Here is a 56,922-nt window from a genome sequence, read left to right on the forward strand (position 1 = left end):
CGCCACCGCTTCACGGGAACCTTCGCCAGCGTCATAAGCCACAAGTATCCGCTCCCGCAAATCCAACGAAATCGTCTTCACCTCTTCCTCTTACCTTCCACCCTCAGAAAAGGCTACAGTTTTATTTAAAACGCTCTAAAGTCCTCATCACCCGAGGCTGATACGTAGGCTTGAGGCATTTTCCCGTTCCTTCATGCTCCGTCCGTGCTCGAAAACACTCAGCCACTCAATTACCGCATTGCTACGAACACCGATGGCCTTGCCGTCGAGCGACTCGTCTTCAGCGTCCTTGGCGAATACGGCCTGGCACCTGAACCCGATGGCGTGGATCGCGATCTGCGCGATCTCGAAGGCTTTTATCTGAACCGTGGCGGCTGGTTCGGTGTGTGGGCAGATGCGCAAGGCACCGTCTTCGGCTCGGCTGGAATAGGTCGTGTGGATGACCACACTTGCGAACTGCGCAAAATGTATCTGCACCCGAGCCAGCGTGGTAAAGGGCAGGGGAAAGCCATCCTCGAGCGCGCTCTTACCGAAGCCAAACGCCTCGGTTACCAGCGCGTGATCTTGGAGACAGCTACCATTCTGAAAGAAGCTGTGTCACTCTATGAACGCCACGGCTTCCGCAAGACCGAACCCGAAGGCCACACCGCCAAGCGTTGCGACCTGGTCATGGCCCGCCCTCTATAGGTCGATCCGTGGCTAAAAACTCCGTGCCCTCCGTGACACCGTGGTGATTCATTTCCCCGCGCACCTCGCCCCGTCACTCCCTTGACTCTTCGGCTCCCTCGTCCTGAAGGCCACCGTCAGCGGATTCTCCTTTTGCTCCACCACATCCGCAATCAGATCACCCATCACGGGTGCGAACTTGAACGCATGCCCGCTATCACCCGCCGCCACGACTAGGCCAGGCCGGTTCACATCGCGATCGATCCAGAACCGCCCATCAAACGTATCGCAGTAAAGACACAACCGCGTGCTGACTAACGGCGCCTCCGCCAACTGTGGCAAAAACTCACTCAAGAATCCGCGCGCCATCGCGATCTCATCCGCATTCACCTCACGCAATCCATCTGGATGAATGCGCCGTCCCGGCCCGTGATTCGCGATCTTCAACATCCCATCCTCCAACGCCGGAAACCCATACCAACCCGTCCGCGCGATGTCCGCCGCCCACATTGGAAAATGCGGCGCTTGATACGCCTTCACATCCATCACCTTGAAATGAAACACCGGCTGCCCCGTCGTCCACATCACATTGCTGAGATGCGGTAACATCGCAGGCGTCCACGCACCCGTCGTTAGCAGCACCATATCGCCCCGATGCCTCTCTCCGCGCGCATCCTCGATGCCCAGCACCCGAGAGTCCTTTTCCCACAACTCGCCAAAAGCCGTTTGTTCACGGATCACCACACCTTCTGCCCGTGCCTTCGCCACCAGTGCGGCCATCGTCTGCCCGCTCGCCGCCCAGCCCGCTTTCGGATTCAGATAACCATTCTGAAACCCCGCCTTAGCCCAAGCTGGATACTTCGCCGTAATGGCTGCTCCTTCAAGGCGTTCTAACGCATGTCCGCGCCCGGTGAGATATTTGAAACTGTCTGCTTCAAAAGAACCCGCTTCCATCCCATGCCGCGTGAGAATCAAAAAACCATCCTCATGATACAGCGGCAGATTGAACTCCTGATTCCAGCGATGCCACCCCTCGATTGACAGTTCACCCAGCCGAGTGTGCAATTCATCCGTGCCATAATCCATCCGCACGACTTTGCTGATATCAGTAGAAGCTGCGATGGGGCAGGGGGCCTTGCCCGCCTCCAGCACCGTCACGCGCCAGCCGCGTCGTCGAAGCGCCAGCGCCGCCGTGAGACCGAACTCACCTGCGCCTACGATCAGGATGTGCCTTGGCTCCAAGGACATGATGGGCGCACTGTAAAGCCAGTCATGTGTTTTGACTACGAAACTCCGCTAAAAACCTTTGAAGTGCAGGTGCATTTGTTGTTTTAGGGCTGTGCATTCTCTTTAACGATAATTTTCACCTTCCTCTATAACCTCACCTGATGCCATTCCCCTCGCTCCGTCTGTTACGGTATTTTAACAAAAAATCTGCTCTAAAATCGCTATTTTTGAACCGCTATAGTGGTCAAGAATAAAGTCATAACCTGTTTGACCATAGTGTATTACAATTTAATTGAAAACTGACCTGTCGCCATGGAAAAACTCTATTCCTCTACCCATAAACAGGTTAGAAAGATGGGTTCGACAGATGGCCCTTTTGCGTCAAATTAGGGAAAGGCAAAGTCATCTCGGGCGGATGACAGAAGACGAGCAGAGACGTATGAAAATCGTGGAACGCAAACTGGGCAGGGAAAGGGCCTTGGGGCAGGCTTTTAAGGAAGACAAGCTGATCGAGATCGACCCTCGACAGCCGTCGAAGGAGTATTTGGACACGGTGCTGCATGAGGGCTTGCACATCGTATTTCCGAAGATGACGGAGCGAGAAGTTGCGGCTGTATCCCGTAAGCTCTCGAAACTGGTATGGCGGCAAGGCTATCGTCGCATTTACCGATAAAGCTGTATCCAAGAAAGACACTGAACCGGGCGGACCTCACAAGGTCCGCCCGGTTTGTTTTTCCCGCTGAAAAACTTGAAACTCAGTTCTCCGGCAACTCCTTCTCCTCCTTGCCCATCAGATGTTGCGGCGGCTTTGGATTCGGCACTCCGCACGCATGCCCGCTCCGCGTATCCGGCAGATCCAAAAAATGATGCCCGAAGATGGTTCCGGAGAGACGATTCAAAACCAACACCAGGCAACGGTCCGGATGCCCATACCAGAACACCGCATGCACATGCATCTCGTCCCCGCTCAAGAACTCCCGCATGAGCATGAAATCTCGTCCATCCTTCAATAACTGATACGTCTCCTCACAAGCCAAGAGGTAATCTGACACTGGAATATCCGGCTGCTCCTCCTGCTTCAGGCGCTTCACCGGCGCGATCATCGTCGCCTCAAAATATTCCAGATGGATTTCCCGCAGCTTCATCGCCTGATCTCGGAGTTTCTTCACATGAAGATACCGCATGCCCTGATTACGCGCAAAGCGAAGAGCATTTCTTTTCTCTGTGTTCTCCGTGGTGATCTTTTCCTGCTGAAAACTGAACACTGAAAACTTGAAACTCTTATCTGACCGCCGCGTGCCTCAATCCCCGTGTGCTCACGCGCAATGTCTGGATGCCGAAATGATGCAGCACCGACTCATAGATCAACGCGCCCATCAACATCACATCCGCACGCTCTGGCGGCAGCCCCACGATCTTCCGTCGCTCTGCCAGTGGCAAACTCCACAAGCGCTCGCGCATCGCGGCCACATCCTTCGCCGAGATCGATAATCCCTCCATCTGTTCCCGCGAAAAATCCTCCAGTCCCAAGTGGATGCGTGCGAGAATCAGCGAGGCTCCGCCTGTGCCTACGAGCAATGTCTCCGCACTTCCCGGCTCTGGCAGCAAAGGCGCGATGGCGGGGGAGGCCGAGTTTACGAGCAAATCCTTCAACCACGTCTGGCACGCGATGAGATTTTCCACCGTCGGCGGATCATCCGGTCGAAATGTCTCCAGCATCCGCACGGTGCCGAGTTGAAAACTGTGATCATATCGCCGTTCACCTTTGATGCTCACGATGAATTCCGTGCTCCCACCACCGACATCGAGGATGAGCAAAGGATGCGATGCCAGCGACGCATCGCTCAACACTCCGTGATAAACCCAATCCGCTTCTTGCGCGCCGGAGATGACTTCCGTGCTGAGGTTCGTGTGCTCTTGGATCTGTTGGACGAGTTGTGATCCATTCTGCGCATCTCGCGTGGCACTCGTTGCGATGACACGGATGCTTGCCGCGCCCAATTCCCATGCATGCGCTGCAAAGCGCGTCACGCAATCCACCGTGCGTGCGATAGCGTCCGGATGCAGCCGGTGAGTTTCGTAAAGGCCTTGCCCCAAGCGCGTCTGTTCGCCAGCTTCGAAAGCAGGGGAGACGCTCCCATTCGCGACATCCGCCACCAGCATCTTCACTGAATTGGTGCCGATATCGATGACGGCGCGGCGTGTGACATTATCAACCATACGAGGTAAGATAGTGCGGAAACAGGGCAGTTGCCAGTTTAGGAGAGGTGACGCCGCGCCAGCACGGCCCCACCCGTGATGCCGGCATTGTCACCCAATTGGGAAGCGATGATCTCAATCCCCTCCGACGTGCCATCCAGCGCATAGTCATGCGCCGTCTCGATGATGATCGCCATCATCTGGTCTTCCATCTGCTCGATGACGCCGCCGCCGAGCACGATGGTGTCAGGATTGAAAATATTGATGAGATTCGCCACGGCGATGCCCGTATACTCCGCCGCTTCTTCGATGACTTTCTCCACGAACTTGTCGCCGCGCTTGATCGCCTTGCGCAGATCACCGCTCTTCATCTCATCGAGATTTTCATTCAACATCTCGGTGAGGACAGTCTTCTGCCCTTCCTTGATGGCCGTCTGGATACGACGGAAAATCGCACTGCGACTGGCTAATGCCTCGAAGCATCCCTTGTTCCCACAGCCACACTTAGGCCCGCCGACCTCTAACACCATATGACCCACTTCACCGGCGGTTTTGTTGAAGCCCGAGAAAAGTTTGCCATTGATGATGAGCCCACCGCCGATGCCCGTGCCGAGGAATATGCCAACCATGTTCTTTGGTTTGCCGCCCAACTCCGCCTCGTGAACACCGAGTGTGCAGATATTGCAATCGTTCTCGATGAACACTGGAACATCCAGATGCTTCTCCAGCATCTTCTTCAACGGCACATCGCGCCATTGCAGGTTCGGAGCGAAGATGACCTTGCCACTCTCAGGATCAACTGCACCGGGTGCACCGATGCCGATGCCCTTGATCTGTTTGATATCGAGATCGCCTTCATCCACCGCATCCTTCACGCAACGGGCTACACGCTCGATGACCTCTTCCGGCCCGCGCTGATGCTTCGTGGTCATCTTCGCGTGGCTGATGCATTTCAGCCCGCGATCGAAAACGCCCGCAAGAATCTTGGTGCCACCAAGATCCACACCGACGACGAGATTGTCACTTTTGCTCGCGGAATCAGCCATGATTGAGCGGAGTTAAAGATTAACGACCGGCGATGACTTTTTCGATATGCTTGCGCAGTTCGGCGGTGACGGCATCAGAAGGGCGATTGCCGTCCACGATCGTGAAACCATACGAGGCCTGCAGTTTCGTGAACTGCTGTGCCATCAGCCCCTGATATTTCAGGAAACTGTCGAACATGTCGCGCGAAAGGCCGAGGTCCATGCCGCTTTCCCAATAATCGAGCGAATGGTTCTTTGCAAAATTACGCTGCACGAGTTGTTCCGGCGAGACGTTCAGGTAAAAGACCGCGTCCGGTTCCAGCGCGATACCATACAGATTCTTCAGCCACTTCTCATCCATACCGCGCACCATGTTACGCGCCATAAGCGTGTAGATGTAGCGGTCCGCCAGCACCATGAAACCTGCCTTAAGCGCAGGCAAAATCACGTTCTCCAACTGATCGGCAAAATCCGTCGCGTAGAAGAGGCTCAAAGTGGAACGGCTGAGAATGTTACCTTGCTGCGCCTGTTCCAGCTCTTCACTCACCAGTGTGGAACGCTTCAATCCCACTTGCACCGTGGCGTGACCGCAACCTTCCAGCCATTCGACGAGGCGATTGATCTGTGTTGAACGGCCAGAACCATCCGCGCCTTCCACCACGATGAGGCTGCCCGTGAGCTGCTTGAGATCCACACGCGGGATGCCGTGGCCGTAGAAGCGCTTGGCCTTGCGGGTCGGCACCAGCACTTCGCTGGTCAGACGGGTCGTTGCTTTTTTGCGGGTAGCCATGGCTTAGAGTTTGTTGCAGGCGTAACCGCCAAGATTGATTTTGGAGGCGACGAGCTGGCGCATGATCTCCTGCTGCGGCTCGACCGTCTGGTTCGCATCGATGACCGTGAAGTTATACTGCGTGCTCATGGCCAGATACTGCTCCAGCAGGCGGCCTTGGAAGATGCGAAAACTCTCATACGGATCAGTGGAGAGCCGCATGTCCATGCCCGCTTCGAAGTATTTCAACTCCGGGCGGCCATCGAGAATGCGTTGCAGAGAAGTCTCCAAACGCGCCTTGAAAAAGAACGTCATGTCCGGCTGGGCGGCGAAGCTATACAGCCCGCGAACCCATTCCGGTGGGCAACCACGCACTGTATCGCGCGCAAAGGCGGTGAAGATGTAGCGATCGCACAGCACCAGGTAACCCGCTCGGAGCAGGGGGACGAGCTGGCGCTCGTAACGATCCGCGAAGTCCGTGGCGTGGATGAGGCTGAAGGTGGTGGGCGTGAGCAGTTCGCGCTTCTTGCCCTTGCTCGTCGCGCTCTTCACGAGCACGGAGGAGTTCCACTCGCTGAAAAACACCTTGAGGCCCTGCAATTCGAGCCAGCGCTTCAAGAGGTAGATTTGGGTGGATTTCCCCGAGCCATCGATTCCTTCCACGGCAATGAGCCGTCCAGGAAAACCTAGTTCCGCGAAAGTCTTCATCTTTCGCGGTCCAACGTACTCCGGGGGAGTCTGAAAACAATGTTTTTTAGCGATGGGACGACTATCCATGGGCTATTCTCCGGTATTGTAACCGGACAGTAACACAGGTTTGGTCGATGGTCACATGTCATCGCGCACTTGCTGTCTTGCCGCCGGGTTTCTATAACTTCGACATGCATTTTACTTGGGCCGTTGTCATAGCTTTTGTGTTGCTGTTTACTCCGGTCAGCCATGCGCAAGCCCCCAAGTCCGAGCCCGTAAAAATCATCTTCGATACGGACATGGATAGTGATTGCGATGATGTCGGGGCGCTGGCGATGTTGCATGCCTTGGCAGATAAAGGAGAAATTGAGCTTTTGGCGGTGATGACTTCTGCGGCCAATCAATGGTCCATGCCGTGTGTGGATGCGATAAACACATTCTTTGGCCGACCAGATCTTCCATTGGGGCGTTACAACGGTAAAGTGCCGGCGACAGCTTCCAAATACGCCAGACAGATCGCTGAACGTTTTCCTCATGATAAGGGCACTGGTAATGGACTGATGGATGCCGTGCTCTTGTATCACAAAATCCTGAACCAACATCCCGATCAAAGCATCGTCATCTTGAGTGTGGGTGACCTGAGCAACCTGGCGGCCTTGCTGAAATTCCAACCGGAAGGCAATCAGGCCAAGGGAGAGCAGCTGGTCAAATCCAAAGTGCGCGAGTGGGTGTGCATGGGCGGCAACTTCATCGGCAGGCCGGCGAAGGATGATCTGAAGCTGGGGAACAATAATTTCACCTTGGACAAGCCGAGTTCGCATTACGCCGTCACGCATTGGCCGGGATTGATCACGTTTGTCGGGCGCGAGATCGGTTCGGTGCCGAGCGGGTTGCAAGCGGGCAAGCGGCTCGCGGAATTGCCTAAGGACAACATCGTGCGCGCCGGATATGAATATTACTTCGATGGCGTGGTGAAGTCGCGGCATGTGGCCGACCAGACCGCAGTGCTGTATGCCGCACGGGGGCTGAGCAACTATTGGGATGTAGAGAGACGCGGCTACATGGACATACAGCCGGACAACACGTTCGTGTGGAACTACGAGAAAGATAAACACCACTACCTGCTCAAGCGCACCGTGGACGGAAAGCCGAACGACCGGGAGATCGAGAAGGTCATCGAAGACCTGATGATGTATCAGCCGAAGAAAAAGCAGTGATGATGTCACGCCGATTCTCCTTGGCGTTTAAGACAGTTCACGTTTTCCTTTCCGACATGCAACCCGTACGCTTTCTTGCGCTCGTGGCCGTCTTGGCTGTCACTGCTACTGTTATGCCCACTTTGCATGCTGCTCCTGGACAACCGATCAAGTTATGGTCTGGCAAAGTTCCGGGGGACAAGGACACTGTCGGCGAAGAAAAAGACATGACAAAGCCCGCGGAAAACAAAGTGGGCGGTAAACCGGTCATCCGTTTGGGCAATGTATCCGAACCGACAATCACATTTTATCCCGCGCCCAAAGTGAATAACACGGGCACGGCTGTGCTGGTGTGTCCGGGAGGGGGGTACAGCATTCTCGCCTATGATCTGGAAGGCTCAGAAGTGTGCGAATGGCTGAACTCCATAGGTGTGAATGCAGTATTGGTTAAGTACCGTGTTCCGAAGCGTCCGGGAACGGACCGGCACGGGCCGCCGTTGCAGGATGTGCAACGCGCCTTCGGCCTCGTGCGCAGCAAGGCTTCTGAGTGGGGGATTGATGCGAAGCGCGTCGGTATTTTGGGTTTCTCAGCAGGCGGACACCTCTCCGCGGTTGCGTGCAACAATTACGAACAACGCACCTATGAAAAAGTGGATGCGGCGGATGAGCAAAGTTGCCGCCCGGACTTCGCTGTCCTCATCTATCCCGCCTACCTCACGGTGAAAGAGCAGGGAGATAAGGTCGCACCTGAGCTTCCTGTGAGTGCCAAGACTCCGCCGACCTTTCTCGCGATGACGGGTGATGATGGTGTGCGTGTCGAGTCTGCCTTGTTCTACTATCTTGCCTTGAAGAACGCCAAGGTGCCCGCCGAGATGCACCTGTACCCGAAAGGTGGCCACGGCTATGGCCTGCGTCCTTCCGATAACACCGTTTCCTCTTGGCCGAAGCGTGTAGAAGAGTGGATGGGTGCGAGCGGATTGTTGAAAGCCAAATAAATAAGGCCGTAGCGGCACAATTCACGGTAACGTATGCCCCACGATTGTGCAGCGTGGGGAATTCGTGAAATCTGTATAATGGAATTTGCCGCCTGCGGGACAGGGGAGAAGCGGACCATTATCAATATAGAGATTTACTTCCGCTAGGGTGGGCGGGGCTTTCGGCATGCGCCTGTGATCGATCAACCATCGTTGAATGCTCCCATCCAAGTAGCGAAGACTGTCTAAGCAGTGGTCGGTATCTGTCTTCAGTATCTGATGGTTGATCCCCGCATTCTTAAGTTTATCTCGCAGCCATTTGCTGAAAACTTTGGTGTCTGAAATCTCGGCGATGCCATGCCGGTAACAGGTGCTTGCCATGGTCAAATTGCCCAAAGTGTAGCTCCCTCCTTGAGGGCACATCGTAGTGACTCCCTGCGGCGGATATGTGCGAAGTTGTTCTTCCGTGGGGGCGGTGAAGAAGTGGCTTTCGTTTGCCAGGGCCCAGCGGCTGATCGCGAAATCAACCGCCGCCAAGTTTTGCTGGCAGGCATTGCCTTGGATGATCACACGCGATTGGTCATCGGTATAGAGATAGACTCCCAGTCCCGTTAAAAGAATTGCGAGCGAAACGATGATCCGCTTGCGATGCTTTTTGATGATAGGGGTAACAGTCATACGCTGTGATTTCTCACGGCAGGCTGTGGCCAGTTATCGTGCAGCAGGGCGGGTTTGACACTTGGGTGAAGGAATATTTTCCGCCCAGTGGACAGATAAGAAATTGCCCGTTCTTAAGATAGGTTGCTGACGCATAGGGATTAACCAGGTCTCCATCTTTCATCTTGTTTTCCAAGGCCCATTGCTGTGCTGCGCCATCGAGTTGCTTCATGTTCGCGATACAGGCATTGCGAGGGGCGAACCTTGAGCCGGGTCTCATGAAGATGTAGGTGCGGACGAATTGGCTGACCGGGTTTCTCTTCGGATAGATCGCTACATTGAGTGTCTGCCCGTGAATATTGCAGGTCGTAGCCAGCGCCAATGTGCCGAGCTGATATTTGCCTTGGCTAGGGCAAGTCGGAAACTTTCCTTTCTTAAAATAGGAGGCGATATCCTGAGTGGTCGGCTGATTTGTGGTGCTGTGATGATTCGATTTCGCCCAGCGCGTGATGGCCTGGTCGATCAGGAAGAGGTTCGTTTGGCAGGCTGAAGGTTGGGTCGGGATGGGCACGGGTGCATTCAAACGCCATGCTCTGACGCCGAAGAAGATCAGCAGGGTCACGCATAGAAATGCGATCAGATAGATGATTTGACGCGTGCTCATGTGGAAAGGAGTGAGTGGTTAAGGCAGGCTGTGACCGGTGATGGTGCAGCAGGGAGGATTGCTCACCACGGTGAACCAGTATTTGCCGCCTTGGGGACAAGTAGGGAGAGTGCCGCCTTTCAGATAGGATGCGGCTCCCATGACGTCGATTTCATCTTTGTCCTCTTTGCGGTTCTCCAAGGCCCATTGTTGAGCGGCACCGTCCATTTGTTTCAGATTGGCGATGCAGGCATTGCGATTCGGTTGTATGCGTATTCTAATCAAACCAATGGACTGCAAGACAGCTTCTACAGGGTTTAAGCCGCTGGGTTTTGGCGCAGGTTGCATGATCGCACCGTGTTTGCTGCAATAAGTCGTAAGCGCGCCATCCAGAGCCATTTTTATGACTCCGCCTTCCGGACAGTGTGGGACCACTCCCTTGGCGGTATAAGGTTTCAATGCATCAGCAGGAGCGAAGTTCGTGAGGCCGACGCGAATCGAGTTGGTTAATTGTGCAAGGATGGCGTCAATCTCTTGGATTTGTTGCTGGCAAGGAATCTGAGGGAGCGCGACTTGAGCAGTTTGCCATGCTCTGACCACGGGATAACCGATGAGAGCAAGCAGGCCCAACGCGAGCAGGATGATACGCTCGCGGCGGCTGAAAAACTTTCTGACTTCGTTCATGAGGTTGATCTGTTGATTGATGAACTGACCGGAGAGAAGAGGAAACGAACACGCCAAATCAATAAACGAACTGGGTGGGGTTTCCTCCTGGCAGGCCGTCACCGCGAACAGCCTTGAAGAACTAAACACTGGAAATGATATCCAGTTGCGGGATTTAGAAAAGAAAAAATCCGCCGCTTTGCAGGCGACGGAGGTGTTGAAAGGAATTTATTTGAGCATGTGGACAGGCGAGGCGCCTGTCCGACTGGTGGCAGCCGAAGGCGGCTGCCCCACTATGCGGGCGTTATGCCCGCATCTCATCTGCATTGATGCCGTTGTCTGTGCACCATTTGCGATAAGCGAATGGGGAGATCTCGCTGGGTTTGATCTCGCTGCGGCCACCCCAGAAAACATTCGTGTAGAGCACCTGTATGCCGATGCTTTCGAGGTGGGCATCGATAGCAGCCTTGTGTGCGAGGACGAGTTTCTTGTCCGTGCCATGGGCCACGCCCATGACGTTCACGTTCTTGAATTCCGGACCGCCTTCGCGCCAGTAGGCGTGGGTCATGATGTGGTGACGGCCCACTTCGCGGCCTGCTTCCATTTCGCGTCCAGCCGGAACAGCCCAATGGAAGAGGGCGTTGTAGCGCGTGACCTGTTCGCCCGTGGCAAGCGTCTTCACGTGCTCGAGGAAGGTGGAGAAGCGGCCGATGACTTTGCGCTTGTTCAGGTCTTCGGCGGTGCGCGCGAATTCTTCCAAGGACACACCAGCTTCCTCTGCGCGGGCGTCCCAAATATTGGTGACCAGTTCGTTCGGCTCGAACTCGCGCTTGAGGGCTTCGAGGATGCGCCATTCGTGATCGTTCAACGTGACGATAGCGACCTCAGTGGCATCTGCTGGCACATCGGCTTTGCTGCCCGGTTCCATGCCGCGACGGCGCACATGGCCGACGCCGAGGGCGAAGAGTCGCTTGGCGGGCATCACGCGGAAGTGTTGGCCGCCGATCTTCTTCAGCAACCACTCGCAATGCTTGTGGATGGAGTAACCTTGCGGAACTTTCAGCGTGGTCCAGAGACGGTAGGAGGAACCCGTGCTGACCGTGTCGGTGGAGCGGGTGACGACGTGACCGGAGAAAGGGTCTTGCTGGAAAAGATAATCGAACGCCGCATCCAGCTTCTCATTCGGCACTTCCCACGCGACGAGCGCGCCTTCAGCGAGATTCGTGGCGAGGAGGGTCTGGCGTACACGGCGGATGGTGCCTGCTTCGAGCATCGCGCGGATGCGCTCGATGACGACAGGCAGTTCCACGCCGGAGAGGCGGGCGATCTCGCCCAGCGGATCACGCTGGAAGCCTTGGATCTGATCTTCCGAAACTGCGAGAATCTTCGCGTTGATCGGGTCAGCCACATTTACGGGAACACTGGCAACGGTCATAATACAAAAGTTATGACGCTAGCTTGGCCCATGAGATTCATCCGGCAAGCCAAATGCTAAGGAAAGAGCACCCTTTTTTAACCACAGATGGACACAGATTCACACAGATGAGGGGAGAAAATGACCAATGTCCAAGCACGAATGACGAATGCTTAAAGCTTCAACTCTAGGTATGCGCCCGGGGACATGCTGTTAACAGCATTCATGACGGTGGGGATGTGCAGTTTGATGCGTGGCCAGCGGGTGGTCAGCAGGACGAGGATGGCGATGCGACGGGTCTTAAGATTCTGTTGATAGCGCAGATTTTGATCCGTTGTGATCAATAATTCAAATCCTGCATTTTCGGCAGCGGCCAGTAGATCGCCATTACTCAAATTGGACCAACCAACTTCGTAAGCAGTGGAGACTTGGTGGGCGGATAATTCAAAACGAAGCGGTGCTGGCGTGCCTTGATCGAACAAAATCTTCATCGGATCAAGGCTGGCTTACCATAAGACTGCGGTCAGCATGCTCCAAGACAGCCAAGACCTGTGCTTTGGAAACGCCCGGGAACCATTCCAGAAAATCGTTTACACTCGCGCCTTCTTCCAAGTTCTCAAACAAGGCATGAACGGGAACGCGGGTATTTTTGAAAACCCACGCACCGCTGACCTTGTCGGCCACGCGTTCTACAGCAGGACATTCATTCCAGTCGAGCATGGCTTACTTTAGGTCATTGGAGAGGACGCGGCAAGTTTCTGCTTGGCAATTTGCACTGCCCCGCGTAACACGCTGGCTGCTCTTTGAAAGAAGCCGGTCCGTGTGGATCGGTAAACTTGCAGTCAAATGTCAGGGAACCCCGTGAAAGTCGGGGACGGTTGCGCCACTGTGACAGGTTACAAACTCCCATAGGCCACTGCCGAGCGTAAGCAAAGCGGGAAGGCGGGAGTGAGGTTTGAAGCCTGGAGTCAGGATATCGGTTTGATTGCTCTCGTCCGCCTCAGCACACGTGTGTGTGCCGGGGCACTTCTCCGACAAAGAGAAGGATGGGGCCAGCCAGTTCTGCCCAAGCGGAGCTGGATCTGTTGGATGCCTTCATTCTCCATTTTGCGGATGTGGAGGCTTTTGTTTTTTCCGGGGTAACCCGGTCCAGCATGGTCCTCACTTCCCACTGGTCTCGCCATAGTCAACAACCGCCGCGCGATAAACGCGGCTATGGAAAGATCAGTGAACATGCGTCAGTTAGCCTTGCCGATAACCATCGGCCTCACGGCGACCTCAGCGGTCGCCCAAACCACGTCCTCAACCAGCACGGAAACGAACCGTTTGCCGGAGGTGGTCATCACCGCCACGCGCACTGCGGAAAGTGCGGCAGCGACGGCCAGTTCCGTGACGGTCATCACACGCCAGCAGATCGAGGCGCGTCAGATCCATACGCTGGGCGATGCTCTGCAGGGTGTTCCGGGCATGTCTGTGGTGACTACGGGTACACCGGGTCAGCAGACCTCGGTGTTTTCACGCGGCACAGAGAGCAATCACACATTGCTCATTGTGGACGGGCGTCGTGTCACTTCGCCCATCAATGGTGGTTCGTTCTACGAGAACTTCACGCTGGATAACGTGGAACACATCGAAGTGGTGCGCACGCCTTCCTCGGTGATGTATGGAGCGGATGCCATCGGTGGCGTGATCAACGTCATCACGCGGAATGGCAAGGGTCTGACGAAGCCGGAGCATGAGGTGTCCTTCGAAGCCGGTTCGTTCAACACGACGAAGTTCACGGCGGACAGCCGGGGGATGATCGGCAAGGTCAATTACTCGGTGGGCTTGTCACAGCAGAACAAAGATTTCCCGCGTGATAACAACAAGTTCCAGCAAACAGCCGTGCGCGGTTCGTTGGGCTATGAACCGGCGGAAGACTGGTATTTCGACCTGAAGGGGAGTTACTTCGTGAGTGATGGTGGTGCGCCGGGTTCCACCGCATTTCCTGACCCGATTGCGACCTTGGAACGCAATGTGGCGAGCATCTCGCCGGGCATCACGTGGAAGGCTTCGGACATGTTTGAATCCAAGGCGTTCTATTCCTATGAACACCAGAATCAGCGGTATCGCGACCAGTTCGGCACGGACAACAAGCTGAAGCTGGATTCCAACCAGATCGAGTGGCAGAACGACTGGAAGCCGGTGGATAAGTGGACGCTGACGGGCGGCCTGAATGTGCAGGATTTGACGATCTCGCAACACAACGCGGCGAACATCGAGAACATTCATGCGAACCAGACGGGCGTGGGTTTATTTGCACAGAGCCAGTGGAATCCGCTGGAGCGGCTGAAGCTGATCAATTCCGGGCGCTATGACCATTATAGCGATTATGATGGTTCGTGGTCGTGGAAACAAGGTGCCTCTTATCTGGTGCCGGCGATCGAGACGTTGATTTTTGCTAACGTCTCGGCGTCATACAGTCCGCCGTCACCGCAGGATCTTTACTTCCCGTTGTTCAGCAATCCGAACCTGGTGCCAGAGGAATCACGGGGTTGGGAAGCCGGGTTGGAGAAATCATTCTGGAAAGATCGCATCACGGTATCCGCGACATACTTCCATAATAAAATCGACAATCTCATCCAGGCACCCGCGCCGCTTTTCATCCCGTTCAACGTCTCGAAAGCGGAGACAGAGGGTGTGGAAACAGGCATCTCGTTTCAGCCGTGCCCAGAGTTCGCCACGAGCGTGAATTACACGTATCTGACGGCGCAAGACACGGGTAACAACGTGCGCTTGGTGCGTCGTCCGCGCCATCTCATCGGCTGGGATATGACGGTGAAGCCCCTCAAGCAACTGACGCTGAACACCGGCTTGCAATGGGTGATGGAGCGGGAAGATGTGGCGTTCCCTGCGCAGATCAACGCAGAGGATTATCTCACGGTGCGTGCCGTGGCGACGTGGCATGTGACGGAGAAATTCGAGCTGTGGGTGCGCGGTGAAAATATCAATGACGACCGATATGCAATCGTCACCAACTTCCCGGCCTTGCGCGCGGCTGCTTATGGCGGCGTGCGTCTGAAGTTCTGAGTTTAGTTTTGGTCCTGAGGTAGTTGATGCCTGAATCGATATTAATCGCCTGGAGCGGTGGGAAGGACAGCGCGCTCGCGCTGCACGACATCCGCCGCTCCAGTGCGTTTCACGTGGCGGCACTGGTCACCACGTTTCATAACGGGCGCGAGCGGAATGCGATGCATGGGATACATCGCGACATCCTTCAGGCGCAGGCCAAGGCGCTGGACTTGCCGCTGGTGGAGATCGGGTTGAATGAAGGGGCGAGCAATGTGGAGTATGAGCAGGGTTGGGCGGAGGCGTTGAAGCCGTTTCAAGCGCAGGGCATCAAGCGCGTGGTGTATGGGGATCTGTTTCTCGCGGATATCAAAGCTTATCGAGACAAGTTCATGGCGCGTTTGGGCATGGAGGCGATTTATCCGTTGTGGAATCGAGATACGAAGAAGCTGGCTTTGGAATTTATCGAGCAAGGTTTTCAGGCGAAGCTGGTGTGCGTGGACCCGAAGCAGGTCGATGAGGGATTGGTGGGGCGAGAGTTTGACGCGACGTTGCTGTGGGACTTGCCGACGAGCGCGGATCCGTGCGGGGAGAATGGAGAATTTCACACGCTGGTTTATGCGAGTCCGGATTTTGCGGATGGGCCGATTGCGGTGGAGGAAAGAGAGCGTTACAAGCGGAACGGTTTTGCGTACGTTGACTATCAGCTCGCTGCGGCGGGCATGATGTGATGAGTCAAAATGCTGTGGTTTTGTGGACGGGTGGGAAGGATTCCGCGCTGGCGCTGTATCTGGCGTTGAAACGCGGCTATACGGTGAAGGAGTTGGTCACATTTGCGCCGATCGATGCCGAGTTTCTGGCGCATCCTTTGCCGGTGATGTCGCTGCAAGCGGTGGCGCTGGGCTTAAAACATCGCATCCTGAATATCGAGGCCCCGTACGAAGAAGGGTATCGCAAGCAGTTGGAGCTTTTGAGAAGTGAGGGAGTGGAAACGCTCATCACGGGGGATATCGATGAGGTGGCGGGGCAGCCGAATTTCATCCGCACGTGCGCGGAGCCGCTGGGCTTGGAGGTGTGGACGCCGTTATGGAAGAAGGGGCGCTGGGATTTGATGGGCGCGATTCTTGCCGCAGGTTTTCACGTCATCTTCTCTTGTGTGAAACCGGTCGGATTGACGCCAGCTTGGGTGGGGAGGCGCATTGATCGCAAGGCGTTGGAGGAACTCGCGCAATTACATACAGACACTGGTTTGGATGTGTGTGGTGAGCAGGGGGAGTATCATACGCTGATTCTGGATGGGCCGGGGTTTAATCGACGTTTGGAACTAAGCGATACGGAAGTGATCAATCGCGGTGACCTGGCGTATCTGAAGATTGGCAATGCCCGTTTGCTCTTGCCGAGTGAACCGCCGACGGAAGCGGAGTTGAATCTGGCTTTGCCGCGCGAGATGGAGCGGCCTACGAAGACCAAGCGTTGCAGCCAGTGCGGTAAACCATTCTTTTGCGGACCGGGGCAGGGCGGGGGAGAGTGCTGGTGCCAGAGTTTGCCTGCGGTGGGGCCAATCGCGGGACCCGGGGTGGATTGCATGTGCCCGCAATGTTTGCAGGCAAAAATAAATGGGTGAAGAGGCAGTTAGCAACTTCAACCGTTTGTTTAAAATTAAGGCAAGGATTGCAAATCCCGGCACCCCTCACCCCGGCCCTCTCCCCTCCGAGGGGCGAGGGTGCACGCACCTGTTCTTTTTTACGTCCTCAGGTTCATCATGTTTTACAGCGTGATTGTGCCCTCGAACGCAAAGTCTGCCGGGCCGTTCAGGGAGACGTCAGCGAAGCCGCCGTTCGCTTCCTTGAAGCCCACCTCCAGCATGTCGCCGCCTTGCACCTGCACCTTCACGGGGGAGGTGAAGCCGTGGACGCGTGCGGAGATCATCGCGGCGGCGCTCACGCCGGTGCCGCAGGCGAGCGTCTCGCCTTCCACGCCGCGCTCATAGGTGCGCACACGGATGAAGTTCGGTCCCTTCAACTGCACAAAGTTCACATTCGTGCCACGCGGCTTGAAGTGCTCGTGATAACGCACTTCCGAACCCACTTGCGCGACCATGGCCTGATCGGCATCCGGCACGAAAAGGATCGCGTGCGGCACACCGGTGTTCAGGGAATGGATGGCCGAGGCACCTTGCTTGAGAGCTACTTGCTCGCTCAGGCGGAGGTCCTTGGGTGTGGTGAGATTCACCGTTACGCGTTCGCCATGGAACGTGGCGCTGATGACGCCAGCGACTGTCTCAAAGGAGGTGCGGTCTTTCACACCCGTGAGCTTCTGGATATAACGGGCGAAGCAGCGGGCGCCGTTACCGCACATCTCGGCATCGCTGCCGTCGCTGTTGTAAAATTGCCAGGCCCAATCCGCCTTGCCGGAGATGCAGGGCACCAGCAGCATGATGCCATCCGCGCCGATACCGCGCTGGCGATGGCACAACTGCACCACTTGCTCGCGGGTCAGCTTGATATTTCCTGCCCGGTTATCCAGGAGGATGAAATCATTCCCCGCACCGTTCATCTTGGTAAATTGCAACGTCATGTAGGCGCACACTACTTAATGGCGGTGGAAAAACAAGTCGTGGGAATACGGAGATAGGGGGCTTCATGCTTCGGCGAAAGCATTCTTACTGCCGGCTGTAAGCACGGCAGCACGGGGCGGCATGCTACGTCGGACCGCAAATTGGCCCATTACCGAATATGGACTTTTGCCGTGTGGAATTGTCTGGCTGCGACATTTTGATTTTCTGGATTTGATGCTATCATTCATTCGTTAATGCTTCGTAATCAATTGTTTGTCTGGGCTTAAATCAATTGCATTAGCTGCCCTGACAGTGGCTAAAAAGGGCCATTAATTCTTTACAGTCTGGTGACAGCCCATCAAATTGCTCGCCGTGTCGAATCCGCTGTTTGATACCAGTCGTACCTTGGATAGTTCGCTACGGCAGCCCGCTTTGGAGCTGCCGGGCGGTCCCGTGTCCCCAGATGGTGCCATCAATCGTTCTCAACAATACCTTCTCCGCGAACAGAAGCCCGAGGGCTACTGGATCGGCGAACTGATGGTTGATTCCACCCTCGTCTCGGACATGGTGGCCTTCCACCACTGGGATGACAGTGTGGACCTCGAATGGCAGCGCCGTGCGGTCAATCACATCCTGTCGATGCAGTTGCCGGATGGCGGCTGGAATATCTACTACGGCGGTCCGGCGGAGGTGAACGCCACTATCAAGGCTTACCTCGCTCTGAAGCTGGCCGGTGTGCCGCTGAAGGACCCGCGCATGCTGCGTGCCCGCGAGATGGCGAAGAATCTCGGCGGTGTTCCGCGCATGAACACCTTCTCCAAGCTCTACCTCGCCCTCATCGGCCTGTTCCCTTGGAAATATCTGCCCACGATCCCCTGCGAAGTTCTGCTGATCGGCAAGTGGTTCCATGTGAACTTCTGGGACATGAGCAACTGGTCCCGCGCCATGCTCGTGCCGCTGGCCATCATCAATCATTTCAAGCCCACGCGTAAGCTCAACGTTTCCTTGGACGAGCTTTACACCGAAGGCTTCCATGAACGCGATCTCGCCTTGCCGCGCGATCCTGAGTTCATGACTTGGCGCAATTTCTTCCTCTCGCTGGATGGGTTGCACAAGTTTGCCGAACTCTTTGCTCGTGGTGGCATCCACCCGTTCCGCCGTCGCGCGTTGAAGCGTTGCGAGGAATGGATGGTGGAACGCTTTGAAGGTTCTGATGGTTTGGCGGCGATTTTCCCGGCGATGCTCAATGCGGTCATCGCGTTGAAGGCTTTGGGTTATGCACCGGATCATCCGGAGATGGTGCGTGCGCGCAAAGAGTTGAAGAAGCTCGAGCATCACACGGCGGACAGCATGCGCATCGAGCCGTGCTTCTCGCCGGTGTGGGATAGCGCCATCGTGGCCATCGCTCTGCGTGAATCCGGCGTGCCGGCTGAGCATCCGCAGATGAAGAAGGGTGCGGAATGGATCATGGATAAGGAGATCCGTTTCCGCGGCGACTGGTATCAGAAGAATCCCGTGAACGTGGAGCCGAGTGGCTGGGTCTTCGAATACGCAAACAAGTGGAACCCGGACGTGGACGACACCGCCATGGTGCTCCTTGCCTTGCGCCAGATCCCTACGGACGATCCGAAGCGTCGCGATGAATGCTTCAAGCGCGGCATGGATTGGATGATGGCCTTCCAGTGCAAAGATGGTGGTTGGGCTGCTTTCGATAAGGATTGCACGAAGGGCATTTTGGAAAAGGTTCCTTTTGCCGATCACAACGCGATGCTCGATCCCGAGTGCGCGGACATCACGGCGCGTATCTTGGAATTGCTCGGCTACGAGAATTATCCCGTGGATCACCCGCAGATCCAGCGCGGCATCCAGTTCGTGAAAGACGAGCAGGAGGAGGACGGCTCCTGGTATGGTCGCTGGGGTGTGAACTACATCTACGGCACCTGGCAGGTCTTGCGCGGTATGCGCGCGCTGAAGGTGAACATGAACCAGCCTTGGCTCATGCGCGGTCGCGACTGGCTGGAGAGCGTCCAGCTCCCCGATGGCGGCTGGGGTGAGCGCTGCAATACTTACGACGATCCGGTTTACAAAGGCCAAGGTCCCAGCACTGCCTCGCAAACCGCATGGGCGGTCATGGGCTTGCTCGCATTCGATGACCCGTATCGCCCGAGTGTGCAACGCGGTATCGAATACCTCGTCCGCATGCAGAACAAGGACGGTTCGTGGTCTGAGGAAGAAGTCACGGGCACCGGCTTCCCGAAAGTGTTCTACCTCAAGTACGACATGTATCGGAATGCCTGGCCGCTCCTCGCCCTCTCGACGTATAAGCAATTGCTGGCGAAAGCGGCGAAGCCTGCGACGGCGCTCAGCGGCAATGGACTTAATGGACACGATGGACTTAATGGCAACGGCAAGTCGCACCTGAATGGGCATAATGGGACGAAAGTGAACGGCACGCACTGAGCTTCGCTCTGATACTGATGCAGCCGCTGTTGGGGCGTATCTCGCAGTGTCCCCAATCCAGGAAACCGCAGGCACGCTCACTCCTCACCCCAGCCCTCTCCTCATTAAGAGGAGAGGGAGAACATTTGACGCCTGCTTTCTGGATTTAGAAGTCATGGGTGGGCGACATTTCCCTTTACCCTCGCGGGGCTGCATCGTATCAAGCTCGTCACATTTGATTGTCACTGTGGCATACGATGTCTGAGCAATCCAAAATTCTCATCTGCTTCGCTGTAAAGGAAGAAGCCGCGCCGTTCCGGGCTTTTGCGGCGAATCGTCCAGATATCCGCCTCGTCGTCACCGGTATGGGGGCGAAGAATGCGCGGGAGCAGTTTTTGGCGGCGTTGGCGGAGGGGAAGCCGGGTTGTGCCATCACATGTGGGTATGCGGGGGGATTGAATCCGGCTTTGGCACCGGAAGCGTTGGTGCTGGATGCTTCACTTGATTTTCCGCTCACGCAAAAGCTGCTGCAAGCGGGAGGCAAACTGGGCACCTATCATTGCGCTACAACCGTTGCCATCACCGCACAGGAAAAGGCGGCGCTCTTTGCCCAAACGAAATGTGATGCGGTGGAGATGGAGTCCGGCATCATCCGGCAGATTTGCGCGGAGCAGGGGATACCGGCGGCGACGTTCCGCGTGATCTCGGATGCGGCGAATGAAAATCTGCCGCTGAATTTCAATGAGTTGATGACGCCGGAGATGACGATGAATTTCGGGAAGCTCGCGTGGACGTTGATGAAATCACCGGGGAAGATTCCGGAGTTGATGCGGTTCGGCAATCGCGTGAAGTCTTCGGCGCAGAAAATGGGGGATGCGCTGGAGCAGGCGCTTCAATCGTAGCAGTCGACGTGAGGAGGCTCTGACTTCCCAATTCTAAGGCTCGAGTGAGTCTTTTTTATAGGTTCATCCCACATTCGCTTGCCTCCGCTCGGTTGATGATATCTTCCCTCTGCTTGACACCCAGCTTCTCTTCCCAAACCATCCCGGCATTCCACTATGAAACATTTCATCGCCTTTGCGTTTCTCTGCATTTCGGTCAGCGCCTTCGCCGACGATGCCGCGATTGCCACCCAGCTCCAAGCCCTCGGCGGCAAGATCAAGACCACGGGCACTACCGTCACCGAAGTCACCTTCAACGAATGCTCCAAGCTCGGTGAAACCGAGTTCAAAGCCATCGGTCAGCTCAAGGGCTTGAAGAGCCTCACGCTCTACAATAACTGCACCAATCTGAATGATGCCTCGCTGCTGCACATCGCTGGCCTCACCGAATTGGAATCGTTCGGCAGCGATCGCATCAATGTCACCGATGAAGGATTGAAACCGCTCGCGCAGTTGAAGAATCTCCGCACCGCCTCCTTCTTTCACACCTCCTTCGGCAAGAAAGGCTTCACCGGCGTGGGCTTCGGTTACCTGAAAGACTGCCCCAAGCTCGAGCGTATGACTGTGGCAGGCATCTCCATGGGTGATGAAGGCTTCGCCGCCATCGCTACCATCACGCAACTCAAAGACTTCTCCACCTGGCACACCTATCAGACTGAAGCGGGCAATGACCACATCGCCAAACTCACGAACCTGAAATCCCTCCGCATCGGGCAGCGTCTCCCTCGCGGTGGTGCACCTAAACCCGTAAGCCTCAGCGACGCCTCTCTGCCCAAGTTCACCAAACTGGCTTCACTCGAAACCCTCCGCATCGGCGAATCCCGTTTCACTCCCGAAGGCCTGAAAGTCCTCAAAGCCCTTCCCAAACTGAAACTGCTCAACCTCTGGGAAGTCCAGATCACCGAAGCCGACGTCGAAAAAGTGAAAAAAGATTTCCCCAACGTAAAAGTAGAATGGCAACCCCTCACCGACGAACAACGCAAACGCCTGGAAAACTATCTTAAAGAATAAGTAGCGTAGGATGCTCGTCGAACGCAGGCTGTTGCCTGCTCATGGTGGGGCAAAGCTGCGGCTTTGCCCTAACTTCTGTCTTTACCGCCGGACTCACAAATCGAACCGGCCATTAGAAAACTGCCTTTCACCCCACTTCTCAGTCTTTGCTGAAAACACCTCCGACTCGTCCTTCGTAAATCCAAAATCGTAAATCCTCACGCCCTAAGCATCCTCAACAACTTCACAAACACCGAAGGCTTCGCCGCAAACTTCTCCGGCGAAGTCGTCCTCAGATTCGCCTCATACCGATCGATCGCCTCCTTCGCCTCTTTCAACTGACAGTTCGCTCCTTCTCGATACAATTTGATCGCCTTGACCTTGTTATTTTGGAAAAGCGCCTCCTGAATCCACGCCACCCGTTCCGGCACAATCGTAGTAGGAATATCAGTAGTAGAAGCAGAGCGGGGGACATCCAACGGCTTGCCCGCCTCAATCCGCTCCACCGCTTCCTTCGCCTCTGCCAAACCAACCCCAGTCCACTCACGATACAACTTCACCGCCCCGATCTTGTTGCCAGACCGCAGCTCTTGCTGAATCAGCGCCAGTTGATTTGAAGAAGCATCCATAACGCATTTGCCCGTTTCAGGCTCCCAGCAGAATAACAGGTCACTCGAAACGGGCACTTACAATTGCACAGTGATTTTATCGCGCTTTAGCATCCAACCCCGTCACAATCCGTGACCCGCGTTTATACGTGAAATAAGAATACGCCCACTGGAACAATACTGCGATTTTGTTCCTGAATCCCACCAGGAACACCAAGTGGATGAACAACCACATCAACCACGCTGGGAACCCCGTCATCTCCAGCTTGCCGATTTTGGACACCGCTGCAGAACGTCCGATCGTCGCCATAGAACCCTTGTCCCAATATTTGAACGCCGGACGTTTCTCTGGTGGCAACGGCTTGTCGCGCAACTCATCCTCGATGATGTCTGCGACATGCCCCGCCATCTGCATCGCCGCCGGACTCACGCCGGGAACCACCTTGCCATTCGCATCCACCAGCGCTGCCATATCCCCGATCACAAACGCCTCCGGATAACCCGGCACGCTGCAATCCGGCGCCACCTTCACGCGACCAGCGCGGTCCAGATCCACACCGAGTTTTTTTGTCAGCGGGCTTGCACCCACACCTGCCGCCCAGATGATGTTCTCTGCCTCGATACGACCATCCTCTAGTTCTACCACACCATGCGTGATGTTCTTCACCTTCGTATTCACGCGCACTTCCACGCCCATCTTTTCCAGCGTTTGCCGCGCATTATCACCGAGTTCAGGCGGGAATTGCCCGAGCAATCGCGGGCTCGCTTCGATGAGTACCACCCGCGCTTCCGTCGGATCAATGTGTTTGAAGTCATCGCGCAACACATGATTAGCCAATTCAGCGAAAGCCCCCGCGAGTTCCACACCCGTAGGCCCGCCGCCCACGACGACGGCAGTGAGCAGACGATCATGCTCCGTCTTATCCGGCTCATTCTCTGCTTTCTCAAACGCGAGCAACACCTCGCGCCGGATGCGCAAGGCATCATCCAAAGACTTCAATCCCGGTGCATGCTCTTCCCATTCGGGATGTCCGAAATAACTCGTCACCCCGCCGAGGCCGAGCACGAGATAATCGTAATCCAACGTCTTGCTCTCTAGCACTACCTGACGCTGCTTCAGATTGATATCCTTCACCGTATCGAGCAGCACAGTGACGTTATCGCGGTCAGACAAAATGGAGCGGATGGGCTGGGCGATCTCCGGGGCAGACAGGCCGGCAGTGGCCACCTGATAGAGCAACGGCTGGAACAGGTGATGATTCTGGCGGTCAACTAAGGTGATGCGCGCGTCTGGCTGGGCGAACTTCTGGCAGAAGGTCAACCCACCGAAACCGGCGCCCAATACCACGATATGCGGACGTCGAGTCTCCATAACACTGAAACTGTCCGCTGCCCCTCAAAATAAAGCAAATTCGTTGTTTTCATGGGATGATAAGACGGAGTTTTCTCGCTTGCAGGGCAAAGCTTGCAGCAGACCTTGAGGCGGCTTTATTTTCGACTTATGCAATCAGCCAGCCGCAGAGCTTTCTTGGCGTCCATCATAGGTGGTGCTTCATATGTCGCGTTGGCTCCCCAGTTCGCGCGTGCCGCGACGACGGGCAAGGACTTCCAGATCCAGTTGGATGTCCTCAGTTCTGGTTTCGACAAGAAAACTTGCTGGGTGCATCCGCGAGCTGGAGCGATTCCCGGCAAAACGCCCAAAGTGGTGCTTACGATGCAGAAGCTGCTGTTGACGGGGAGCGATGTTTTTCTGCCGCTCAATGATATCCGTACGGACGATCTCGGTAAAACGTGGACGAAGCCGGTGGAACATGCAGAGACATTGGGCCGACGGGATGAGCCGGAAGGAAGTATTGTGGCGGTCTGTGATTTCACGCCCAAGTGGCATGCGAAGACGAAGAAGCTCTTGGGTATCGGCCACACCGCGCGTTATCAAAATGACAAGGTTGTGGCGAATCGCAGACGGGAGACGCCTTATTCCATTTACGATGAACAGACGCGTAAATGGACGCATTGGGCCACGATGGCGATGCCGGAGGGTGGTAAGTTTTACAATTCAGGTGCGGGGTGTGTGCAGCGGGTGGATTTGACGAATGGCGATATCCTGCTGCCGATCTATTTCAAATCACAGGAGGCTAAAGCGTATTCTACCACGGTGCTGCGTTGTACGTTTGATGGCAAGATGCTGAGTTATGTGGAGCATGGCAGCGAGTTGAGCGTGGCGATCGATCGCGGGCTTTATGAGCCATCGCTCACGAAACATCAGGGGCGTTACTTCCTGACCATGCGGAATGACCAGGTGGGTTATGTGGCGGTGAGTATCGATGGCTTGAAGTTCAACGAGCCGAAGAAATGGACATGGGATGACGGCACGGACTTGGGCAATTACAACACGCAGCAACATTGGGTGACGCACAGTGAGGCGCTCTATCTGGTCTATACGCGCCGTGGGGCGAACAACGATCACGTGATGCGGCATCGCGCGCCACTCTTCATGGCACAAGTGGACACAGAGAAACTGCAAGTCATTCGCGCTACGGAACAGGTAATCGTACCGGAGAAGGGAGCACGCCTTGGAAACTTCGGTGTGGTGGAGGTGAATGAACACGAGACGTGGGTAACGGTGGCGGAGTGGATGCAGACGAAAGGGCCGAATCCGTCCGATTATGCCATTCCCATGAAGTATGGCTCAGATAACCGCGTCTATGCCGCGCGGATCAAGTGGTCGAAACCGAACAAGGATTGGAATAAAGTTTAGGGTCTCGGGGAATAAAGTGTTCATCCCGATACTCCTATCGCTGATGAATGCAAAATCTCACATGGGTTCAATGCTGAAACAGCTTTCACTCGTTGTAATCCTGTCCTTACTGACGGTCACGGCCAAGGCGGCTGAACTGGTAAAGGATTTTACGCTGAAGGCCGTGCCTGCGGGCGAGGATTTCAAACTGAGCGCGCAGAAGGGGAAATTCGTGGTGCTGCATTTTTTGCTGAAGACGGAATGCCCGATCTGCCTGAAACACACGCGCGAATACATTGCGCAGGGGAAAGATCTGCCGAATACGGTGCAGGTGTTCATCAAGCCGGACGAGGAGGCGGATATCCGCCAATGGACGTCCAAAATTCCCGGTGACTTGCTGAAGCAGAATCCGATCTATCGTGATCCGGATGCGAAACTGGCGAAGGACTTAAAGATACCGGATGACTACAAGTTTCACGGGCAGGTGGTGCATTATCCGGCGTTGATTCTTATCAATCCTCAGGGTGAGGAAGTGTTCCGTCATGTGGGGAAGAACAATGCGGACCGGTATCCGATTGATCAGTTGAAGGCAAAGATTGGGCAACTGTCCAAGTAGTGAAATGGCGTGGTGATCTATGTTTCGGACTTTGAATCCGCATTCAGGATGAATATTCTGCGGGCTTAAGCGTTCCAAACATAGCATCGCCATGTTTACCAACGAAAGCCGCCGTCAGGATTTTCCGGGACTTCATTCCCTTACGTATCTCAATACCGCTGCCGAGAGCATCCCGCCGCTGTGCGTGGGCGAGGCCATCCAGCAGTATTGGCAGGACAAGCTGAAAGGAATGAAAGGGCGCGACCAGCATTACGCGCAGGTGGAAGCCTGTCGCGAGATCAGTGCGCGCATGATTGGATTAAAGACGTCCGAGGTGTCTTTCTGCTCCTGCAGTTCGGAGGCTTACAATCTCCTCGCCACAGCGCTCAATCTGCAAGCGGGCGATGAGGTGGTGGTAACGGATATCGATTTCCCAACAGGCACAACACCGTGGTTACGAGCGGTTCATCCGCCTACGGTGCGCTTGTGGCAATCGGTTGAGGGGGAATTGCGGATAAGTGATTTGCTGCCTTTGCTGAATGAGCGTACGCGGCTCGTTCAGATATCTCTGGTGAGCTTTTACAACGGCTTCCGCGTGGCCTATGGGCCGGTGCGGGATGCCGTGCGGCGGTTGGCGCCCAATGCGTTGATCTCTGTGGATATTACTCAGGCACTGGGTCGCGTGGTAATGGATTGTGCGGATGCGGATATCATGATCTCCAGCACGCATAAGTGGACACTGGGTATCCATGGTGGTTGTGTCATCGGGATTCCACAGCATCGCGCTGCGCGGCTTACGACGAATGCAGGCGGTTGGTTTCATCTCACGAACGCTTTCGACGCGGATCGTTTTCAACGCGCTGTGCCTAAGCAAGGGGCAGCGAGTTTTTCTGTGGGTATGCCTAACTTTGTTTCGCTCTACGCATTGAATGCTTCGCTCCGCTATCTGGAGAAGGTCGGAGTTGAAGCGATTTCAAAGCATGCTAATCCGTTGGTGGCAGAGACGCATCGTGGTTTGATCGAACTGGGATTGAAGCCGATGGCGCCGCATCAGCCGGATTTGCCGACGGGTATTTTGGCTTTCCGCCATCCGCAGACAACCGAGTTGAATACAGCACTCGAGAAGGAGCAGATCCATGCGATGCATCATGCGGGGCGTATCCGCATCGCGCTCCATGGCTACAATACATCGGATGATGTGAAAAAGTTGCTGAGCGTGTTGGGTGAGGCGTTGAAGCGGCTGTGAGTTTGGCCTGAAAGGCTAGCAGAGCCTAGCCCAAGGCAGCTTTGCTGCCTTGGGTATAAGATGTTGCAAAAAAGAGCGGCCTGAAGGGCCGCCAGAGAAGGTCTTACTGAATCGTATTGAAAAAGGTCTGGTGCCCTGTCAGGGCACACTTTGTTAGTGATTGCTTTACCCAAGGCAGCGTTCGCTTGGGGCGAAGGCTGCCTTGGGCTGGAGTCTCTTGGCCCTTTGGGCCAGTGCCTCGAATGTTTTCAGCTAAAAAACACCTTCTCCGCCGTCTTGCGCAGCATCCAGGCGCGGTCATCTTTCGTTAAGAAATCCAATCTCTCGCGGATGAGGGCGATGGAGTCGGAGTAATTATGGCCGGGATCGACTTGATAGGGGCAATCGCTGGCCCACATCAGGCGCTTGGCGCCGTAGGCATCGCGCACTTTCTTTATCATCGGACCGAGATCGGTGTAAGGTGGCTGCTTTTTCCCGAGTGCATAGAAGGCGGAAGTCTTCACATATACATGAGGATGCTTTGCGAGGCTGCACAATGCATCCACCTGTTCATCGCGGATATTGCCATCCACGCCGATGCGGGCGAAGTGGTCGATCACCACGCGGGTCTTCGGATATTTCGCGCACATCTTGTCGATGGCGGGCAAGGCTTCGGGGTTGATGAGCGGGCAGACGGCGAGGCCGAGATCGGCTGCTGCTTCCCACATTGCGGCCATGCCGGGTGAGCCGATCCAAGCGTCCACGCGTTGTTTGCCGGGATGGATGCGAAAGCCGCGCACGCCGCGCTCTTTCAGGATGCGCATCTGGAAATCGAGCTTGGGCTGATGCTCATCGATCACCGCTACACCGGAGAAAACGCCCGGATGCTCCAGCATCACGTGGAGCATGTAGTTATTGTTGAAGCGGTAGAAACTCATCTGGATGAGCACGATGCGGACGACACCGTTCGGTTTGGTGTGCGCGAATAGTTCCTCCGGCGTGAAGCTTGCGGGCTGCATATCCGCCACCTTGAAATCACTATGGATGGGATAGCGGCTGAGATTCGGCGTCCACACATGCACATGGGCATCGATATCCTTGCCGCCTTGGGCGGGTGCGGAAGTCGTTTTACAACCGACGGCCAAAGCCGCGGCAGAGAGAGCCGTAGCTTGGAGAAAATCACGGCGTGTCAGCGAACGATTCGCGGCGATGGAGTCGGGAGTCTTCATGGCTTGGTTGGTGTTGGTCATTCGAAACGACGGATGAATTCGCGATAAAACTCAAATGCTTGGATCACTTGATCGATCTCCACGTATTCCACAGCGGCATGAGCGCGATCAATGCTGCCGGGACCGAAGACGAGCGAGGGCAAGCCTTGGCGTGAGAGCTTGCTGGCATCACTGCCGAAGGGGACGCCGCAAGGAGTGCCGTTGAGGCCAAGCTCTTTCAAGATCTCACCGGCTAACAAAGTGGGCAGTGCATCCAGCGGCGTATCCAGTGCTTCATCGGTGAGCATGGGAGCTTCCATGCTGGCAACGAAACCGGGATGCTTTGCGGTGAGCTCATCGAGCAAGCGTTGATAATGCGCGAGGACGGTTTCCACCTTTTGGCCGGGCAACAAGCGGCGGTCAATCTCGATGGCGCAAGTATCCGGCACGAAGTTCACCTGCACACCTCCGTGGATCACGCCGACATTGCAGGTGGCAGGGCCGAGCAGGGGATGAGGGTATGCGGCCAGTTGCTTATGGTCTTCCTCCAAGGCGAGGACCAGCCGGGCCATGTGCGTGATGGCGTTCACGCCGAGATGAGGCTTGGAACTGTGTGCGGCGCGACCTTGCACGCGGATGCGCCAGCGGAGGACGCCTTTGCTGGCGACGACGAGGCGCATCTCCGTAGGTTCGGCGACGATGGCGGCGTGACCGGTCAGGCCTTCGCAAAGTTTTACGACACCGCGATAGGAGTATTCCTCATCCACCGCGGCGGCGAGCCAGACTTCGCAAGGCGGTGTGAAACCTTCCGTCTTCAGCGCGGCCATGGCGTGCATCATCCCGGCCAAGCCAGCCTTCGTATCGCACGCGCCGCGTCCGTAAATCTTCCCTTCGGAGATCGTTGGCTCGAAGGGCGGGATGGTCATGCCGACGACAGACACGGTGTCTGTGTGTGCTTCCAACACGATACGGCGGGAAGGGTCTTTGCCGGGTAACTTGGCGATGCAGTTAGGGCGGCCTGGAAAGACTTCCTGCTCCCACGTTTCCATACCGCGTTGACGGAAGAACTCGCCGACATAAGCCGCCATCGCTGCTTCAGAAACGCCGCCTTCATAGGCCGGGTTGATGCTCTTGATGCGCACCATGTCGGCCAACGTGTTGATGACGGGATGGTTGCTCATGATGTCACGAAGGTTGGGGTGCTGCTTTTTCGGCCTGCCAATCGATCGGAGCGATGCGTCCGATCATGAAGAGGTAGGCACCGACGCCCACGACCAGCACGGCTGAGGAGACGGCAAAGGCGATGGCGAACGATTTGGTTTCGGTCACCAGCCAGCCGGTCAGGATGGGGGAGACCGCACCGCCCATGTTGCCGATGCAATTCTGGATACCGGTCCATTTGCCGGCGGCAGAAGGTCCGGCGAGGGTTTGGGTCACCGCCCAGACATTGGAGGTGTAGAAGCCCAAGGCAGCGCAGGCGGCACAGAGAAAGGCTACGCACAACTTGGCGTCATGCACCATGACCGCCGGTACCATGAAGGTGGCGCACAGGAGAAAACCGGCGATAATAAATGTTTTGCGGACGCGCGTAGGGCTGGTGCCACGCTGTATCCATTTGTCTGAGCACCAGCCGCCAATCAGGGAAGTGACCGCCATGGCCCAGAAAGGTAGAGATCCCAGAGTGGACATGGACTCCTTGGAGAATCCGCGCTCTTCTTCCAGATACGCGGGCAACCAATTGATGAGGAAATACCAGGCGTAACCCAGACAGAACATCCCCAGCGAGGTGCCCCAGACTTCTTTGCGGGAGAGCAAGCTAGACCACTCGATGGCTGGCGCGGCAGGTTTGGGCGCATCGGTGGAGTGACTTTTGCGCTTTTCGGAAGGTACGAGCAGCAACCAAGGTAAGAGCCAGAAAAGGCTGCCCAATCCGACGATCAGGAATAGTGCGCGCCAGCCGTAGAGCGCCACGATTTTGGGAGCGATCATCATGCTGAGGGCAGGACCTATTTTTGAGCCGGCATCGACGAGTGCGTTGGCAAAACCGCGCTGTTCTTCCGAATAGTTAGCCGCCAGGATACGAGACGTGGCGGGGAAGGCGACGCTTTCCCCTACGCCCAGAATCAGCCGTAAGGCGAAGAACGCCGCAAATCCGGTAAAGATACCCATCGCTGCGGTAGCGAGGGACCATACGAAAAAGCCGATGGCATACACCCATTTCACATCATACCGGTCCACCAGCCAGCCCGCGCCGAGTTGGCAAAGTGCATAGCTCCAGAAAAACGCGGACATCAAATGGCCCATCTCGATCTTATCGAGTTTGAATTCCTTCGAGATGTCAGAAGCTGAGATGGGGAGGGCGCTACGGTCGATGTAGTTGATGCCCACGGCCAGCACCAGGAGCGCGAGAATGGTGAATTTGGCGGAGCGATTCACGTTTTCTTCGGTTGGTTAAAGAATAGACGCTTGAACGGGGACGGGGCGCAACCTAGGGGGATGATTGCAGCCAGCGCAACCCCTTTTTCGCGTTTGAAAGATTTATCTGCTTTAATGAAAATTTTTCGGTAAGTTCGCGGTATCGCCATACAATACGTGATGATGCCAGAGCAGAATCAACCTGTAGCCGAGCCCAGCGAGCGCTTCATCACGCTGCTGAACGCGACGCATGGGCGGCTGCTGGGGTTCCTGCGGGTGATGCTGGGTAATAACGCGGATGCGGAGGATGTGCTGCAACGGGCGAGCCTGACGATGTGGCGGAAGTTCGCGGAGTTTGACCAGACCTTGGATTTCTTTGCCTGGGCGAGCAGCTTCGCTTTCTACGAGGCCAAGAATTTTCAACGGATGGCGGCGCGTTCCAAACTGCACTTTGACGATGAATTGATGGCGCGGCTGGCTGAGGAACGGATGGCGGACTTGGAGCACCGGGATGCCCGTTTTGAGGCGATGGAGAGGTGCATTGAGGAAATGGATGTGCCCTCGCGCGAACTGGTGCGCGAATTTTATCTGAATGACATGCAGGTGGAGGCCTTGGCGCAGCGGTTGGGACGTGCGCCGCAGACGCTTTATAACAAACTGGTGATCTTGCGGCGGTTGCTGGGTGAGTGTGTGCGTCGACGTATGGAGCAGGAGGCAAAGGCATGAGCCAGCCAATCGATCAACAAGAGTTGCACCAGCTATTCGTCGCGAAGACGGATGGCACGATCACGCCGGAAGATCATGAACGGTTGTGCGCTTTGCTGAAAGGTTCAGCAGAGGCGCGGAAGCTGTGGTTTGTGTTTCAGGATACGGAGACGGGATTGCTCGGCTGGGCGCAGAAGGAATCTCAGAAAGAAGAACAGATACCGATCACGAGTAAGGTGACGAAGGCTGATTTTTCGGCGGCTAATACCGGTTTGTGGCGGAGCGTCAGCGCCATGGCAGCGGGGATTGTGATTGGAGCGCTGGCTTGGGCGTTGTGGCCTAAAACTGTGCCGGTTGATACGATAGCATCGCGCAATGGTTCAACTGTAGTGACCGATCCGGCAGCGGTTGTTCGTGCAGAAGCAACAACCGCCAGCGTGGCGGTTTTGATGCGCGGTGCGAATGTTGTGTGGGACAAGAGCGGCATGATGCCTTCTATGAATGCGCCTTTGTCTCCGGGTGTATTGAAGTTGCAAAGCGGCGTGGCGGAGATTGAGTTTTTCCAAGGGGCGCGGTTGTGCATCGAAGGACCGGCGGAGATACGGTTGATCTCGGCGGGTGAGGCGTTTTGCCAGTCGGGCCGTTTCAGTGCGCATGTGCCGCCGCATGCGCGCGGGTTCAAGCTAGGCACGCCGAAAGGGGATATCGTGGATCTCGGCACGGATTTCGGTCTCGATCTGAGCGATGCCGCTTCCGAACTGCACGTCTTCAATGGTGAAGTGGAGCTGTATCAGCCGCAGGCGCAGATGCGGAAGCTGACGACCGGTGCGGCCGCGGATCTTACACAATCGGCAAAGGCATTGGTGGCGAATGAAAGCGCGTTTGCGTTCAGTCGCAATCTGGATGCGCGGGTGAATGAATCGCGTCGTCAGGCGTTTGAGTTGTGGCAGACAGATACGGAGCGTTGGCAGCAGGATGCGGATACGCGGCTCTGGCTGAGCTTTCAGGATGAAGGAGCTTCGCGTTCTCTGCGGAATACGGCGTTGAACGGAAAGGATATCGCGGCGGGCAGTATCGTGGGTTGCACGTGGACGGAAGGGCGTTGGCCGGGCAAGCGGGCATTGCAATTCCGCAGCTTGAGCGACCGCGTGCGGTTCAACATTCCAGGCACTTACAAGCAACTGACGCTGACGGCGAGCATCCAGCTTCATGGGCTGAATGTGCGGCAGAGTTCACTGTGTATGAGCGAGGGCATCGGGGCGGGTTACATGCACTGGCAGATATTGCATAATGGTTCGCTGTGCCTGGGGGTGGGCGATGGGTCGCGTCGGGTGGGGGCGAATGCAGAGCCGGTGATCTGGCAGGATTACATCAGCCCGGTGGTGTTTACGCCGGAGCGTTTTGGCCAATGGGTGCATCTGGCGGCGGTGTATGATTTAGAAGGCAAGGAAGTGCGCTTCTATGTGGATGGAAAAGTGTATTCCACGCATCCAATCACGAAGCCGATCACTCTCGCACCGGGATTGGTGGAATTGGGCAACTGGATTCCGGCACCAGAGAAAGTGCAGCAACCGATCCGTAATTTTGCGGGAAGCATGGATGAATTTGGACTGGTGGCGCGCGTCTTAACCGAAGCGGAAATCCAGCAGCTAGCGGAATAAGTATTTCGTCATGCATCAAAAAGCCTCCATACCAAAACAGGTGATCGAAGGGGAGCCCGGCACCCCTCACCCCGGCCCTCTCCCCTCCGAGGAGAGAGGGAGATGGAGCATTCTCAAGCTTTCCTATGCTGCTGTCATTTTTGTAGCAGTGCTTTCGTTGCTGGGTGGCGAGGTTCAGGCGAAAGAGCTGACTTCGGCGGAGGTCGATTTCTTTGAGAAGAAGATACGGCCCATATTCATCGAACAGTGTTACAAGTGTCACAGCGCGACGGAGAAGATCAAAGGCGGGTTGAGTCTGGAATCGCGCGAGGACTGGTTGAAGGGTGGTGACACGGGAGCGGCGATCGAGCCGGGTGATCCGGAGAAGAGCCGTTTGATCGAGGCGGTGCGCTATAAGAATCGTGATCTGCAAATGCCGCCCAAGAATCCCTTGAGCGAGGCGCAGATACGCGATCTGGAGACGTGGGTGAAGATGGGTGCGCCGGATCCACGCATCAAGACGGCGAAGGCGACGGCAGCGAAGATGGGGATGAGTCTGGAGGAAGGACGGAAGTTTTGGTCGTTCCAGCCGATGGCGAAGCCGGAAGTGCCAGCGGTGCGCAAGAGTGCGTGGGTACAATCTCCAGTGGATGCGTTCATCCTGGCGAAATTGGAGGAGAAGAAACTGAAACCTGCGGCTCCGGCGGATAAACGGGCGCTCATTCGGCGGGCAACTTTTGATCTCATCGGATTGCCGCCGACGCCACAGGAGATTGACGCATTCTTGGCGGACCGTTCACCGGGTGCGTTTGCGAAAGTGGTGGAGCGGTTGCTGGCCTCTCCACAATACGGGGAGCGCTGGGGGCGTCACTGGCTGGATGTGGCGCGGTATGCGGATTCCAACGGGCTCGATGAAAATGTCGCGTTCGGCAATGCATGGCGGTATCGCGATTACGTCATCAATGCGTTCAACAAGGACAAGTCTTACGACCAGTTTTTGACGGAGCAGATCGCGGGCGATCTATTGCCACGCTCGGAAGATATCGCGGTGCGACATGAGCGGTTGACGGCGCTAGGCTTTTTGACGATGGGGCCAAAACTGCTCGCGGAGGCGGACAAGACGAAGCTGGAGATGGACATGATCGATGAGCAGATCGATACGCTGGGGCGGGCGTTTCTGGCGACGACGTTTGGATGTGCGCGGTGTCACGATCATAAGTTTGATCCGGTGACGACGGAGGATTACTACGCGCTTGCAGGTATCTTTAAGAGTACGCACACGATGGATGACTGGAAGACAATCGCGAAGTGGCATGAGCCGGTCGTGGCGTTGCCGGAGGATTATCAGACGAAGAAGGATTACGAAGCGAAGATCACGGCGCATAAGGTTTCCATCACGAATTACATCGCGGAAGCGAACAAAGTGCTGCTGGTGACACTTAAGACGAACACGTTGCCGAAGACGCCGGAGAAGATGTATCCAACGAATACTGTGGCGGAGTTGGCGAAGCTGCGGGCGGATCTAAAGAAGATGGAGGAGGACACACCGGAACTGCCGAGCACCATGGGAGTGATGGAGAGCACGAATATTTTGAAGACCTTGCCAGTGCATATCCGCGGCAGTCATCTTTCACTGGGCAAGCCGGTTGCGCGTGGTGTGCCGCTGGTGATGACGATCTCGACGAAGCCGCAGTTTAGCGAGAAACAGAGTGGACGGATGGAATTGGCGCGTTGGCTCACGAATGAGGATCATCCGCTCACGGCACGCGTGATGGTGAATCGCATCTGGCGCTGGCATTTCGGGCAGGGCTTGGTGGCGAGCACGGATAACTTTGGCGTGCTGGGTGACAAGCCGACGCATCCGGAATTGCTCGATTGGTTGGCGCGGAAGTTCATCGCGGAAGGGTGGAGCGTGAAGGCGATGCACCGCACGATCATGCTCTCCAGCGCGTATCAGATGGAAGCGAATGTCAGTGGGGCACCGAATCATGCGGACCCGGAGAACCGGTTGTTGGCGCATTTTCCATTGCGACGATTGGAAGCGGAGGAGATACGCGATGCGTTGCTCTCGGTGGCGGGTTCACTGGATTTGACGATGGGGGGCAAGACGTTGCCGCTGAAGAATCGCGAGTTTGTTTTCAATCACACCTCGAAGGATGCGACGACGTATGAAAGTCCGCGTCGCGCGGTGTATATGCCGATCATTCGGAATCATCTCTACGACCTGTTCGAGCAATTTGACTATCCCGATCCGGCGGTGCCGAATGGGAATCGCAGTTCTACGGTGGTCGCTCCGCAAGCGTTGCTGATGATGAACAGCGAACTGGTGGTGAAGTCGGCGGAGAAGTTCGCGGAGCAATTGCTGGCGGATGAGAAAATGCCGGATGCGAAACGATTGGATGCGGCGTATGTGAAAGCTTACGGACGTTTGCCAGCGGCAGCAGAACGTAAACGGGCGGAGAAGTTTTTGGCGACATTTGCCTCGGCGGCAGAGGGGGATAAGGCAGTGGCGCGCAAGGGAGCGTGGACGACGTTGTGCCAGACTTTGCTGGCGGCGAATGAATTCATCTATCTGAACTGAAGTCATGAATACGCCTGAATTTTTACCGGGAAGAATGATCTCGCGGCGGAAGATGCTGCAAGGTGCGGCGGCGGGTTTTGGCTGGATGGCGGCATCGGCATTGATGACAGGTGAAGCGCGGGCAGAGGTGAGTCCATTAGCCCCGAAGCATCCGCATTTTCGGCCACGGGCGAAGCGGGTGATTTTCCTGTTCATGAAGGGCGGTCCTTCGCATGTGGATACGTTTGATCCGAAGCCGTTGCTGGATCGCGATGATGGCAAGCCGTTTCCGGGAGAGAAGCCGCGGGTGCAGTTCGCGCCGACGAGTGAATTGCTCAAGTCACCTTGGAAATTTAAGAACTACGGGAAGAGTGGTTTGCCGGTGAGCGAATTGTTTCCGCATGTGGCGCAGTGTGTGGATGACCTGTGCATCATCCGTTCGCTGCACGGGACGAATGCAGCGCATGGCGGGGCATTGCTGAAGCTGCATACGGGCAGTGATAATTTCATCCGACCCAGCATGGGTTCATGGGTCACGTATGGATTGGGCTCGGAGAACCAGAACCTGCCGGGGTTCATCACGATCTGCCCGACGTTCGCACATGGTGGTGTGAACAACTGGGGCGCGGCGTTTCTGCCAGCGGCATATCAAGGCACGCCGCTGGGCAATGCGACAGTACCGGCGGACAAGGTGACGGTGCAGCATATCCGCAATTCGCGTCTGACTCCGGCGCAGCAGCGGGCGCAGATCGATTTGATCGGACAGATGAATCGGGATCATCTGAAGCAGACGGGGCCGAACTTGGCACTGGAGGGGCGGCTGAATTCCTTTGAGCTCGCCTTTCGCATGCAGATGGCGATGCCGGAGGCGCAGGATATCTCCCGTGAAACGGATGCGACGCGCAAACTTTACGGATTGGATGACAAGGTGACAGAGAATTTCGGGCGGCAATGTCTGATGGCCCGGCGGTTCGCGGAGCGCGGCGTGCGGTTCATCCAGGTGACGCATAGTGATGGCGAGGTGCAATGGGATCAGCACGGGAACTTGCGCAAGGGGCACACGAAGAATGCGCTGGAGGTGGATAAGCCGATCGCAGGATTGCTGACGGACTTGAAAGCGCGCGGGTTGCTGGAGGATACACTGGTGGTGTGGGGCGGGGAGTTCGGTCGCACGCCGACGGCGCAGGGCGGGCCGGATGGGCGCGATCATAATCCCGAGGGTTTCACGATGTGGCTGGCGGGTGGCGGCGTGAAAGGCGGCATCGCGTATGGCGCAACGGATGATTACGGATGGTTCGCGCAGGAGAACAAGGTGCATCTGCATGACTTGCACGCGACGATTTTGGCATTACTTGGCTTGGACCATGAGAAGCTGACGTATCGTTATGCGGGACGGGATTTCCGGTTAACGGATGTGAGCGGGCATGCAGTTGCGGATATTTTTGCGTGATGTCAGAGCGTGAGAGTTTTGAGAATTCTCACTCCTCACCCCGGCCCTCTCCTCATTGAGAGGAGAGGGAGAACATTTGAGCACGCATCTTGTTTTTGGTTACGCTTGGCAATTGCGGAACAACTTACGGAGCCTTGTAGGTGATGCGGTAGATTTTTCCGGCTTTGTCGTCGGAGACGAGGAGGGAGCCGTCGGGCATGATTTCGACATCCACGGGGCGGCCCCAGGCGAAGGAACCATCGAGCCAGCCTTCGGCGAAGACTTCGTAGGAGATGGGTTTGTCATTCTCGAACTTCACAAACATCACGCGGTAGCCGATGGGTGTTTTGCGATTCCAGGAGCCGTGTTCGGCGATGAAGACGCCGCCGCGATATTTCTCAGGAAACATTGTGCCGGTATAGAAGCGCATGCCGAGGGCCGCAGTGTGCGGGGCGAGGAGGAGATCGGGTTCCTGGAATTTTTTATCGGTCGGGGCTTTGAATTCGGGATCGGGAATGCCTTTTGCGTGGATGTAGGGAAAACCGAAGTGGAGATCTTTTTCGGGCGCATGATTCAGTTCATCGTGCGGGATCTCATCGCCCATTTCGTCGCGGCCGTTTTCGGTGAACCAGAGGACTTTGGTCTGCGGATGCCAGTCGAAGCCTACGGTGTTGCGGATGCCGTGCGCGAAGACTTCGTGTTCCGAACCATCGGGATTCAAGCGCGTGATGGCGGCGTGCATGGGGTTCGTGCTGAGGCAGACGTTGCAAGGTGCGCCCACGGGGACGTAGAGTTTGCCATCGGGGCCGAAGCGAATGAATTTCCAGCCGTGATGTTCATCGCTGGGGAAGTTGGTGCTGATGATCTGGGGCGTGGGTGATTTGTCGTAGGTCTGGTCGATGTCAGGAAATTTCAGTATGCGGTTCAGTTCGGCGACGTAGAGGGCGCCATCGCGGAGGGCCACGCCGTTGGGCATTTTCAATTTTTCAATGACGGTGAAATGTTTTTCCGCAGCGCCGTTTTTATCGGCATCGATGACGGCATAAACCTTGTCGTCCTTGCGAGTGCCGACGTAGAGGATGCCGCCGGGGCTGAGGGCTATGGAACGGGCGTTATCGAGTTTATCGGCGTAAACAGTGAGCTGGAAGCCGGGCGGGAGTTTGATGCTATTTATCTTATCGTCGGTGGCGCGAACGGGCATTTTGCCTGCCATGCGGCCCTGCATGCCGCAAGCGCCGATGGAGAGAATGAACGTAAAGGCCAGCACCACAGCGACGAGTGAACGAAAGGTCTTCATAGGTCGTGAAGACGATTCAGCTAGGGGTGTGCCAAGGAGGGGGATTTACGATTTTGGATTTACGATTTACGAGGGACAGATGCTAATGACCTATTGCGGTGATTTTCAAGCTACCGAACAGACAGTCACATGAACTTACGGCGTTTGAACGCCTTCACTTCGGCTGCGTTGAGTTCAAACCATTCGCCATTCTTCCGTTTTAGCTCAAACCGTTTGTGCCAGTAGGCTTCTATGCCTATCGGGTCGTCAGTTCGGATCTCGTGTACAATTACGGCTTTTTCTGGAAGCTGGATGGCTAATTCGTATTCCCGTCTGCCGGTGGAATTACTACGACCGATTTTATGATAGCGTCCTGATTTGAGTAGGTAGACAAAACCATCCGGTGGTTCAATTCCTCGATCTGCTTTTTCCTGAGGAGACTCATTTCTCGCGGTCGTGGATTCACAGAGCAGCAAGATATCTTCGTATCCCTTTTTGTTACTGCAAAACTCCATTACTTTGGAAACCACTTGGTTTTTAGAACCAAAACGTTTTTGAAAAGCTGTGTGACCTGGAAAATCAGGGTCGTTACGAGCTTTCATTCTAAGTTCTGCGCTAAGCGGGAATCGTTTCAGCTCTCTCGTGAAGGTGATTAGTTTGCTAATGAGCCACTCATCTGCCGGGGCTTCACTCATTTGGTTAGGAGTGAAACCGGCTTCTATTAAAGCATCGCCCCATCTAATCCAGTAAACACCACTCCAATCGGATTCCTTAATTCCGGTTTCCGTGGAAAATTTACTACGCCCCAATGGTTTTCCACCATTAGTTTTGGCAGTTCGCCTGATTGCCTCCAAGATGTACTGTTTATCCATGCAGCAATTTTTGTGAACAGACGAAATAGTTTTCGCGATTGCTAAGAAATACTGCAACTGGAAAAAGATTTGTTCACGTGAGTGACTGATTTCCGAAGTAAATGGAGCGGGCTTGCGTCGCTACGCGACGCTGGGGCTTGGGAGGCTTACCACGGGCTGAAAGCCCGTGGCTATGAATCTTTCCTCGCTAACGCGAGGGGGAACAACGGCGGCTTGAAAGCCGCCGTTATGAATCTTCTTTCGCTAACGTGAAAGGAGTTACTTGGCTTTAGCGCGCCTAAAGCTTCCCGAACGCCATTCTTTTTCTACTTTGCTGCTCACGAGTTTCCAACCGTATTGGGCGAAGGTTTCTTCGACTAACGCGAATTGGGTTTCGAGGATGCCGGCGAGGACTAGGAGGCCGTCGGGTTGCACGCGGGCGCTGATCTTGGCGGACTCGGCGATGAGGAGGTCGTAGATCAGGTTCGCGCAGACGATGTCGTAGCGGTCGCGGGATTTCGCGGGGAGCTTGGTGAGGTCGGCCTGTTTGAGTTTTAGTTTATCGGCGACTTTGTTCTTTGCGGCGTTTTCTTTCGCCACGCGGACGGCTTCGGGGTCGTAATCGAAGGCATCGACGGGTTTGTAGCCGAGCTTGGCGGCGGCGATGGCGAGGATGCCGGAGCCGGTGCCCATATCGAGGAAGGATTGTTTCGTGCCTTTCTTACGAGCCTTCACAAGCTGGTGCAGGCAGAAGCTGGTGGTGGCGTGTTGGCCAGTACCGAAGCTCAGGCCGGGATCGAGGACGACGAGGGCTTGGCCCTTCTTCGCCTTGCGCTTGATCCAGCCGGGGCGGATGAGCAGTTTGCCACCGATGCTCATGGGCTTGAAGTGACGCTTCCAAGAGTTGGCCCAGTCTTCGCGTTTGATCCACTCGATCTTGAAGATACACGGGCCGATGTTCAGACCGCATTCTTGGATGCGCTCCAATTCGGCGCGGATCTCCAGTTCCACCATTTCATCCCAGACTTCATCGGCATCGAGATAGACGATGGCGATGGTCTGGCCGGTCTCGAAATCACTGTAGATCGAGGGCGTGTTGCGGAAGCGCAGTTGCAGGAGTTCCTGCACGGCTTCTTCGGTCTCCGCATGGATCTCGATGGAGACTTTGCGGAGCTGCTTGGATTTTAACGACGGTCGCGCCATGGGGTGAAGTTGAGGAGTTGGAGTTCGGTTTTGTGAGCGTGCAGGTTCACGACGGAGACCCCGGCGTATTCGATCTGCACACGGCCCAGAGAGGTGAGGGGAATATCCAGCAGCACAGAGAGCAACATGCGGATGACGCCGCCGTGACAGACGATGGCGACGTGCTGGCCTTTATGTGCCTCGATAATTTTTTGCAGACAAGGCTCGACGCGCAGGCGGAATTGCATGGCGGATTCGGCATCGGGAATGGCGGCGGCGTGGAGCTGGTCCAGCCAATCGAACGCGCTGATGCCGAACTTTTCCTGCACATCGTTCCAGGTGAGGCCGGTCCACGCGCCGAAGTCCACTTCGCGCAGGCCATCAAGGAAGCGTGGTTCGTGATGGGGAATCTTTTCCAGTAGCGGAGCGAGGGTCTGACGCGCGCGGCTCATGGGGCTGCAATAGATGGCGTCGATGCGCTCCGTGTGCAGATACTCGGCCATGGCTTTGGCCTGGAGATGGCCGTCATCCGAGAGTTTCATGTCGATGCGGCTGCCACCAAAGACTTTATGGTATTTGGTTTCGACCTCGCCGTGACGGATGAGGTAGAGGCGGGTGGATGGGGTGGTGCTGCTCATGGAGGTGCTAAATGAAATTAGAGAAAAGGGGGCACCCCTCATCCTCGGTCCTTCTCCCCTCCGAGGGGAGAAGGAGGATTGGGCGCGTTGTCGATCGAGGCCGCGTTGTGAATTTGTGCGCGCTCATGATTTTTTGGGGATGCGGAGGTAGTTGGTGATGTCTTTGGTGCGGCCGGTGCGTTCCATCAATTCATACCAAATGGTTGTGCGGATGGATTCCAGTTCACCACTTAATTGATTGTTCCAGAAACGTAAGACTTTGATGCCTTCAGCGTTAAGAAGGTTATCACGTAGCGAGTCGTTGCTTTGTTGGCCGGGATAGCCATGCCCGCTACCGTCCAGTTCAATGGCAAGATGTGCGTCGGGACAGTAGAAGTCTAAAAAGTAAGGGCCGCATTGGTATTGGCGGCGAAACTTGAACTCGTTGAAACGCCGGTCACGCAACAAACGCCAGAGACGTTTTTCTGTCTCGGTTGATTTTTTACGGAGATGGCGGGCAGTGTTTTTGGCTTTATCTGTTCGCGTGCGGTAACTGGTTTTAACTCTGCCTTTTGTGTTCGTCTGGGAACCGGGGGCACCCCTCATCCTCAATCCTTCTCCCCTGCCGAAGGTCGGCTTCCCACTAGGGGAGAAGGAAGATAGCGGCGTTGCGGTTTTAAGGGGCGCTTGCGATATGGGACGTGAGGTTCGAATGGCAAGCGGTTCTTCACCCTCTCCCCTCGGAGGGGAGAGGGTTGGGGTGAGGGGTGCCCGTGCCCCTGTTGTAGTGGCCTTTTTAAAGAACGCTTTCGGATTTTCGGGCATGGGGGAGACGCTTAATCTTAATTGGATGTATTTGAGTTTATTCAGCGTTTGATTACTGGCACCCCTCATCCTCAATCCTTCTCCCCTCCGAGGGGAGAAGGAGGATGGCCGCAGGCGTTTTTAATACGAATGGTTGTTAGGCAAGGGCGGCTTCTTGGGCTTTTACGAGTTGCTGGATGCCTTGGCGGCCTAGTTTGAGCATGGCTTGGAGCTGTTCTTCGCTGAAGGTGGATTCTTCGCCGGAGCCTTGGACTTCGACGAATTTGCCACCGGCGGTCATTACCAGATTCAAGTCCACTTCGGCGGCGGCGTCTTCGACGTAGCAGAGGTCGAGGAGTGGGTTGCCGTTCAGGATGCCGATGCTGACGGCGGCGACGGGTTCTTTCAGCGGGTTCTCGGTGAGCTTGCCATCAGCGATGAGTTTGCGGATGGCGAAGGAGAGGGCTACGAAGGTGCCGGTGATGGCGGCGGTGCGGGTGCCGCCATCGGCTTGGAGCACATCGCAATCGATCCAGATGGTGCGGGCGCCGAGTTTTTCGAGGTCGATGATGCTGCGGAGGGAACGGCCGATGAGGCGTTGGATCTCCTGGGAGCGGCCATCGAGCTTGCCCTTGGAGATGTCACGGGCTTTGCGGTCGAGCGTGGAATAGGGGAGCATGGAATACTCCGCGGTGATCCAGCCGCCGGTGACGTTTTGTTCCTTCATCCAGCGCGGGACTTTTTCCTCCACGGTCACGCCGCAGATGACGCGGGTGTTGCCCCATTCGATGAGCGTGGAGCCGGTGGCATGGGGCGCGATGTGGTTTTGAAAGCGCAGGGGACGCAGTTGAGCTGCGTGGCGTCCATCGAAACGGGTCGTGGACGAAATATTTGACGTTTCCGACATAGTGGGGAGGAGATTAGGGAGGAGAGGGGGAAATTCAACCACAGATGGAGTCGATTGCACCGACAGGCCATCATGAAACCGGTTGCACCGGTGGGCCAATGTAAGAGGAACATCGAACATCGAACTTGGTCAGTTCCGCCTCCCGAACTCGGCTACGGGGAAATTGAACAGGAGGCGGACGGAGAGAATGGAGAGGTTTAGAGAAGGACGCGAAGGGAGAGAAGAGGGGGAATCAGGCGAATGGCGTTGCGTTAGGTGAGGATAAGGTTTAAGGAGGCGGGATGAAGATGTCCATACCCAGGTTGGTGGCGGGTTCTCTGCTCTTGTTTCTGTCATTGCAAGGAGTGCAGGCGGCGGAGGATTATGCGATCCGGTTGTCTCCGCCGGTGAAGGTGGGCAGCAAATATGGCCTGGAGGCCAAGCTGAACGAAGTGTCTAAAAATGTGATCACCGTGGACGGGCAACAGATGCGCAATGAAACCAGTGAGGAGTCATGGAGGTTCGAGGGGAAGGTGGAGGTGCAGGAGGTGGATGCCAAAGGGACGCCAACAAATCTTTCCGTCCAAGTGCAGAAACTGACCGTCACACAGGCGGGCAATTCCAGCGAGTTGCTGCCTTCGGGTTCGAGACTGACGGTAGCGGTCAAAGAGGGGAAAAAGGTTTTTGAAATGGGTGGCAAAGAGGCCGAACCAGCAGTCGTCAAGGCGTTGCGCGAGGTCATCACTCTGAATAGCGAGAATGATCCGCCAGATGATGTCCTGTTTGGCACTGCTGAGCGCAAGAAGGCCGGTGATAGCTGGCCGATGAATCTGGAGGTGTTGATCCAGACGTTGGGCAAGAATGGCATGGAACTGAAACCTGAGGATGCCAAAGGCAGCGTCAGCAAACTTGAAGAAGTAGTGACGATGGAGGGGAAGAAGTGCCTGAAGATATCAAGCAACATCGAGATGCAAAATTTCAGACCTCCGATGCCGACATGGATGAAGGTGAAGCAGGCGAAAGCGAGCGTAAAAAGTTCCGGTCTGTTCCCGGTGGATGGGAGCGGGCGATTGACGGCGACATTGGATCACTTGATGAGTGTGAAAGCCGAGGGAGCCGATCCCGGAGGGAAAACCATGGCGCTGCATCTGGAACGCACGCTCAAGGGGGAGAAGAAGTTCAGGTATGAGTGAATGAGGGCGGCTGATTGGCGGCAAACCCCGGTGTGACGGAGGACAAGGAGACAGAAAAGGCAGTTTGGGCCGCAGTGTTCTAGTCATCTTGCTTGAGACGAAACAGTTTTGAGGAGCCCTGCAATGGTAGTGTCACTACGTTGTTCGTGCCCTCCAACGTGGGAGTCGTTGACACAGGGAACAAGAACCTGAAATTTGGTAATTCTTCATCGTGGAGAGTGAATCCTGTATATATGGCAGGCCATTGTACACGGATAAAGCCGTCTGACAGTTGGATTTCCAACCGGGGCGGATCTCGATATAGGAATTTGGCCAGAAATACCCGTTGCTGGGTGAATGAGCCAAGTGAGGAATCAGCGATGGAAAAACCGGAACGTGCCGTGCCTGCAAGATAGGCTGCGCCGTTTTGATCCACCACAATGCTGGTGCCGGAATCTCCGGTTGCGCTTCCGCCTTGAATCACCCATCGCCAAGCATCGACAGAATTGATGGAAGCCAAATAGGCATCCCCGGCACCTATGCTGGTGACATTCGTGGCTCCAAAGGTGGTGGTGCCCTGCATCTGTCCTGCCAGGAGGATTTCTCCATTTGCGGCAAATAACCGGGAGCCGAAGACTGTTGATGAGGATTGGGGACGATTGACCACCGCCCATTCAATTGTCTCTCGCACTTCAGAGATACTGAAAATGACGGGGGAATTAGGGCCGTTCCCCACGCTCGTCTCACTGCCGAAAGTTGCGGTGCCGAGGGCGTTCACTCCCCATATCAATTGGATCCCGCGAGGTGTGTGAAACTGGACCAGATCGAAAGTCGTCACATTGTTTGTTCCGCTGATTTGATAGACGGACTTCACATTCCCGGTGCCATCTGTTTGCGCGAGAAAACTTCCTGTGAACGCTGTGATGCTTAGATTGGTTGATCCAAATACGGTGTTTCCGGTGAAGGTGCCAGCGATGAAACAGTCGCCAGCGGAGTCTGTCACCATGCGGACCGGTTGCGAAGAACCGGTGGCGATCTCTTTCAGCCAAAGCAATGTTCCATCCGCATCGTATTTCAGCAAAATCGTATCCGCTTCCGCGCCGCTGTTGAGCGATACGGTGCCTTCAACCGTGCTGATGGACAAGGTGCCTTGGTAAGTGCCGGTAACATAGATGTTTTGTTCCGTATCAAGCGAGAGAGAATAGCCTCGGGCACCAGAGGTTGAGCCCACTCTTTTTGACCAGATGCGAGTGCCTGCGGGGGAGACCTTGGTCAAGAAGAGGCTTAGAGGTGAGCCATTAGAGACGCTGTGGCCAAAAATATTGGCGCCATCGTTGGCATAGCCCGTCACGAGGAGGTTGTCGCTGTCATCAAACGCCAGTTGGTGACATAAGGCGAGGGGACCAAGGTGCTGGGTCCAAAGCAGATTGCCTGAGATATCCAGCTTCAGGACGATGGAGCTTGTGCTGGCGGTTGAGGGGAATGTCTCCGCCCCGACCGTTACGGTGCCATCTCCAGAAAAGGAGTATGCCAGATAGACATTCCCGAAGGAATCCGTGGCGATCAACGGGCTGGAGCAATTCACTGTGCCTCCGAATCCTTGCAACATCTTGATTTCCGGAGGCATGGCGGCTGAAGTCAAACAGGCAAACCCTGCCCAGCATATCAAGCAGGCAACAAACCTCCATGCTCTTGAATTGAGGACATCCATTGCTATGGAAATTGGCATTTTTATCCAGGCCGGACAATGTTCTTTTCATAGGTTTCCTTTATTGCGGGTAAACACTGTTTCAATGGAAAGAGGGATGCAGCGGATGGGAAAACTTTTTTAGGGTGGGGGTGTTTAAACAAGCAGTAAGGTCAGTTGGATGGTTCAGTCCGTTTGAACGGATTGAAGGCGGGTGCCGTCCAAGGTAGCAGATGGCGGGCAGCTTTGCTTGGCGGCAAGGGTTGAAGTCCGCAAAAGGAGTTAGAAAATGCAGGCTATTTTGCACTGGCAAATGCCGGGGACCTGCTTCACTGTAAAGGTCAAGCCATGAGTGAATTCCACGTAATCAAAGAGACGCTGGCGGTAACTGCGCGTCGGCGGCGCTGGCAGCGGGGATGGCGGGGGTTCTGGAAGGGGTTTTTGATCGCCGGAGGGGTTTGGCTGCTAGGACTCATCCTTTATAAAGCTTTGCCGATGCCGGAGCCGGTGTTATTCGGCATTTTCTTTGCGGGCTGGATCGCGCCCATCGCGGGTTTCTTGAAGGAGTTTTCCAAAGCCGTCACGTTAAATGAGGCGGCGCGCTGGCTGGATCAGGAAAAGCAGCTCAAGGAGCGCTTGAGCACGGCTCTGGAAGTGGCTGACAGCAAGAAGGATGGAGAGTGGCAGCGCTTGCTGATGACGGATGCGGCGACGCATGCGGGGAGCTTGGATGTGGCCAAGATGATGCCGTTCAGCCTGCCGAAGGCGGCGAAGTGGAGTTTCATACTGCTGGTCATCACCGCAGGGGTGGGTTTTGTGCCGGAATACCGGACGGTGGAGTATCGACAGAAGAAGCAGAATGAGGCGGTAATGAAAGAGGTGGGCGAGCGGGTGACAACGCTCACCAAGAAACAGATGACGAACCGGCCGCCAGCCTTGGAGAGCGTGAAGAAGGCGCTTGAGGAGACGGCGGAGTTGGGGCAGCAACTGCAGAAAGCGAAGCTGACGCGGGATGAGGCGCTCAAGAACATCGCGAAGGTCACGGACAAGGTGAAGGAGGAGACACGTGACCTGATGAAGAACCAGGGTTTGCAACGGATGCAGCAAGCTGCACGGACGTCAGGGCAGGATCAGGCAGCGACGCCCGAGCAGCTTCAGAAGCAGATCGATGATCTGAAAGACAAGCTGGGACAGGAACCGCCGAGCACCAAGGAATTGAGCGAATTGCAGGCGCAATTGGAGAAGATGCAGGCGGCGGCTGCGGAGATGAAGAACCAGAGCGGCAATGAGGCGGAGGCTTCCAAGCAGGCGATGTCACAAGCGCTTTCCAGCCTGATGAAACAGGCGGAGGCTGCTGGGTTGGATTCCAAGAAGCTGGAAGAGGCAATGAACGCTTTGAAGGCGGGCAAGACGGATCAGGTCTTGAAGGAATTGAACGCGGCTTTCCAAGACATGGAGAAGATGAAGGAGCTGGCGAAGGCGCTGGAGAATCTCCAGATGCAGAAGGAGGAGATGGGCAAAGATCTCGCCGAGCAACTGGAGCGGGGACAGGTGGCGCAGGCGCAGAGTTCGTTGCAACAGATGATCCAGAAGCTGCAATCTGGCCAGGCGTCTGCGGAGGACATGAAGAAGATGTTGCAGGAACTGCGGAAGGCGCAGGAGCCGGCGGAAGGTTACGGCAAGGCGAGCGAGCATCTGGGTGAAGCCGTGGCACAGGCGCAGGCGGGCAACAAGTCTGATGCCGTGAAGGAATTGACGGAAGCGATCAAAGAATTGCAGAAGATGCAGGAGCAGATGGGTGATCTGGAATCACTCATGGCGGCGCTGGAGAATCTGCAGCAGGCGCAGCAATGCGTGGGTAATGGAAAATGCGATGGTATGGGCTGGGGGATGCGGAACCGCCCGGGCTTTGGTGGTAATTGCAAGGGCAATGAGATGTCGGCGTGGTTTTACCATGAGTTTTACAAGAGTGGTGGCAAGGGCGGTTTGAAGGCTGGCACAGCGGTGGACGGAACCTGGTCCGAGGCGGATGTGAAGGAGCCGACGGATCCGTTGCTGACCACGAAGGTGAAAGGGCAGATCACGCCGGGCGGGCCGATGCCGAGCATCACGCTGAAGGGCGTGAGTATCAGAGGCCAGAGCACGGTGGCGTTTGAGGAAGTGGCTGCGACGGCGCAGTCTGAGGCGGAGAGCGCGCTGGCGCAGGACAAGGTGCCGCGGGCTTATCGCAATGCGGTGCGGGATTACTTTGATGATTTCAAAAAGAAGCAGTGAGTGAGGGTAAACGGGGAAACATTTTAAAAGGGGAGGAACACATGAGTACTGAGGAGCAAATCGCGTCGTTCCGGGACAAGTTTGACCGGATGAAAGCGGAGATCGGTAAAGTCATCGTGGGACACGATGCGATCGTGGAGGGAACGCTGACGGCACTTTTGGGCGGAGGCAATCTGCTGCTGGAAGGTGTGCCGGGCCTGGGCAAAACACTTTTGGTGCGCACCTTGAGCGAAGTGTTGGAGCTGTCGTTCAACCGCATCCAGTTCACGCCGGACCTGATGCCCGCGGATATCTTGGGCACCAACCTCGTCGTGGAAACTCCTGATGGACGGAAGGAATTTCAATTTCAACGCGGACCGATCTTCGCACATCTGGTGCTGGCGGATGAGATCAATCGCGCGACGCCGAAAACACAGTCGGCCTTGCTCGAAGCGATGCAAGAGCGGCAGGTGACGGCGGGTGGCGCGGTGCGAAAACTCGTCGAGCCGTTCTTCGTGCTGGCGACGCAAAATCCGATCGACCAAGAGGGAACGTATCCGCTGCCGGAAGCGCAGTTAGACCGTTTTTTCTTCAAGCTGCTGGTTGGTTATCCTACGGCGGAAGACCTTACCGAAGTGCTGAACCGCACGACGGAAGGTTATAAGGCGCACATCGAGAAAGTCATTGATGGTGCGACGCTGATGGAGATGCAGGGACTGGTGCGGCAGGTGCCGGTGGCGACGCATGTGAAGGATTACGCGGTGCGACTCATCCTGGCGACGCATCCGAAGACGGACACGGCAGCGGCGATCACGAACCAATATCTGAGGTTCGGCAGCAGTCCGCGTGGCGCGCAAACACTCTTGCTCGCGGCGAAGGTGAAGGCGCTGACGATGGGGCGGTTCAATGTGAGCTTCGATGACATCACGGCAGTGATCCACCCGACGTTGCGGCATCGCCTGATCTTGAATTTCGAGGCGGAGGCGGAAGGCATCACCACGGACCACATCATCACGCAAATCCTGAAGGAAGTGCCGAAGGATGCGGCGGTGGCGGCTTAAGGGGCTGTGCGCATATCAGAACATTATTGGTGGGTGCCACCACTGGTGATCTTTGGAGGACTGTTGTCAGTCTCAGTGATTCTGCTGGTTCGCAAAAAAGTCGTGTCTGGAATTCTTTTGGGAATAGTGACGCTATTTCTGTTTGCTGTAGTGGCTCCTAGTATGAGGTCTGCCCGCCCACAAGCTCAGCGCAATGCCTGCTTGGCAAATGTAAAACAACTGACGATGGCAGCAGAGCAATGGAGCAAGGAAAATAATAAAGTGGCAGGGGATAAAATAGATGTGGTGGCTGCAGTGGCTTATTTGAAAGGCGGTCACATGCCCGTTTGCTCACGAGGAGGTTTTTACAGTTTTTCTGTAGTGGGGAAATCTCCAGAGTGTTCGCTGCCAGAACACGATAGCAAGATACCACCTTATAAACCATAGCGCATGTCACACTCACCCATCATCGCCGAAGTCTTCTTGGGGCTCGTCCAGTCGCGAGATCTCATGATTTGGGCGTTGTGGAGTGTCATCCCTGTGGTGTTGTTTTTGCGGGGAAGGCGCAAGCTGGGCATAGCTGCCGCGGTGATCGTGCTGATCATGATCGCCGTCTATCTCCCGAGCAGTGCCGGGGCGAGAGAACGGGCTTATCGCGCGGCCTGTTTGCAGAATCAGCAGGAGATAGCGCAGGCGGTCGAGCAAGTGGCCAAAGCCAAAGGAGCCAAACCCGGCGATAACATCGATCTCAAAGAAGTGACCGCCAAGTTGCCAGCCGGAACGATGCCGGTTTGCGGTGCGGGAGGAACTTACACGATCACCAAAGTGGGCGAAGCGCCCGTATGCAGTCTTGCCGGCCATAAACCTGACGGACACTAGAAACATGTCACAAACGCTCAGCACATTCGGAAATGAGTTTATCCAGGCTGTCATCATGGTGAATACTTTTAATGTATTCATGTTGGTGGCTGGGCTGGGGTTGCTGAGTTTTCTTTTGGTAAAGAAGCAGAGAGTGTTTGCATCGGTTTGGTTTGTGATCTTGAGCGTGCTGATGGCGGGACTTACGATGCCGGTTTTTTCCCGGTCAGCGAAAGCCACCACTCGCATCAATTGTACATCCACACGGGTTCAGGTCGAAATGGCCATACAGCATTGGGTTGAAGAGGGTAAGATCGTTCAAGGCGCAGATGTGGACCTTCAACTGGTTGCGGCTTACTTGAAAGGTGGCGTGCCAAAATGTCCTGAAGGTGGAGCCTATTTGGTTGGCAAGGTCGGGCAACACGTGTCATGCACTATCGCAGATCACAATAGAAATTAAGATGTCGCAACCGCTCATCACTGCTGAACTTTTGCGCCGGCTGGAACAGCTCCAGTTGCTGGCGCGGCGGCGTTCCAAGAGCACGGTGCGCGGTGAGCGGCGCAGCAAGGCACGCGGTCAATCGGTGGAGTTCGCGGACCATCGCAATTACGTCTCCGGCGATGACTTGCGGTATCTGGATTGGAATCTCTATGGCCGCCTGGACAAGCTCTTCCTGAAACTCTACGAGGAAGAACGCGAACTGCCGGTGACGATCTTCTTGGATTGCAGTGAATCGATGGCATTCGGTGAACCGAACAAATTCCATTTCGCACGGCAACTGGCGGCAGCGATCGGTTACGTGGCCTTGTGCGGGTTCGATCGCGTGAGTGTGCGGACGTTCCCGGACAATCCGGCGGAGTCAGCTTATCGGCAATCGCTGCTCTCGGTGCGCGGACGTAAATCCAGTCTGCAATACTTCCGCAACCTCGCGCACCTCACGGCGAAGGGCACGGCGGATTTTAATGGCGCATTGCGTCGCGGTGCGTTGGAAGCACGCACAACCGGTGTGGCCGTGGTGCTCAGTGATTTTCTCGATCCGCAAGGGTATGAAGCGGGGCTGACTTCTTTGATCGGACGCGGCTTTCAGGTTAATGCAGTGCAAATCCTTTCGCCGGAAGAGATCTCGCCGACGAACTTTGGTGACTTGCGATTGATCGATGCGGAGACGGGGGCGCAGACAGAAGTGACATTTGGGCGTTACCGCTTGGAGCAGTATCAGCAGATGGTGGAAAACTTCCGGCAGAAGCTGCGGGAGTATTGCGCGGGACGGGGCATCAGCATCTTCACGGCGAGTTCGGCGGATTCATTGGAGCAATTGCTGCTCAAGCAACTGCGCGAAGCGGAGGTGTGGGGATGAATTTTCTGGCTCCATTCGCGTTCCTGTTCGCGGCCACGCTGCCGGTGGTCATCGTGTTTTACATGCTCAAGCGGCGTCGCACGGTGCGGCTCGTCTCGAGCACGATCCTCTGGCAGAAGTTCCTCGCGGAAACACAGGCGAATGCACCGTTCCAGAAGCTGAGGAACAACTGGTTGTTGCTCTTGCAACTGTTGCTGCTCGCGCTGGCGGTGTTTGCTTTGGCGCGACCTTACTTTGCGGCGACGACGCAGGAGCCTGGCTTAGTGGTAGTGATCCTTGATGGCTCGGCCTCCATGCAGGCAAGGGATGAATCGCCTACGCGCTTTGAAGCGGCGCGCAAGGAAGCGTTAAAGCTGGTTGATGGTTTGAAGGATACGGATCAGATGATCGTGGTGCTGTCCGCGGGTAATACGGTGGTGCGGCAATCACCCACGGCGGAGAAGACGACGTTGCGGCGCGCGTTAGAGGAATGTCAGCCGGGTGATACGCCGACGCGGGTTGAAGAGGCGTTCAAGCTGGCGCAAACGCTGTCCAAGAATCGTTCGAATGTGGAAGTGCATTTCTTTTCCGATGGCGCGATACCGGCAGCGGAGAATCTCACAGCGATCAAGTTGCCAGTCGTTTATCACCAGTTCGGCAAACGTGCGAACAATGCGGGAATCACGGCGATGGATGTGCGGCCGCATCCGGAAGATCCCTCGCAGCGCGTGGTGTTCGCGAGCGTGTTCAATGCTTCGACGAATGCGCAAACGGTGAGCGCGGAACTGCGGTTCAACGGACAGTTCATCGACAGCAAGGTGTTGAACCTGCCTGCGCGTGAAGCAGCTTCCACGGTGTTCGCGGCTGAGCAGAAGCAGAGCGGGACTTACACACTCAAACTGAAAGCGGATGACGATCTGGCAGTGGACAATGAAGTGTCCATCATCAGCAAGATGCCGCGTCCGGTGAAGGTTTTGCTGGTGTCAGTGGGCAATCGTTTCATGGAAAGCGCCATACGCGTGCTCCCGAATGTGGAGGTCAGCACGGCTTCGCAACTGACGGCAGGTGGCAAAGGCTATGACATCGTGGTGCTGGACCGCGTGACGCCGGTCACGCAGCCCGAAGTGAACACGCTGGCGTGGAATATCGGGAACACGAACTGGTTCGAATCTTGGCGCACGGTGGAGAATCCGGTGGTGGTGGACTGGAACGCGAATCATCCGCTGATGCGGTTCGTCACGTTTGACAATGTGCGCGTTTATCAAACGCTGGGAGTTAAGGCGCCAAAGTGGGGCTTGGTGCTGGTGGAAGCACAGCAGACGCCGTTGCTCATCGCCGGTGAAAAAGGCCGTCAGCGTCTGGTCTGGGTGGGATTTGATTCCTTGGAGAGCGAGTGGCCGTTGCGTAACTCGTTCATCATATTCATGGCGAACTCGATGGATTGGCTGAACCCGCAGCAGACAGATGCGAGCCAGTTCACTTTGCAAGCGGGCACGGCGTTCCGTCAGCCGTTGTTTGCGACGGTGGATTCAGCGACGGTGACTTTGCCCAAGGGGGATAAGAAAGAAGTGAAGCTGGGCGAGCAGGCGAAGGAGTTCATCTGGGGTGAAACGTACCGCGTGGGTTCCTACAAGGTGAACCATGGAACAAATGAGATGGCGTTCACCGTGAATTTGATGGACCCGGCGGAGAGTGATATTACGCCGCGCAGTCAGGTGCCAGTGGGAGCGGCGGGCTCGGTGACGGCGACGAATTCCATCCGGGCGAATCTCGAATATTGGCGCTGGTTCGTCATGGCCGCGCTGGGCGTGCTGCTGTTCGAGTGGTGGTACTATCATCGGAGGACCGTATGAGCCAGGAGGTCAGCCGATGAACATCCAATTCACGACGCCTTACTGGTTGTGGGCTCTCGTGCCCGGAGCAGTGTGGGTGCTGTGGCTCGCGATCAAGTCGGATGCCCAGCTCAGCCCTTGGCGGCGCTGGCTGGTGACGAGCTTGCGACTGATGATATTGCTCTGTCTGGTGCTGGCTCTCGCGGGCATCCAGTGGAAGCAGCCGAAAGAAGGGTTGAACGTATTCTTCCTACTGGACCGTTCGCAAAGCGTTTCGCCGGAACAACAGGAACGTGCGCTGAAATACGTCAATGAAACCGCGAAGGGTAAAACGCTCAGTGATCGTGGCGGTGTGATCGTGTTCGGTGCGGGAGCAAGCATTGAGACGATGCCGAATCCAGTGGTGGAATTGCCGCAGGTGCAGGCGGTGATCTCGCCGGAGAGAACGGACCTGGGGGCGGCGATACGCTTGGCCGCTGCCGCTTTGCCGGAGCATGGACAAAGGCGGCTCGTCGTTCTGTCAGACGGTAACGAAAATTCCGGTGATGCCATGGCTGCGGTGCTCGCCGCAAAACCATTGGGTGTCACTGTGGATGTGGTGCCGCTGAGCCTTTCACGCGGTGGCGATGTATCCGTACAGAAACTCACTTTGCCTTCCAAGCTCAAGGTGGGGCAGGCATTTGAGGTGAAGATATTGCTGCACTCGGATCGCGAGAAAGCGGCCTCAGTGCGGCTGTTCCGCAATGATCAATTGCTTGGTGAACAGCCGGTGCAATTGACACAAGGGAAGAATCTCTTCGCGTTCCCGCAGAAGCTGGAGGAAGCGGGTTTTTACAATTATCAGATCCAGGTAGATGTGCCGGGTGACACGATCCCGCAGAACAATAAGGCGACGTCTTTTGCGAGCGTGCGTGGCGATCCGACATTGCTGCTGGTATCCGCTGATCCGGCGCAGGATGCGAACCTCGCGGAGGCGTTGCGATCCTCCAAACTCACGGTGAAGCATGTGGCGGTGGAAGGTTTCCCGGAGACGCTCGCCGAGATGCAGAGCTACGATTCCATTTTCATCAGCAACATCGCTTCCGGCGATCTGACGATGGACATGTTAAAGCTGCTGGAGATCGCGGTGCGCGATTTCGGTGTGGGCCTGGTCTGCGTGGGTGGTGATCAGACGTATGCGGCGGGTGCGTATCGTGGCACGCCTTTGGAGACAATCCTGCCGGTGGATGTGGAGCTGAGCAGCAAGAAAGTTTTGCCGCCGGGTGCGTTGGTGCTGGTCATCGACAAATCCGGCAGTATGGATGGTGAGAAATTGGAATTGGTGAAGTCCGCAGCGATCGGTGCAGTGCGGGCTTTGGGTGATTCGGATTATGTGGCTGTCATCGCATTTGATGGGCAGCCGGTGGTGGTGGCAGAAATGCAGAAGGCATCGAACCGCACGAAGATCGAGCGCAGCATCTCAGGCATCGTCAGTGGTGGCGGCACGGCGATGTATCCGCCGATGGTGAGGGCATATGAAATGTTGCACGAAACAAGAGCGTCCCTGAAACACGTGATCGTGCTGACGGATGGTGAATCGCAACCGGGAGATTTCGAGGGCATCACGAAGAAGATGGCAGCGGAAAAGATGACAGTATCGACCGTCGCGGCTGGTGAATACATCGATGGGGCGTTACTGCAAAGCATCGCGAATGCGGGCAAAGGCCGGTTCTATCACGTGCGGAATCCGACGCAGATACCGCAGGTGTTCATCAAGGAGACGGCGGTGATCTTGAAATCCGCCATCAGCGAAGAGCCGTTCCAGCCGAGGATGGTGGCAAGCACCGAAGTGGTGCGCGGCTTTGGCAATGGTGAGTTCCCGACATTGCTCGGACATGTGGCGACGGAGCCGAAGAGCCGCGCGGAACTGGCTTTGGTGACGGGAACGGGCGATCCACTGCTGGCGCATTGGAATTTCGGTCTGGGCCGATCGGTGGCGTTCACATCGGATGCCAAACCACGTTGGGCAAAGAACTGGATGGGTTGGAGCAAGTATCGCCAGTTCTGGTCGCAGGTCGCGCAATGGAGCCTGCGCAAGTTGGAGAGCGCGAATTTCAATGCTGAGATGACGGTGGAGAAGGGGGATGGCGTCCTGACGGTGGAAGCGATGGATGACAAGGGCGATTTCCAGAACTTCCTGAATCTGGAAGCGACGGTGGTGAGTCCCAAAGGCGACCGGCAAAGGGTGCGTTTGGAGCAGACGGCGCCGGGTCATTACGAGGTGAGGTTCCCGACGAAGGAAGTGGGTGCGTATGTGGCGCAGCTCTCACAAATGAAGGATGGCAATGTGATGGCGGGACAGGTGGTGGGGACGGCGGTGAACTATTCGCCGGAGTTCGAGGCTACCGAAACGAATATACGACTCATGCAGCAGCTGGCGGAAGCGGGGGAAGGGCGTGTGATCAATCCGCAGTTGAACAGCGACAATCCCTTTGTGCATGACCGGGTGAAGACATTCCAGCCGGTGGACCTGTGGGAGTGGCTTTTGAAGGCGGCGATCTTGTTGTTCCCATTTGATGTGGGTTTACGGCGTATCCACCTGGATAAGGAAGAGTGGATGAAGGCGACAGCGACGCTACGGCGTTGGATTTTCTTCTGGAAGCCGCAGGGGCATCGACCGCAGGAGGCGGATGAATCTTTGGCGGCCTTGCTTAACCGCCGCGATCAAGTGCGGGCCACACAAAAACCGGCTGAACCAGTGGTGGTAAATCCGGGCATGTTCCAACCCAAGGAACCGGTGATCATCCGTGCTCCGAAGAAAGAGCCAAAGACGGTTGTAGAAGGGGAGGGGGCGTCTGAAGTCGGAACTGGAGCAAAAACGGATAAGGTGGACGACACGACGACCACGAGCCGGTTGCTGGAGGCGAAGAAACGCGCCCAGAAGCGGAGGTAAAGGTATAGGCAAAAATGGCTTACGCCGTTTTGGGTGGGGGAAAAATAAATCGTTGCCGGGCGGGAGGGGTTATGGCTTCATGGGGTCCGCTAAAAACGTCGCTCTTGATTTGGGGCGGATCGTAATTTGGTTTATGGTTGCGAGCCAATAAGTTATGGAGCGGAGCCGGTTGTCGATCTGGTATACGGGCAGAGTGCAAGGTGTGGGCTTTCGCTTCAGCACCAAACAGGTGGCAATGGGCTTTGACGTGACCGGAACTGTGAAGAATCTTAGTGATGGGCGGGTGGAGTTGGTAGCGGAAGGGGCGAAAGCGGAGCTGGAAGAATTTCGCCAGGCGATCCGGGAAGCGGGACTGGAACGTTTCATAAAAGATGAAGCCACCGCTTGGGGACCGGCCACGGGTGAATTCCGGGGTTTTGAAATCATTCGGTAGCAGCAATTTTGAGCGATGAAGTACGCGATATTGGCAGACATACACGGTAATCTGGAGGCCTTGCAGGTCGTTCTGGAAGACTGCAAAGCCCAAGGGGCTACGCATTACGCCTGTTTGGGTGACGTGGTGGGCTACAACGCCAATCCCAAGGAATGCCTGGATATCATCCGAGGCATGGGTATGCCCTGCGTGAAGGGCAATCATGATGAGTATTGCTCCACGGACACGGCTTTGGATGGCTTCAATGCCCACGCTGCCGAAGCAGTGGAATGGACGCGTCAGCAGCTCTCCGATGAAGACCGCCAGTGGTTACGGGACCTGAAGTATCTGCGTCTGGTTGCGAATTTTACGATCGTGCATGCGACGCTCGATGTGCCTCAACGTTGGGGTTACGTTTTTGACAAGCTGGCTGCTGCAGCGAGCTTCACCTATCAGAACACGAGCGTCTGCTTCTTCGGCCATACCCATGTGCCGGTGGCGTTCATCCGTGATACCGTGGTGCGCGGGGGAACTTATTCCAAGTTCAAGGTGGAACCGGGTCG

At 55.9% G+C, this 56,922-nt stretch carries 54 protein-coding genes and 1 riboswitch (1 of these 55 only partly in view); of the genes, 29 read left to right on the forward strand and 25 right to left on the reverse strand.

Annotation, left to right across the window (positions count from 1 at the left end; genetic code table 11):
• The first annotated feature begins 204 nt into the window (after positions 1 to 204).
• Positions 205 to 687 (forward strand): GNAT family N-acetyltransferase, encoded by a 483-nt coding sequence (locus tag VGH19_07445; protein HEY1171181.1) that lies wholly within the window; start codon positions 205 to 207, stop codon positions 685 to 687.
• A 48-nt stretch (positions 688 to 735) separates the two neighbouring features.
• On the opposite strand, the gene VGH19_07450 is transcribed toward VGH19_07445, so the two are convergent.
• Positions 736 to 1,914: an FAD-dependent oxidoreductase gene (locus VGH19_07450; protein ID HEY1171182.1), complete on the reverse strand. Its 1,179-nt coding sequence runs from the start codon at positions 1,912 to 1,914 to the stop codon at positions 736 to 738.
• A gap of 418 nt (positions 1,915 to 2,332) precedes the next feature.
• Between VGH19_07450 and VGH19_07455 the strand changes: the two genes are divergently transcribed.
• The gene (locus VGH19_07455) at positions 2,333 to 2,566 is read left to right on the forward strand and encodes a hypothetical protein (protein HEY1171183.1); all 234 of its coding nucleotides are present in this window, start codon (positions 2,333 to 2,335) and stop codon (positions 2,564 to 2,566) included.
• 82 nt (positions 2,567 to 2,648) lie between these two features.
• On the opposite strand, the gene VGH19_07460 is transcribed toward VGH19_07455, so the two are convergent.
• The 5 genes from VGH19_07460 to VGH19_07480 form a co-directional block, all read right to left on the reverse strand.
• Positions 2,649 to 3,077: a hypothetical protein gene (locus VGH19_07460; protein HEY1171184.1), complete on the reverse strand. Its 429-nt coding sequence runs from the start codon at positions 3,075 to 3,077 to the stop codon at positions 2,649 to 2,651.
• Between the two features lie 97 nt (positions 3,078 to 3,174).
• Positions 3,175 to 4,113: a Ppx/GppA phosphatase family protein gene (locus VGH19_07465; protein ID HEY1171185.1), complete on the reverse strand. Its 939-nt coding sequence runs from the start codon at positions 4,111 to 4,113 to the stop codon at positions 3,175 to 3,177.
• 38 nt (positions 4,114 to 4,151) lie between these two features.
• Entirely contained in the window at positions 4,152 to 5,138 is a 987-nt protein-coding gene (locus VGH19_07470) for an ROK family protein (GenBank protein ID HEY1171186.1), read from the reverse strand.
• A gap of 19 nt (positions 5,139 to 5,157) precedes the next feature.
• On the reverse strand, positions 5,158 to 5,907 hold the full coding sequence (tmk, locus tag VGH19_07475) for a dTMP kinase (protein HEY1171187.1): 750 nt from the start codon (positions 5,905 to 5,907) through the stop codon (positions 5,158 to 5,160).
• A gap of 3 nt (positions 5,908 to 5,910) precedes the next feature.
• Positions 5,911 to 6,594 (reverse strand): thymidylate kinase, encoded by a 684-nt coding sequence (locus VGH19_07480; GenBank protein HEY1171188.1) that lies wholly within the window; start codon positions 6,592 to 6,594, stop codon positions 5,911 to 5,913.
• Between the two features lie 173 nt (positions 6,595 to 6,767).
• Between VGH19_07480 and VGH19_07485 the strand changes: the two genes are divergently transcribed.
• Both VGH19_07485 and VGH19_07490 read left to right on the forward strand, forming a co-directional pair.
• Complete coding sequence (locus tag VGH19_07485) at positions 6,768 to 7,793, forward strand: nucleoside hydrolase (protein HEY1171189.1); 1,026 nt, start codon at positions 6,768 to 6,770, stop codon at positions 7,791 to 7,793.
• Positions 7,794 to 7,906: 113 nt separating this feature from the next.
• The gene (locus VGH19_07490) at positions 7,907 to 8,767 is read left to right on the forward strand and encodes an alpha/beta hydrolase (protein ID HEY1171190.1); all 861 of its coding nucleotides are present in this window, start codon (positions 7,907 to 7,909) and stop codon (positions 8,765 to 8,767) included.
• 21 nt (positions 8,768 to 8,788) lie between these two features.
• On the opposite strand, the gene VGH19_07495 is transcribed toward VGH19_07490, so the two are convergent.
• The 6 genes from VGH19_07495 to VGH19_07520 all read right to left on the reverse strand — a co-directional run bounded on the left by VGH19_07495 (position 8,789) and on the right by VGH19_07520 (position 12,843).
• Positions 8,789 to 9,424 carry a hypothetical protein gene (locus VGH19_07495; protein ID HEY1171191.1) on the reverse strand — a complete coding sequence of 212 codons (636 nt, stop codon included), beginning with the start codon at positions 9,422 to 9,424 and terminating at the stop codon, positions 8,789 to 8,791.
• Positions 9,425 to 9,437: 13 nt separating this feature from the next.
• Positions 9,438 to 10,067 (reverse strand): hypothetical protein, encoded by a 630-nt coding sequence (locus VGH19_07500; protein ID HEY1171192.1) that lies wholly within the window; start codon positions 10,065 to 10,067, stop codon positions 9,438 to 9,440.
• An 18-nt stretch (positions 10,068 to 10,085) separates the two neighbouring features.
• Positions 10,086 to 10,859 (reverse strand): hypothetical protein, encoded by a 774-nt coding sequence (locus tag VGH19_07505; protein ID HEY1171193.1) that lies wholly within the window; start codon positions 10,857 to 10,859, stop codon positions 10,086 to 10,088.
• A 154-nt stretch (positions 10,860 to 11,013) separates the two neighbouring features.
• The gene (locus VGH19_07510; GenBank protein HEY1171194.1) at positions 11,014 to 12,144 is read right to left on the reverse strand and encodes an Lrp/AsnC family transcriptional regulator; all 1,131 of its coding nucleotides are present in this window, start codon (positions 12,142 to 12,144) and stop codon (positions 11,014 to 11,016) included.
• 152 nt (positions 12,145 to 12,296) lie between these two features.
• Positions 12,297 to 12,614 carry a hypothetical protein gene (locus VGH19_07515; GenBank protein HEY1171195.1) on the reverse strand — a complete coding sequence of 106 codons (318 nt, stop codon included), beginning with the start codon at positions 12,612 to 12,614 and terminating at the stop codon, positions 12,297 to 12,299.
• Positions 12,615 to 12,618: 4 nt separating this feature from the next.
• On the reverse strand, positions 12,619 to 12,843 hold the full coding sequence (locus VGH19_07520; GenBank protein ID HEY1171196.1) for a DUF433 domain-containing protein: 225 nt from the start codon (positions 12,841 to 12,843) through the stop codon (positions 12,619 to 12,621).
• A gap of 107 nt (positions 12,844 to 12,950) precedes the next feature.
• Positions 12,951 to 13,123, forward strand: a riboswitch (cobalamin riboswitch).
• A 233-nt stretch (positions 13,124 to 13,356) separates the two neighbouring features.
• Here VGH19_07520 and VGH19_07525 point away from each other — a divergent pair.
• The 3 genes from VGH19_07525 to VGH19_07535 are packed head-to-tail and all read left to right on the forward strand — an operon-like array spanning position 13,357 to position 16,795.
• Positions 13,357 to 15,192, forward strand: coding sequence for a TonB-dependent receptor (locus VGH19_07525; GenBank protein HEY1171197.1), 1,836 nt, complete (start codon positions 13,357 to 13,359; stop codon positions 15,190 to 15,192).
• Between the two features lie 26 nt (positions 15,193 to 15,218).
• A complete protein-coding gene (locus VGH19_07530; GenBank protein HEY1171198.1) occupies positions 15,219 to 15,902 on the forward strand; it encodes a diphthine--ammonia ligase in 684 nt (227 codons plus the stop codon).
• Positions 15,902 to 16,795, forward strand: coding sequence for a diphthine--ammonia ligase (locus VGH19_07535; GenBank protein HEY1171199.1), 894 nt, complete (start codon positions 15,902 to 15,904; stop codon positions 16,793 to 16,795). Before VGH19_07530 ends, VGH19_07535 begins: the two co-directional genes overlap by 1 nt.
• A gap of 143 nt (positions 16,796 to 16,938) precedes the next feature.
• On the opposite strand, the gene dapF is transcribed toward VGH19_07535, so the two are convergent.
• Complete coding sequence (gene dapF, locus VGH19_07540) at positions 16,939 to 17,748, reverse strand: diaminopimelate epimerase (GenBank protein ID HEY1171200.1); 810 nt, start codon at positions 17,746 to 17,748, stop codon at positions 16,939 to 16,941.
• Positions 17,749 to 18,100: 352 nt separating this feature from the next.
• Between dapF and shc the strand changes: the two genes are divergently transcribed.
• The 3 genes from shc (at position 18,101) to VGH19_07555 (ending at position 22,119) form a co-directional block, all read left to right on the forward strand.
• Positions 18,101 to 20,188: a squalene--hopene cyclase gene (gene shc, locus VGH19_07545; GenBank protein ID HEY1171201.1), complete on the forward strand. Its 2,088-nt coding sequence runs from the start codon at positions 18,101 to 18,103 to the stop codon at positions 20,186 to 20,188.
• A gap of 236 nt (positions 20,189 to 20,424) precedes the next feature.
• A complete protein-coding gene (locus VGH19_07550) occupies positions 20,425 to 21,069 on the forward strand; it encodes a hypothetical protein (GenBank protein ID HEY1171202.1) in 645 nt (214 codons plus the stop codon).
• A gap of 156 nt (positions 21,070 to 21,225) precedes the next feature.
• On the forward strand, positions 21,226 to 22,119 hold the full coding sequence (locus VGH19_07555; GenBank protein HEY1171203.1) for a hypothetical protein: 894 nt from the start codon (positions 21,226 to 21,228) through the stop codon (positions 22,117 to 22,119).
• A gap of 197 nt (positions 22,120 to 22,316) precedes the next feature.
• Here the strand turns inward: VGH19_07555 and VGH19_07560 are convergent, their stop codons facing one another.
• A complete protein-coding gene (locus tag VGH19_07560) occupies positions 22,317 to 22,727 on the reverse strand; it encodes a hypothetical protein (GenBank protein ID HEY1171204.1) in 411 nt (136 codons plus the stop codon).
• 76 nt (positions 22,728 to 22,803) lie between these two features.
• Positions 22,804 to 24,078 (reverse strand): NAD(P)/FAD-dependent oxidoreductase, encoded by a 1,275-nt coding sequence (locus VGH19_07565; protein ID HEY1171205.1) that lies wholly within the window; start codon positions 24,076 to 24,078, stop codon positions 22,804 to 22,806.
• Between the two features lie 129 nt (positions 24,079 to 24,207).
• Here VGH19_07565 and VGH19_07570 point away from each other — a divergent pair, with 129 nt between their 5' ends.
• The 3 genes from VGH19_07570 to VGH19_07580 all read left to right on the forward strand — a co-directional run bounded on the left by VGH19_07570 (position 24,208) and on the right by VGH19_07580 (position 27,284).
• Entirely contained in the window at positions 24,208 to 25,464 is a 1,257-nt protein-coding gene (locus tag VGH19_07570) for a sialidase family protein (protein HEY1171206.1), read from the forward strand.
• 43 nt (positions 25,465 to 25,507) lie between these two features.
• The gene (locus VGH19_07575) at positions 25,508 to 26,059 is read left to right on the forward strand and encodes a redoxin domain-containing protein (protein HEY1171207.1); all 552 of its coding nucleotides are present in this window, start codon (positions 25,508 to 25,510) and stop codon (positions 26,057 to 26,059) included.
• A gap of 91 nt (positions 26,060 to 26,150) precedes the next feature.
• A complete protein-coding gene (locus tag VGH19_07580; protein ID HEY1171208.1) occupies positions 26,151 to 27,284 on the forward strand; it encodes an aminotransferase class V-fold PLP-dependent enzyme in 1,134 nt (377 codons plus the stop codon).
• A 248-nt stretch (positions 27,285 to 27,532) separates the two neighbouring features.
• Here the strand turns inward: VGH19_07580 and VGH19_07585 are convergent, their stop codons facing one another.
• The 3 genes from VGH19_07585 to VGH19_07595 are packed head-to-tail and all read right to left on the reverse strand — an operon-like array spanning position 27,533 to position 30,907.
• Positions 27,533 to 28,492 carry an amidohydrolase family protein gene (locus VGH19_07585; GenBank protein ID HEY1171209.1) on the reverse strand — a complete coding sequence of 320 codons (960 nt, stop codon included), beginning with the start codon at positions 28,490 to 28,492 and terminating at the stop codon, positions 27,533 to 27,535.
• Positions 28,493 to 28,509: 17 nt separating this feature from the next.
• On the reverse strand, positions 28,510 to 29,652 hold the full coding sequence (locus VGH19_07590) for a M20 family metallopeptidase (protein HEY1171210.1): 1,143 nt from the start codon (positions 29,650 to 29,652) through the stop codon (positions 28,510 to 28,512).
• Between the two features lie 4 nt (positions 29,653 to 29,656).
• Positions 29,657 to 30,907, reverse strand: coding sequence for an MFS transporter (locus VGH19_07595; protein HEY1171211.1), 1,251 nt, complete (start codon positions 30,905 to 30,907; stop codon positions 29,657 to 29,659).
• 159 nt (positions 30,908 to 31,066) lie between these two features.
• Here VGH19_07595 and VGH19_07600 point away from each other — a divergent pair, with 159 nt between their 5' ends.
• From VGH19_07600 to VGH19_07615, 4 genes are read left to right on the forward strand one after another with little or no spacing between them, the layout of a single operon-like run.
• Positions 31,067 to 31,612 carry a sigma-70 family RNA polymerase sigma factor gene (locus tag VGH19_07600; GenBank protein HEY1171212.1) on the forward strand — a complete coding sequence of 182 codons (546 nt, stop codon included), beginning with the start codon at positions 31,067 to 31,069 and terminating at the stop codon, positions 31,610 to 31,612.
• Positions 31,609 to 33,252, forward strand: coding sequence for a LamG-like jellyroll fold domain-containing protein (locus VGH19_07605; GenBank protein ID HEY1171213.1), 1,644 nt, complete (start codon positions 31,609 to 31,611; stop codon positions 33,250 to 33,252). Before VGH19_07600 ends, VGH19_07605 begins: the two co-directional genes overlap by 4 nt.
• Before the next feature lie 10 nt (positions 33,253 to 33,262).
• Positions 33,263 to 35,812, forward strand: coding sequence for a PSD1 and planctomycete cytochrome C domain-containing protein (locus tag VGH19_07610; protein HEY1171214.1), 2,550 nt, complete (start codon positions 33,263 to 33,265; stop codon positions 35,810 to 35,812).
• A 4-nt stretch (positions 35,813 to 35,816) separates the two neighbouring features.
• Positions 35,817 to 37,241: a DUF1501 domain-containing protein gene (locus VGH19_07615; protein ID HEY1171215.1), complete on the forward strand. Its 1,425-nt coding sequence runs from the start codon at positions 35,817 to 35,819 to the stop codon at positions 37,239 to 37,241.
• A gap of 124 nt (positions 37,242 to 37,365) precedes the next feature.
• On the opposite strand, the gene VGH19_07620 is transcribed toward VGH19_07615, so the two are convergent.
• The 6 genes from VGH19_07620 to rph form a co-directional block, all read right to left on the reverse strand.
• Positions 37,366 to 38,517, reverse strand: coding sequence for a sorbosone dehydrogenase family protein (locus tag VGH19_07620; protein ID HEY1171216.1), 1,152 nt, complete (start codon positions 38,515 to 38,517; stop codon positions 37,366 to 37,368).
• A 125-nt stretch (positions 38,518 to 38,642) separates the two neighbouring features.
• Positions 38,643 to 39,368, reverse strand: a complete 726-nt coding sequence (locus VGH19_07625; protein ID HEY1171217.1) for a GIY-YIG nuclease family protein — start codon at positions 39,366 to 39,368, stop codon at positions 38,643 to 38,645.
• Between the two features lie 258 nt (positions 39,369 to 39,626).
• Positions 39,627 to 40,550 carry a 50S ribosomal protein L11 methyltransferase gene (gene prmA / locus VGH19_07630; protein ID HEY1171218.1) on the reverse strand — a complete coding sequence of 308 codons (924 nt, stop codon included), beginning with the start codon at positions 40,548 to 40,550 and terminating at the stop codon, positions 39,627 to 39,629.
• Positions 40,532 to 41,167: a histidine phosphatase family protein gene (locus tag VGH19_07635; protein HEY1171219.1), complete on the reverse strand. Its 636-nt coding sequence runs from the start codon at positions 41,165 to 41,167 to the stop codon at positions 40,532 to 40,534. The genes prmA and VGH19_07635 overlap by 19 nt, the downstream gene beginning before the upstream one ends.
• Positions 41,168 to 41,290: 123 nt before the next feature.
• The gene (locus VGH19_07640) at positions 41,291 to 41,971 is read right to left on the reverse strand and encodes a DUF559 domain-containing protein (GenBank protein HEY1171220.1); all 681 of its coding nucleotides are present in this window, start codon (positions 41,969 to 41,971) and stop codon (positions 41,291 to 41,293) included.
• 136 nt (positions 41,972 to 42,107) lie between these two features.
• Positions 42,108 to 42,857: a ribonuclease PH gene (gene rph / locus VGH19_07645; protein HEY1171221.1), complete on the reverse strand. Its 750-nt coding sequence runs from the start codon at positions 42,855 to 42,857 to the stop codon at positions 42,108 to 42,110.
• Between the two features lie 281 nt (positions 42,858 to 43,138).
• Between rph and VGH19_07650 the strand changes: the two genes are divergently transcribed.
• Positions 43,139 to 44,029, forward strand: a complete 891-nt coding sequence (locus VGH19_07650; protein ID HEY1171222.1) for a hypothetical protein — start codon at positions 43,139 to 43,141, stop codon at positions 44,027 to 44,029.
• A gap of 79 nt (positions 44,030 to 44,108) precedes the next feature.
• On the opposite strand, the gene VGH19_07655 is transcribed toward VGH19_07650, so the two are convergent.
• Entirely contained in the window at positions 44,109 to 45,635 is a 1,527-nt protein-coding gene (locus VGH19_07655) for an SBBP repeat-containing protein (GenBank protein HEY1171223.1), read from the reverse strand.
• Between VGH19_07655 and VGH19_07660 the strand changes: the two genes are divergently transcribed.
• From VGH19_07660 to VGH19_07710, 11 genes are all read left to right on the forward strand, one after another.
• On the forward strand, positions 45,634 to 45,840 hold the full coding sequence (locus VGH19_07660; GenBank protein ID HEY1171224.1) for a hypothetical protein: 207 nt from the start codon (positions 45,634 to 45,636) through the stop codon (positions 45,838 to 45,840). The two genes, VGH19_07655 and VGH19_07660, sit on opposite strands and share 2 nt — an antisense overlap.
• 203 nt (positions 45,841 to 46,043) lie before the next feature.
• Positions 46,044 to 47,969 (forward strand): hypothetical protein, encoded by a 1,926-nt coding sequence (locus tag VGH19_07665; protein ID HEY1171225.1) that lies wholly within the window; start codon positions 46,044 to 46,046, stop codon positions 47,967 to 47,969.
• Positions 47,970 to 48,010: 41 nt separating this feature from the next.
• Complete coding sequence (locus VGH19_07670; GenBank protein HEY1171226.1) at positions 48,011 to 49,009, forward strand: MoxR family ATPase; 999 nt, start codon at positions 48,011 to 48,013, stop codon at positions 49,007 to 49,009.
• Positions 49,010 to 49,015: 6 nt separating this feature from the next.
• Entirely contained in the window at positions 49,016 to 49,435 is a 420-nt protein-coding gene (locus VGH19_07675) for a hypothetical protein (protein ID HEY1171227.1), read from the forward strand.
• Positions 49,436 to 49,438: 3 nt separating this feature from the next.
• The gene (locus tag VGH19_07680; GenBank protein HEY1171228.1) at positions 49,439 to 49,867 is read left to right on the forward strand and encodes a hypothetical protein; all 429 of its coding nucleotides are present in this window, start codon (positions 49,439 to 49,441) and stop codon (positions 49,865 to 49,867) included.
• Positions 49,868 to 49,871: 4 nt separating this feature from the next.
• The gene (locus VGH19_07685; protein ID HEY1171229.1) at positions 49,872 to 50,306 is read left to right on the forward strand and encodes a hypothetical protein; all 435 of its coding nucleotides are present in this window, start codon (positions 49,872 to 49,874) and stop codon (positions 50,304 to 50,306) included.
• 1 nt (position 50,307) lies between these two features.
• Positions 50,308 to 51,204 (forward strand): DUF58 domain-containing protein, encoded by an 897-nt coding sequence (locus tag VGH19_07690; protein ID HEY1171230.1) that lies wholly within the window; start codon positions 50,308 to 50,310, stop codon positions 51,202 to 51,204.
• Complete coding sequence (locus VGH19_07695; GenBank protein ID HEY1171231.1) at positions 51,201 to 53,036, forward strand: VWA domain-containing protein; 1,836 nt, start codon at positions 51,201 to 51,203, stop codon at positions 53,034 to 53,036. The genes VGH19_07690 and VGH19_07695 overlap by 4 nt, the downstream gene beginning before the upstream one ends.
• A 16-nt stretch (positions 53,037 to 53,052) precedes the next feature.
• Positions 53,053 to 55,947, forward strand: a complete 2,895-nt coding sequence (locus VGH19_07700) for a VWA domain-containing protein (protein HEY1171232.1) — start codon at positions 53,053 to 53,055, stop codon at positions 55,945 to 55,947.
• Between the two features lie 154 nt (positions 55,948 to 56,101).
• Complete coding sequence (locus VGH19_07705; protein ID HEY1171233.1) at positions 56,102 to 56,380, forward strand: acylphosphatase; 279 nt, start codon at positions 56,102 to 56,104, stop codon at positions 56,378 to 56,380.
• Between the two features lie 15 nt (positions 56,381 to 56,395).
• Positions 56,396 to 56,922 carry the 5' portion of a metallophosphoesterase family protein gene (locus VGH19_07710; protein HEY1171234.1) on the forward strand. It continues 196 nt past the right edge of the window, so the window shows 527 of its 723 coding nt (coding positions 1-527); its start codon is at positions 56,396 to 56,398; the stop codon falls past the right edge of the window.

This window comes from Verrucomicrobiia bacterium (assembly GCA_036405135.1).
Taxonomy (GTDB): Bacteria; Verrucomicrobiota; Verrucomicrobiia; order Limisphaerales; family JAEYXS01; genus JAEYXS01.

Bases quoted from the DNA above. Each gene is read 5' to 3' on its own strand.
- VGH19_07450 (HEY1171182.1), bottom strand. From the start codon at position 1,914: ATGTCCTTGGAGCCAAGGCACATCCTGATCGTAGGCGCAGGTGAGTTC.
- VGH19_07455 (HEY1171183.1), top strand. From the start codon at position 2,333: ATGAAAATCGTGGAACGCAAACTGGGCAGGGAAAGGGCCTTGGGGCAG.
- VGH19_07460 (HEY1171184.1), bottom strand. From the start codon at position 3,077: ATGCGGTATCTTCATGTGAAGAAACTCCGAGATCAGGCGATGAAGCTG.
- VGH19_07465 (HEY1171185.1), bottom strand. From the start codon at position 4,113: ATGGTTGATAATGTCACACGCCGCGCCGTCATCGATATCGGCACCAAT.
- VGH19_07470 (HEY1171186.1), bottom strand. From the start codon at position 5,138: ATGGCTGATTCCGCGAGCAAAAGTGACAATCTCGTCGTCGGTGTGGAT.
- tmk (HEY1171187.1), bottom strand. From the start codon at position 5,907: ATGGCTACCCGCAAAAAAGCAACGACCCGTCTGACCAGCGAAGTGCTG.
- VGH19_07480 (HEY1171188.1), bottom strand. From the start codon at position 6,594: ATGAAGACTTTCGCGGAACTAGGTTTTCCTGGACGGCTCATTGCCGTG.
- VGH19_07485 (HEY1171189.1), top strand. From the start codon at position 6,768: ATGCATTTTACTTGGGCCGTTGTCATAGCTTTTGTGTTGCTGTTTACT.
- VGH19_07490 (HEY1171190.1), top strand. From the start codon at position 7,907: ATGCCCACTTTGCATGCTGCTCCTGGACAACCGATCAAGTTATGGTCT.
- VGH19_07495 (HEY1171191.1), bottom strand. From the start codon at position 9,424: ATGACTGTTACCCCTATCATCAAAAAGCATCGCAAGCGGATCATCGTT.
- VGH19_07500 (HEY1171192.1), bottom strand. From the start codon at position 10,067: ATGAGCACGCGTCAAATCATCTATCTGATCGCATTTCTATGCGTGACC.
- VGH19_07510 (HEY1171194.1), bottom strand. From the start codon at position 12,144: ATGACCGTTGCCAGTGTTCCCGTAAATGTGGCTGACCCGATCAACGCG.
- VGH19_07515 (HEY1171195.1), bottom strand. From the start codon at position 12,614: ATGAAGATTTTGTTCGATCAAGGCACGCCAGCACCGCTTCGTTTTGAA.
- VGH19_07520 (HEY1171196.1), bottom strand. From the start codon at position 12,843: ATGCTCGACTGGAATGAATGTCCTGCTGTAGAACGCGTGGCCGACAAG.
- VGH19_07525 (HEY1171197.1), top strand. From the start codon at position 13,357: ATGCGTCAGTTAGCCTTGCCGATAACCATCGGCCTCACGGCGACCTCA.
- VGH19_07530 (HEY1171198.1), top strand. From the start codon at position 15,219: ATGCCTGAATCGATATTAATCGCCTGGAGCGGTGGGAAGGACAGCGCG.
- VGH19_07535 (HEY1171199.1), top strand. From the start codon at position 15,902: ATGAGTCAAAATGCTGTGGTTTTGTGGACGGGTGGGAAGGATTCCGCG.
- dapF (HEY1171200.1), bottom strand. From the start codon at position 17,748: ATGACGTTGCAATTTACCAAGATGAACGGTGCGGGGAATGATTTCATC.
- VGH19_07550 (HEY1171202.1), top strand. From the start codon at position 20,425: ATGTCTGAGCAATCCAAAATTCTCATCTGCTTCGCTGTAAAGGAAGAA.
- VGH19_07555 (HEY1171203.1), top strand. From the start codon at position 21,226: ATGAAACATTTCATCGCCTTTGCGTTTCTCTGCATTTCGGTCAGCGCC.
- VGH19_07560 (HEY1171204.1), bottom strand. From the start codon at position 22,727: ATGGATGCTTCTTCAAATCAACTGGCGCTGATTCAGCAAGAGCTGCGG.
- VGH19_07565 (HEY1171205.1), bottom strand. From the start codon at position 24,078: ATGGAGACTCGACGTCCGCATATCGTGGTATTGGGCGCCGGTTTCGGT.
- VGH19_07570 (HEY1171206.1), top strand. From the start codon at position 24,208: ATGCAATCAGCCAGCCGCAGAGCTTTCTTGGCGTCCATCATAGGTGGT.
- VGH19_07575 (HEY1171207.1), top strand. From the start codon at position 25,508: ATGAATGCAAAATCTCACATGGGTTCAATGCTGAAACAGCTTTCACTC.
- VGH19_07580 (HEY1171208.1), top strand. From the start codon at position 26,151: ATGTTTACCAACGAAAGCCGCCGTCAGGATTTTCCGGGACTTCATTCC.
- VGH19_07585 (HEY1171209.1), bottom strand. From the start codon at position 28,492: ATGAAGACTCCCGACTCCATCGCCGCGAATCGTTCGCTGACACGCCGT.
- VGH19_07590 (HEY1171210.1), bottom strand. From the start codon at position 29,652: ATGAGCAACCATCCCGTCATCAACACGTTGGCCGACATGGTGCGCATC.
- VGH19_07600 (HEY1171212.1), top strand. From the start codon at position 31,067: ATGATGCCAGAGCAGAATCAACCTGTAGCCGAGCCCAGCGAGCGCTTC.
- VGH19_07605 (HEY1171213.1), top strand. From the start codon at position 31,609: ATGAGCCAGCCAATCGATCAACAAGAGTTGCACCAGCTATTCGTCGCG.
- VGH19_07610 (HEY1171214.1), top strand. From the start codon at position 33,263: ATGCATCAAAAAGCCTCCATACCAAAACAGGTGATCGAAGGGGAGCCC.
- VGH19_07615 (HEY1171215.1), top strand. From the start codon at position 35,817: ATGAATACGCCTGAATTTTTACCGGGAAGAATGATCTCGCGGCGGAAG.
- VGH19_07620 (HEY1171216.1), bottom strand. From the start codon at position 38,517: ATGAAGACCTTTCGTTCACTCGTCGCTGTGGTGCTGGCCTTTACGTTC.
- VGH19_07625 (HEY1171217.1), bottom strand. From the start codon at position 39,368: ATGGATAAACAGTACATCTTGGAGGCAATCAGGCGAACTGCCAAAACT.
- prmA (HEY1171218.1), bottom strand. From the start codon at position 40,550: ATGGCGCGACCGTCGTTAAAATCCAAGCAGCTCCGCAAAGTCTCCATC.
- VGH19_07635 (HEY1171219.1), bottom strand. From the start codon at position 41,167: ATGAGCAGCACCACCCCATCCACCCGCCTCTACCTCATCCGTCACGGC.
- VGH19_07640 (HEY1171220.1), bottom strand. From the start codon at position 41,971: ATGCCCGAAAATCCGAAAGCGTTCTTTAAAAAGGCCACTACAACAGGG.
- rph (HEY1171221.1), bottom strand. From the start codon at position 42,857: ATGTCGGAAACGTCAAATATTTCGTCCACGACCCGTTTCGATGGACGC.
- VGH19_07650 (HEY1171222.1), top strand. From the start codon at position 43,139: ATGAAGATGTCCATACCCAGGTTGGTGGCGGGTTCTCTGCTCTTGTTT.
- VGH19_07660 (HEY1171224.1), top strand. From the start codon at position 45,634: ATGGCGGCTGAAGTCAAACAGGCAAACCCTGCCCAGCATATCAAGCAG.
- VGH19_07655 (HEY1171223.1), bottom strand. From the start codon at position 45,635: ATGCCTCCGGAAATCAAGATGTTGCAAGGATTCGGAGGCACAGTGAAT.
- VGH19_07665 (HEY1171225.1), top strand. From the start codon at position 46,044: ATGAGTGAATTCCACGTAATCAAAGAGACGCTGGCGGTAACTGCGCGT.
- VGH19_07670 (HEY1171226.1), top strand. From the start codon at position 48,011: ATGAGTACTGAGGAGCAAATCGCGTCGTTCCGGGACAAGTTTGACCGG.
- VGH19_07680 (HEY1171228.1), top strand. From the start codon at position 49,439: ATGTCACACTCACCCATCATCGCCGAAGTCTTCTTGGGGCTCGTCCAG.
- VGH19_07685 (HEY1171229.1), top strand. From the start codon at position 49,872: ATGTCACAAACGCTCAGCACATTCGGAAATGAGTTTATCCAGGCTGTC.
- VGH19_07690 (HEY1171230.1), top strand. From the start codon at position 50,308: ATGTCGCAACCGCTCATCACTGCTGAACTTTTGCGCCGGCTGGAACAG.
- VGH19_07695 (HEY1171231.1), top strand. From the start codon at position 51,201: ATGAATTTTCTGGCTCCATTCGCGTTCCTGTTCGCGGCCACGCTGCCG.
- VGH19_07700 (HEY1171232.1), top strand. From the start codon at position 53,053: ATGAACATCCAATTCACGACGCCTTACTGGTTGTGGGCTCTCGTGCCC.
- VGH19_07705 (HEY1171233.1), top strand. From the start codon at position 56,102: ATGGAGCGGAGCCGGTTGTCGATCTGGTATACGGGCAGAGTGCAAGGT.